The sequence below is a fragment of the Ancylobacter sonchi genome, from assembly GCF_018390695.1.
Classification (GTDB): domain Bacteria; phylum Pseudomonadota; class Alphaproteobacteria; order Rhizobiales; family Xanthobacteraceae; genus Ancylobacter; species Ancylobacter sonchi.
Map to the genome: position 1 here is coordinate 106727 of NZ_JAHBGF010000003.1, position 56059 is coordinate 162785.

Annotated in this window: 54 protein-coding genes (2 of these 54 cut by a window edge); 40 read left to right on the plus strand and 14 right to left on the minus strand. The window is 65.0% G+C overall.

Going from position 1 to position 56059, the window contains the following annotated elements:
* The 4 genes in view from KHC28_RS00750 to KHC28_RS00765 are tightly spaced (at most 7 nt apart) and all read right to left on the minus strand, a layout consistent with a single transcriptional unit that may run on beyond the window.
* Window positions 1-790, minus strand: the 5' portion of a protein-coding gene (locus KHC28_RS00750) for a hypothetical protein (protein WP_214006431.1). Its footprint begins 455 nt before the window's first position; the window shows 790 of its 1245 coding nt (coding positions 1-790); the start codon lies at window positions 788-790; its stop codon lies beyond the left edge, outside the window.
* A 7-nt stretch (window positions 791-797) separates the two neighbouring features.
* Window positions 798-1061: a hypothetical protein gene (locus KHC28_RS00755; protein WP_214006432.1), complete on the minus strand. Its 264-nt coding sequence runs from the start codon at window positions 1059-1061 to the stop codon at window positions 798-800.
* Between the two features lie 2 nt (window positions 1062-1063).
* Window positions 1064-1339 (minus strand): hypothetical protein, encoded by a 276-nt coding sequence (locus KHC28_RS00760; RefSeq protein WP_246564115.1) that lies wholly within the window; start codon window positions 1337-1339, stop codon window positions 1064-1066.
* Window positions 1336-2502: a DNA polymerase III subunit beta gene (locus KHC28_RS00765; RefSeq protein WP_214006433.1), complete on the minus strand. Its 1167-nt coding sequence runs from the start codon at window positions 2500-2502 to the stop codon at window positions 1336-1338. Before KHC28_RS00765 ends, KHC28_RS00760 begins: the two co-directional genes overlap by 4 nt.
* Between KHC28_RS00765 and KHC28_RS00770 the strand changes: the two genes are divergently transcribed.
* The 7 genes from KHC28_RS00770 to KHC28_RS00800 are packed head-to-tail and all read left to right on the plus strand — an operon-like array spanning window position 2483 to window position 12750.
* Entirely contained in the window at window positions 2483-5950 is a 3468-nt protein-coding gene (locus KHC28_RS00770) for a phage tail length tape measure family protein (protein WP_214006434.1), read from the plus strand. The two genes, KHC28_RS00765 and KHC28_RS00770, sit on opposite strands and share 20 nt — an antisense overlap.
* 19 nt (window positions 5951-5969) lie before the next feature.
* Window positions 5970-6656, plus strand: coding sequence for a hypothetical protein (locus KHC28_RS00775; protein WP_214006435.1), 687 nt, complete (start codon window positions 5970-5972; stop codon window positions 6654-6656).
* The gene (locus KHC28_RS00780; protein ID WP_214006436.1) at window positions 6643-7221 is read left to right on the plus strand and encodes a hypothetical protein; all 579 of its coding nucleotides are present in this window, start codon (window positions 6643-6645) and stop codon (window positions 7219-7221) included. The genes KHC28_RS00775 and KHC28_RS00780 overlap by 14 nt, the downstream gene beginning before the upstream one ends.
* A gap of 16 nt (window positions 7222-7237) precedes the next feature.
* The gene (locus KHC28_RS00785) at window positions 7238-7621 is read left to right on the plus strand and encodes a DUF6950 family protein (RefSeq protein ID WP_214006437.1); all 384 of its coding nucleotides are present in this window, start codon (window positions 7238-7240) and stop codon (window positions 7619-7621) included.
* The gene (locus tag KHC28_RS00790; RefSeq protein WP_214006438.1) at window positions 7618-9753 is read left to right on the plus strand and encodes a phage tail protein; all 2136 of its coding nucleotides are present in this window, start codon (window positions 7618-7620) and stop codon (window positions 9751-9753) included. The genes KHC28_RS00785 and KHC28_RS00790 overlap by 4 nt, the downstream gene beginning before the upstream one ends.
* A gap of 60 nt (window positions 9754-9813) precedes the next feature.
* Window positions 9814-11964 carry a hypothetical protein gene (locus KHC28_RS00795; RefSeq protein ID WP_214006439.1) on the plus strand — a complete coding sequence of 717 codons (2151 nt, stop codon included), beginning with the start codon at window positions 9814-9816 and terminating at the stop codon, window positions 11962-11964.
* Between the two features lie 9 nt (window positions 11965-11973).
* The gene (locus KHC28_RS00800; RefSeq protein WP_214006440.1) at window positions 11974-12750 is read left to right on the plus strand and encodes a hypothetical protein; all 777 of its coding nucleotides are present in this window, start codon (window positions 11974-11976) and stop codon (window positions 12748-12750) included.
* A gap of 26 nt (window positions 12751-12776) precedes the next feature.
* Here the strand turns inward: KHC28_RS00800 and KHC28_RS00805 are convergent, their stop codons facing one another.
* The gene (locus tag KHC28_RS00805; RefSeq protein ID WP_214006441.1) at window positions 12777-12989 is read right to left on the minus strand and encodes a hypothetical protein; all 213 of its coding nucleotides are present in this window, start codon (window positions 12987-12989) and stop codon (window positions 12777-12779) included.
* Window positions 12990-13351: 362 nt separating this feature from the next.
* Here KHC28_RS00805 and KHC28_RS00810 point away from each other — a divergent pair, with 362 nt between their 5' ends.
* Window positions 13352-14062, plus strand: coding sequence for a glycoside hydrolase family protein (locus tag KHC28_RS00810; RefSeq protein ID WP_214006442.1), 711 nt, complete (start codon window positions 13352-13354; stop codon window positions 14060-14062).
* A gap of 15 nt (window positions 14063-14077) precedes the next feature.
* Here KHC28_RS00810 and KHC28_RS00815 read toward each other — a convergent pair whose 3' ends face one another.
* Window positions 14078-14296: a hypothetical protein gene (locus KHC28_RS00815; RefSeq protein WP_214006443.1), complete on the minus strand. Its 219-nt coding sequence runs from the start codon at window positions 14294-14296 to the stop codon at window positions 14078-14080.
* 116 nt (window positions 14297-14412) lie between these two features.
* Between KHC28_RS00815 and KHC28_RS00820 the strand changes: the two genes are divergently transcribed.
* Both KHC28_RS00820 and KHC28_RS00825 read left to right on the plus strand, forming a co-directional pair.
* Window positions 14413-14787, plus strand: coding sequence for a hypothetical protein (locus tag KHC28_RS00820; protein ID WP_214006444.1), 375 nt, complete (start codon window positions 14413-14415; stop codon window positions 14785-14787).
* Window positions 14788-14790: 3 nt separating this feature from the next.
* Window positions 14791-15075 (plus strand): hypothetical protein, encoded by a 285-nt coding sequence (locus KHC28_RS00825; RefSeq protein ID WP_214006445.1) that lies wholly within the window; start codon window positions 14791-14793, stop codon window positions 15073-15075.
* Here the strand turns inward: KHC28_RS00825 and KHC28_RS00830 are convergent.
* Window positions 15065-15292 (minus strand): hypothetical protein, encoded by a 228-nt coding sequence (locus KHC28_RS00830; protein ID WP_214006446.1) that lies wholly within the window; start codon window positions 15290-15292, stop codon window positions 15065-15067. The genes KHC28_RS00825 and KHC28_RS00830 overlap by 11 nt on opposite strands.
* Window positions 15293-15415: 123 nt before the next feature.
* Between KHC28_RS00830 and KHC28_RS00835 the strand changes: the two genes are divergently transcribed.
* Window positions 15416-17413 (plus strand): hypothetical protein, encoded by a 1998-nt coding sequence (locus tag KHC28_RS00835; protein ID WP_214006447.1) that lies wholly within the window; start codon window positions 15416-15418, stop codon window positions 17411-17413.
* 667 nt (window positions 17414-18080) lie between these two features.
* The gene (locus KHC28_RS00840; RefSeq protein ID WP_214006448.1) at window positions 18081-20048 is read left to right on the plus strand and encodes a hypothetical protein; all 1968 of its coding nucleotides are present in this window, start codon (window positions 18081-18083) and stop codon (window positions 20046-20048) included.
* 59 nt (window positions 20049-20107) lie between these two features.
* Here KHC28_RS00840 and KHC28_RS00845 read toward each other — a convergent pair whose 3' ends face one another.
* Window positions 20108-20368 carry a hypothetical protein gene (locus KHC28_RS00845; RefSeq protein WP_214006449.1) on the minus strand — a complete coding sequence of 87 codons (261 nt, stop codon included), beginning with the start codon at window positions 20366-20368 and terminating at the stop codon, window positions 20108-20110.
* Window positions 20369-20477: 109 nt separating this feature from the next.
* Here KHC28_RS00845 and KHC28_RS00850 point away from each other — a divergent pair, with 109 nt between their 5' ends.
* Together KHC28_RS00850 and KHC28_RS00855 are read left to right on the plus strand one after the other, a co-directional pair.
* Window positions 20478-20708: a hypothetical protein gene (locus KHC28_RS00850; protein WP_214006450.1), complete on the plus strand. Its 231-nt coding sequence runs from the start codon at window positions 20478-20480 to the stop codon at window positions 20706-20708.
* Between the two features lie 45 nt (window positions 20709-20753).
* The gene (locus KHC28_RS00855) at window positions 20754-20942 is read left to right on the plus strand and encodes a hypothetical protein (protein WP_214006451.1); all 189 of its coding nucleotides are present in this window, start codon (window positions 20754-20756) and stop codon (window positions 20940-20942) included.
* Window positions 20943-20960: 18 nt separating this feature from the next.
* Here the strand turns inward: KHC28_RS00855 and KHC28_RS00860 are convergent, their stop codons facing one another.
* Together KHC28_RS00860 and gmd are read right to left on the minus strand one after the other, a co-directional pair.
* Entirely contained in the window at window positions 20961-21677 is a 717-nt protein-coding gene (locus KHC28_RS00860) for an SOS response-associated peptidase (RefSeq protein ID WP_214006452.1), read from the minus strand.
* Between the two features lie 1323 nt (window positions 21678-23000).
* A complete protein-coding gene (gene gmd, locus KHC28_RS00865) occupies window positions 23001-24020 on the minus strand; it encodes a GDP-mannose 4,6-dehydratase (protein ID WP_214006504.1) in 1020 nt (339 codons plus the stop codon).
* Between the two features lie 308 nt (window positions 24021-24328).
* On the opposite strand from gmd, the gene KHC28_RS00870 reads away from it, so the two are divergent.
* Both KHC28_RS00870 and KHC28_RS00875 read left to right on the plus strand, forming a co-directional pair.
* Window positions 24329-25945: a glycosyltransferase family 2 protein gene (locus KHC28_RS00870; protein ID WP_214006453.1), complete on the plus strand. Its 1617-nt coding sequence runs from the start codon at window positions 24329-24331 to the stop codon at window positions 25943-25945.
* Window positions 25942-27240 (plus strand): glycosyltransferase family 4 protein, encoded by a 1299-nt coding sequence (locus KHC28_RS00875; RefSeq protein WP_214006454.1) that lies wholly within the window; start codon window positions 25942-25944, stop codon window positions 27238-27240. The genes KHC28_RS00870 and KHC28_RS00875 overlap by 4 nt, the downstream gene beginning before the upstream one ends.
* 473 nt (window positions 27241-27713) lie before the next feature.
* Here the strand turns inward: KHC28_RS00875 and KHC28_RS00880 are convergent, their stop codons facing one another.
* Window positions 27714-28460: a hypothetical protein gene (locus KHC28_RS00880; protein WP_214006455.1), complete on the minus strand. Its 747-nt coding sequence runs from the start codon at window positions 28458-28460 to the stop codon at window positions 27714-27716.
* Window positions 28461-29035: 575 nt separating this feature from the next.
* On the opposite strand from KHC28_RS00880, the gene KHC28_RS00885 reads away from it, so the two are divergent.
* On the plus strand, window positions 29036-29263 hold the full coding sequence (locus KHC28_RS00885; RefSeq protein WP_214006456.1) for a hypothetical protein: 228 nt from the start codon (window positions 29036-29038) through the stop codon (window positions 29261-29263).
* Between the two features lie 49 nt (window positions 29264-29312).
* Here KHC28_RS00885 and KHC28_RS00890 read toward each other — a convergent pair whose 3' ends face one another.
* Entirely contained in the window at window positions 29313-30272 is a 960-nt protein-coding gene (locus tag KHC28_RS00890; RefSeq protein ID WP_214006457.1) for a LysR family transcriptional regulator, read from the minus strand.
* Window positions 30273-30404: 132 nt separating this feature from the next.
* On the opposite strand from KHC28_RS00890, the gene KHC28_RS00895 reads away from it, so the two are divergent.
* From KHC28_RS00895 to rhmD, 4 genes are all read left to right on the plus strand, one after another.
* Complete coding sequence (locus tag KHC28_RS00895; RefSeq protein ID WP_214006458.1) at window positions 30405-31250, plus strand: fumarylacetoacetate hydrolase family protein; 846 nt, start codon at window positions 30405-30407, stop codon at window positions 31248-31250.
* A 13-nt stretch (window positions 31251-31263) separates the two neighbouring features.
* A complete protein-coding gene (locus KHC28_RS00900) occupies window positions 31264-32016 on the plus strand; it encodes an SDR family NAD(P)-dependent oxidoreductase (RefSeq protein ID WP_214006459.1) in 753 nt (250 codons plus the stop codon).
* A 108-nt stretch (window positions 32017-32124) separates the two neighbouring features.
* Window positions 32125-33447: an MFS transporter gene (locus tag KHC28_RS00905; protein ID WP_214006460.1), complete on the plus strand. Its 1323-nt coding sequence runs from the start codon at window positions 32125-32127 to the stop codon at window positions 33445-33447.
* 63 nt (window positions 33448-33510) lie between these two features.
* Window positions 33511-34698 carry an L-rhamnonate dehydratase gene (gene rhmD / locus KHC28_RS00910; protein WP_214006461.1) on the plus strand — a complete coding sequence of 396 codons (1188 nt, stop codon included), beginning with the start codon at window positions 33511-33513 and terminating at the stop codon, window positions 34696-34698.
* Between the two features lie 61 nt (window positions 34699-34759).
* On the opposite strand, the gene scpC is transcribed toward rhmD, so the two are convergent.
* Complete coding sequence (scpC, locus tag KHC28_RS00915; protein ID WP_214006462.1) at window positions 34760-36268, minus strand: succinyl-CoA:acetate CoA-transferase ScpC; 1509 nt, start codon at window positions 36266-36268, stop codon at window positions 34760-34762.
* 283 nt (window positions 36269-36551) lie between these two features.
* On the opposite strand from scpC, the gene KHC28_RS00920 reads away from it, so the two are divergent.
* Window positions 36552-37589, plus strand: a complete 1038-nt coding sequence (locus KHC28_RS00920; RefSeq protein WP_214006463.1) for a L,D-transpeptidase — start codon at window positions 36552-36554, stop codon at window positions 37587-37589.
* A gap of 14 nt (window positions 37590-37603) precedes the next feature.
* On the plus strand, window positions 37604-38518 hold the full coding sequence (gene mepA, locus KHC28_RS00925) for a penicillin-insensitive murein endopeptidase (RefSeq protein WP_214006464.1): 915 nt from the start codon (window positions 37604-37606) through the stop codon (window positions 38516-38518).
* A 91-nt stretch (window positions 38519-38609) separates the two neighbouring features.
* Here the strand turns inward: mepA and KHC28_RS00930 are convergent, their stop codons facing one another.
* Complete coding sequence (locus KHC28_RS00930) at window positions 38610-40235, minus strand: GMC family oxidoreductase (RefSeq protein WP_214006465.1); 1626 nt, start codon at window positions 40233-40235, stop codon at window positions 38610-38612.
* Window positions 40236-40642: 407 nt separating this feature from the next.
* Here KHC28_RS00930 and KHC28_RS00935 point away from each other — a divergent pair, with 407 nt between their 5' ends.
* The 17 genes from KHC28_RS00935 to KHC28_RS01015 form a co-directional block, all read left to right on the plus strand.
* A complete protein-coding gene (locus tag KHC28_RS00935; RefSeq protein WP_214006466.1) occupies window positions 40643-41008 on the plus strand; it encodes an NADH-quinone oxidoreductase subunit A in 366 nt (121 codons plus the stop codon).
* Window positions 40999-41580 carry a NuoB/complex I 20 kDa subunit family protein gene (locus KHC28_RS00940; RefSeq protein WP_214006467.1) on the plus strand — a complete coding sequence of 194 codons (582 nt, stop codon included), beginning with the start codon at window positions 40999-41001 and terminating at the stop codon, window positions 41578-41580. The genes KHC28_RS00935 and KHC28_RS00940 overlap by 10 nt, the downstream gene beginning before the upstream one ends.
* A gap of 77 nt (window positions 41581-41657) precedes the next feature.
* Window positions 41658-42272 carry an NADH-quinone oxidoreductase subunit C gene (locus KHC28_RS00945; RefSeq protein ID WP_214006468.1) on the plus strand — a complete coding sequence of 205 codons (615 nt, stop codon included), beginning with the start codon at window positions 41658-41660 and terminating at the stop codon, window positions 42270-42272.
* 17 nt (window positions 42273-42289) lie between these two features.
* Window positions 42290-43507 (plus strand): NADH-quinone oxidoreductase subunit D, encoded by a 1218-nt coding sequence (locus KHC28_RS00950; RefSeq protein WP_214006469.1) that lies wholly within the window; start codon window positions 42290-42292, stop codon window positions 43505-43507.
* 36 nt (window positions 43508-43543) lie between these two features.
* A complete protein-coding gene (gene nuoE / locus KHC28_RS00955; protein WP_214006470.1) occupies window positions 43544-44299 on the plus strand; it encodes an NADH-quinone oxidoreductase subunit NuoE in 756 nt (251 codons plus the stop codon).
* Window positions 44300-44309: 10 nt separating this feature from the next.
* Complete coding sequence (gene nuoF, locus KHC28_RS00960; protein WP_214006471.1) at window positions 44310-45611, plus strand: NADH-quinone oxidoreductase subunit NuoF; 1302 nt, start codon at window positions 44310-44312, stop codon at window positions 45609-45611.
* A gap of 5 nt (window positions 45612-45616) precedes the next feature.
* A complete protein-coding gene (locus KHC28_RS00965) occupies window positions 45617-45922 on the plus strand; it encodes a pentapeptide repeat-containing protein (protein WP_246564117.1) in 306 nt (101 codons plus the stop codon).
* Window positions 45922-48000, plus strand: a complete 2079-nt coding sequence (gene nuoG, locus KHC28_RS00970) for an NADH-quinone oxidoreductase subunit NuoG (RefSeq protein ID WP_214006473.1) — start codon at window positions 45922-45924, stop codon at window positions 47998-48000. The genes KHC28_RS00965 and nuoG overlap by 1 nt, the downstream gene beginning before the upstream one ends.
* 13 nt (window positions 48001-48013) lie before the next feature.
* Entirely contained in the window at window positions 48014-49060 is a 1047-nt protein-coding gene (gene nuoH, locus KHC28_RS00975) for an NADH-quinone oxidoreductase subunit NuoH (RefSeq protein ID WP_214006474.1), read from the plus strand.
* Between the two features lies 1 nt (window position 49061).
* Window positions 49062-49325, plus strand: a complete 264-nt coding sequence (locus KHC28_RS00980) for a hypothetical protein (RefSeq protein WP_214006475.1) — start codon at window positions 49062-49064, stop codon at window positions 49323-49325.
* Window positions 49326-49335: 10 nt separating this feature from the next.
* Window positions 49336-49824 (plus strand): NADH-quinone oxidoreductase subunit NuoI, encoded by a 489-nt coding sequence (gene nuoI, locus KHC28_RS00985; protein ID WP_013166662.1) that lies wholly within the window; start codon window positions 49336-49338, stop codon window positions 49822-49824.
* Window positions 49825-49916: 92 nt separating this feature from the next.
* The gene (locus tag KHC28_RS00990) at window positions 49917-50522 is read left to right on the plus strand and encodes an NADH-quinone oxidoreductase subunit J (protein WP_214006476.1); all 606 of its coding nucleotides are present in this window, start codon (window positions 49917-49919) and stop codon (window positions 50520-50522) included.
* 3 nt (window positions 50523-50525) lie between these two features.
* On the plus strand, window positions 50526-50834 hold the full coding sequence (gene nuoK / locus KHC28_RS00995; protein ID WP_214006477.1) for an NADH-quinone oxidoreductase subunit NuoK: 309 nt from the start codon (window positions 50526-50528) through the stop codon (window positions 50832-50834).
* 13 nt (window positions 50835-50847) lie between these two features.
* Window positions 50848-52776, plus strand: a complete 1929-nt coding sequence (gene nuoL, locus KHC28_RS01000; RefSeq protein ID WP_214006478.1) for an NADH-quinone oxidoreductase subunit L — start codon at window positions 50848-50850, stop codon at window positions 52774-52776.
* The gene (locus KHC28_RS01005) at window positions 52776-54290 is read left to right on the plus strand and encodes an NADH-quinone oxidoreductase subunit M (protein ID WP_214006479.1); all 1515 of its coding nucleotides are present in this window, start codon (window positions 52776-52778) and stop codon (window positions 54288-54290) included. The genes nuoL and KHC28_RS01005 overlap by 1 nt, the downstream gene beginning before the upstream one ends.
* 45 nt (window positions 54291-54335) lie before the next feature.
* Entirely contained in the window at window positions 54336-55766 is a 1431-nt protein-coding gene (nuoN, locus tag KHC28_RS01010; RefSeq protein WP_214006480.1) for an NADH-quinone oxidoreductase subunit NuoN, read from the plus strand.
* Window positions 55767-55768: 2 nt separating this feature from the next.
* Window positions 55769-56059, plus strand: the 5' portion of a protein-coding gene (locus KHC28_RS01015) for a biotin--[acetyl-CoA-carboxylase] ligase (protein ID WP_214006481.1). It continues 486 nt past the right edge of the window; 291 of the gene's 777 nt are visible here — the first part of the coding sequence; the start codon lies at window positions 55769-55771; the stop codon falls past the right edge of the window.

The following is a 56059-nucleotide window of genomic DNA, read 5'->3' on the forward strand; positions in this document are numbered from 1 at the left end:
TCGTCTCAGACCACCGGCTAAGGGTCGCGGCAGCTGCGCGACCCGTCTTCGCCCGGTCGAGATCGAAATAGCCGCCCGTGGCGTCGGCACGGCGCTGGGCGGGCGTCAGGCTGCGGACGTCGATGGGGGACAGCTGGGAATCCCACGCGACAGCCATGCACGCGGCCAAGCCCCGATACCCCATGCGCCACGCGCGCTGAACGAGCATCTTCACCTCGCGATCGTTCCATGTCGCCTGGCGAGGATCCGGGGCCGTGTTCGCGAAGGCGAGGGAAGGGTCTGCCGCCGGATCGCACAGGCGCATGGCGCCCATCTTCTTCCAGAGCGCACGCCAGACCTTGATGACGCGGAAGGCTTCCGATTCGGACACGCGCTCGCGAACCTTGGAACGCAATGCCTGCATAATCTCGGGCGTGACCGAGCGAGGATCATCGTCGCCCAGCGCGGGCTCGATCCATTTCCATGCGCGAGGCCAGTCGTCCCGGCTCTCCTGCTCGGCGGTGCGGGACTGGCCGGCGTCGCGCCTCTCCTGTGCGCGGATCGCCCGCGCGCGCATATAGCCCTCGCCGATACTGCCGCGGGGAAATGTCTTGCGCGTCACGGTCGGCTCGATGCCGCGGCGCAGCCGATCCCACTCCTCATTCAGGCGAAGGGCTTCCGCTCTGTCGGCGGCGGTGAGAGTCGCGCCAAAGCTGCGGAGGGCGAAACCCTTCGCTCGCATGGCTGCGGTCGGCCTCCAGCGCCATTTGCCGCACACGAAGACTAGGTAGCGGATCTTGTCGGTGCCCACGTGCGGCTCACAGGTTGGCGATCCGGGAGAGTGCTCCCTCGCGAGCGTCGCGCGCCTGGCTTGGCGCGGTCAAGTGCGAGCGTTTGTCCATCCATGCGTCGATGGCCTTGAGGTCGAACATGCCCGTCGTGGGATCCGGCAGGGGAAAGCCCCGGTTCATGAGAGCCGGGAGCTTGGCCTCGAATTCGTCGATGGTCAGGTGCAGGCGGCGGGCCGCCTTGCTGGCGGGCACGTCGCGCGGGTCGATGGGGAAACGGACGTGCTGCGCCATGGTCAGCCTGCCTTACTTGGCGGCTGGGAAGAGAGGGCCCGTCTGATGTGCGACGCGTACGCGCCGACAGCCTTCCAGTAAGCGGCCATCGGCCCCTTGTTCTGCCGCCAGCTTCGCTGAGCGCGCTCGCGAGCGTCACGAGCGACATCGCGAAGGATCTCTGCCAGCAGAGTGCGGGCCTCAGGAGGAAGCTCGGAAATGCGGGCTGACGCCGGCAGAGCCAAGACGGGATTGCGAACCGCGGGGAGGTTGCTGCGCTCAGCCATGGTCGCGCTCATGCCGCATCCTCCTCCGGCGGGGCCGGGTGCTTGGGGTTGATGGGGGCGACGCAGGCGATGATCTGGTCATCGTCGAGATTGCGGATGCGCGTGTTGCGGCCCCTGGTGGCGTAGATCTCAATCCGGCCGCGCCCAACCGCGTCGATGGCGCGGGCGAGATAGGTGACGTTGATGCAGCTGTAGGCTTCGCCGCGGCTCTCGATCAGTTCGACGCGCTCGGTGCCGCCGATGCTGTCGATGGCTTCCTCAAGCGACAGCGACATCTCTTCGTCGCCTTCACCCCACCGCATGAGGATCGGCCGCTTGTCGTCGCCCGCCATGCCGGCCAGCCGCTTGATGGCGGCCGAAAACAGGCCACCCTCGACGGTGGCGCAGGGGCCGTCGAAGGCCGGCACCACGCGCTCATAGGGCGGGAACCGGTTCTCGATCAGCTTGGTGGCGTAGTGGATGCGCGGCGAGCCAAGCGATTGCGCGGTGAGCACGTTGGTGCCGGCGGAAATCTCCAGCCCGGCATCGCCCATCTTGAGCAGATGCTCGACCGAGGGAAGCGGGATCATGATGCCCCGTGGGTGCCCGCGCCCGGTGCCCGAAGGCAGTACGAGCTCCGGCAGGAGGTCGCCGCCGGGCGGCATCGGCGCGTCAGCACCGAGCAGCACATAGCCATTGCCGGCGACACCCCACAGGGCGGCGCCGTCATCGCTCTTGTGCAGGTAGACGCCCTCCAGATAAAGCCGATCCGGCATGTCCTTCGCCGCGGCGGGTCGGGGCAGGTCGAAAAGCCGGATCACCTCCTCGGGCATCAGCGTGAAGCAGGCGGCGGCCTCGCCGGGCTCGAACATCTCCGGGAACTGGTCGACGGTCAGGTAGGGCGCCTGGTAGCGGCTGCGCCCGGCCCTGATCACCGCGACGGCCGGGCCGACGTCGATGCTGACCTGCGAGCCCTCGGCGAAGTCCCGAACCATCTTCTGCAGCTTGTCGGCCGGGAGGGCGATCTCGCCCGGCATCTGCACCTCGGCCGGCACGTCGGTCTCGGCGTAGGCGTCGAGGTCGGTGGCCGCGAGCGCGAGGCGCTGGCCGGCCTCAGCGCGAAAGCGGATATGGCTCAGCGCCGGGATCTTGGCGCGGGAATTGGCCAGATGACCAATGCCCGCAGCTGAGCGCAACGTGAATGTGCGCCTCGCCGTGCTCGACGGCGGCCGGGTGAAGGCCGAGTTGCAGGCGGTCGGCACCGCCGGCGCGAGCGCCATGGACGCGCTCACTGCCAAGATCGGCTCGGTGCGCACCGAGCGCCTGACCTCCGAGCTCGTCAGCGCGGAAAAGGCGCTGCGCTCGCTCGGTGCGGCTTCCGCCCCGGTGACGGCGCAGCTGGCCAATATCGGCACGGCGGAAGCCAAGCTGCGCAGCATGGGGCAGGCCGCCGCCGATGCGACCCGCCGGCTCGACGAGTTGCGCCGCTCCGGCGACCTCGCCATGGCCCGCCTCACCGGTACCGTCGACGGCATGGCGCCGGGGTTGCTCGCCTCCCGCAACAGCGCCGCGCAATCGGCACTGTCTTCGCTCGGCACCACCTCGGCGCCCTTCGCGGCGCAGATGTCGGCGCTCGACCGGGCGAATGCGCAGCTGCGCTCATTGGGCGCGACCTCGACCCAGACCATGGGCGAGGTGACGGCGTCGACCAAGCTCGCCAACCATGAAATCGGCCTCATGGGCCACCAGTTCATGGATCTCGGCGTGCAGATGGCCAGTGGGCAGGGCGTTTTCCTGCCGTTGATCCAGCAGGGCGGGCAGCTGGCGGGTCAGTTGGGCGATCGCGGGCTCAAGGGCGCGGTGAGTGCGCTCGGCGAGGGATTGCTCGCCTTCGTCACCAACCCGGTCAACCTAGCCGTGCTCGGTTTCGCCACCGTGGCGGCCGGCGCGGCCTATTTCTTCTCCTCGATCGAGGATGGCGGGAAATCTGCCGAGGACGTGCTGAAGGAGCATGAGGCGCTCGTCGGGCGCATCCGCGACCGGTACGGCGAGGCGCAGTCGAGCCTGCGCGAATATGTCAACGAGAGCGACCGGTTGCAGCGCCGCGAGGCCGAACGGAATCTCTCCGCCCTGCGCGGACAGTTGTCGCAGCAGGCTGACAGCGTCGTCAGTCAGCTCGGCCTGGTGACCAAACCGGTCGCGCCGGAGGCCTTTGGCAACATCGCCACCGGCTTCGACGATCCGGTCTTTGTCATGAGCGACCGCTATGCGGCGTTCCGGCAGCAGATCGACGACCTGCAGAAGTCGGTGGCGGCCGGAAACCCGCGCATCGTGCAGTTCCGTGAGGAGGTCGAAAAACTCGCCGAGGCGAACCCCAATCTACGGCCGGTCGCCGACGAACTGCTCAAGATCACCGACGCAGCCTCGCAGACCGAGCGATCACTGCCCGGTGCCAAGGCGGCGATTGACGCCATTGCCGATGCGGCGCGCGATGGCGTGCCGGGCATGCGGAGCTTCCGCGACAGCCTGAAGGCGATCACCGACTATGTGCCGGCGCTGCAGCGTCAGCGCCAGGTGATGGAAGATCTGCGCATTATCGACGGCAACCTGCGCAACGCGCTGGAGAAGAACAGCGAGCAGGGAGGCTCGGAAGGCGCCATTGCCGCCCGTGCCGCGGCGCTGGAAGAGGCGGCGCGTCGCGCCCGTGAGGAGGTGCTCGGCGTTGCCGACGCCCAGCGCGCGGCGCAGGCCTATGAGCTCGACCTGCGCGAGATCAATGCCCGCACCGTGGCGCAGCGCGCCGCCGTGGCGGCCGACCGGGCGCGGGCCGATGCCCTGAAGGATGCCGCAACGGCGGCAGAGACCGACGCCGCCGCCCAGCGTGCCGCCGGCGCGGTTTATGCCGAGGCGGCACGCCAGCGGCAGGATGCGGAGATCGAGCGGGCGCTGTCCGTGCAGGAGCGCTTCGCGGCGAGCCGGCTGGAATTGCAGTCGATCAGCGCCAGCGTCGCGGAATTGGAAAAGCTGCGCTACGCGCTTGAGGCCGAGGCGCAGGCCCGCCGTGAGGCGTGGCAGGAGACCGGATCGCTGACGATCTCGGCGGACCGCATCAAGCAGATCAAGGCCGAGGCCGAGGCCTGGGGGCAGCTTCAGGAGGCGATCAGCCGGGCGCGGCTGCAGCAGGATCTTATCTTCGAGCGCGAGCAACTCGGCCGTAGCGAGATCGATCAGCAGGTCTACGGCACGATGCGCTCGGCCGGCCTGCTCGACGAGAACGGCGAAATCACCGGCGTCTATAACAAGGCGATCGCGGCGCAGATCGAGCTCAACGCCAAAGTCGCCGAGATGCAGGAGCTCTGGCGCGGTACCGGCCAGCAGATCGCCTCCGCCTTCCTCAATGGCGGCGATGTCGGCGCGGCGCTGCTCGACCGGGTCAAGTCGGTCGCCAGTGCGCAGATCGGCAAGACCATCGATGACGGCATCAGCAAACTGATCTCCGGCGCCATGCCGGGCCTGCTGCCCGGGCTCGCCAAGGTCGGCCCGCTCGGATCGAGTGCCGACAACGCCATGTGGGTACGCTTTGCCGAGGGAGCGGGCCTGACCGGTTTGCTCGGTAAGACGGCCAATGACAACAAGGCAGGGACGTTCGATCGCGGCGGTGGCATCGGCTCGGATGCGGTGGCTGGCGGAGAGGTCGCCGACTACATCAAGAAGGCGGCGGCGGCGCGCGGCATCGATCCGAATGTGGCTCTTGCCGTTGCGAAGTCGGAAGGGGGGCTGAACAGCTGGAACCTTCAGTCGCAGGTCATGAAGAATGGCGTGCAGGAGCCATCCTTCGGGCCGTACCAGCTGTATATGGGCGGAGGTCTGGGCAACGATTTCCTGAAACAGACCGGGCTCGACCCCCGCCTTGCTTCCAATGGCCCGGCCGGCGTCGACTTCGCGCTCGACTATGCTGCCAAAAACGGCTGGGGAGCGTGGTATGGCGCCAAGAATAGCGGTATCGGCAACTGGGACGGCATCGCTTCTTCGGCGAGTACCATCACAAAAGGCGCTCAAGACCTGGCGAAGGCGACGACCGATGCCGCGTCTGCCGGCTCGGGGTTCTCCACCGGCCTCGGTGACGTCACCAAGAACATCATTGGTGACCTCGGCAAGGCCGGCTCCGGAGCGGTGAGCGCCGCCGGCACCACGACCGGCGGCGGCCTCGGCGGCCTCGGTAGCCTGTTCGGCAGCGTGCTCGGCATGGTCGGCAAGATCTTCGGGTTCGACGAGGGTGGCTTTACCGGCGGCAAGCGCGGCAAGCTGGCCGGCATGGTGCATGGCGAGGAATTCGTCTTCGACGCCACAGCGACCAGCAATATCGGCGCGTCCACCCTCGAAACCATCCACCAGATGGCCAAGAAGGGGCGCCGCGTCGGTGCGGCGCCGCTCGCTGCGCTCGCTTCGCAGGGGCGGGAAGCGGCGACGGCCGGCGCGGCCAGCGGTGAGCGCGACAAGGTCGACATCAACATCAACCTCGCCGGCGCCAATGGCGACGAGGCGATCGCCCGCATCTCCTATGCGGCGGTGCAGAGGGGCATCGCCGAATATGACGCGAACCTGCTGCCTAACATCGAAGAGAAGCAATTCCGTGCCGCCTGACGGCGGGTAGGAGCACCTCATGCCGTCGCCCGCGATCTGGCCGCATATCCTGCGGCCAAAGCGGGCGCTCTTCCGCATCGTGCCGATGACCATGACGGGTCCGCTCTCGCCGGCGGGCCTGCAGCAGGGCATCGGCACCGATGCGGGATATTGGAGCGCCACGCTGACCTTCGGCCTCTTCACGCCCGATCAGATGCGGGAATGGGAGGGGTTCCTCGCCTCGCTCGACGGGACGCTGGGGGAATTCATCATCCCGGTGTTCGCCGAGGATCTCGCGCCCGCGCTGCCCGGCTATGGCGTCGATATCGGCGGCATCCCATTCGGCGACGGCGCGATGTTCGCCGACGGAGCGGGCCATGTGCAGAGTACGACCCGCTTCACGCTAGCCGAAAACGCCGCGTTGCGGGCGACGCAGATCACCGTCAATCGCGAGCTCGGCGGCGATCTGCGGCGCGGCATGAAGTTCTCCATCGACAGCCGGCTGCATATCATCACCAGCCTGCCGCAGATGGAGGGTTCATCCTCGACTTTCGAGTTTCGACCGCCGACACGCGCCGCGTACCTCGCCGGCGCGTCGGTCGAGTTCGGCCACCCCTCTTGCCGTATGCAGCTCGTCAGCGATGACGAGGGCGGGCTTGAGCGCATTGCCCGCTCGCCGAGCGAGGTCTCGATCCAGCTGCGGGAGAGCGCCCATGGACTTTCCTGAGGCCATCGAGGCCTATCTCGACGGCCGGGAAATCCGCTTCGCCCCGCTGGTGCGCTTCGACTTCCAGTCGGGCATCGTGCGCTGCTGGCCGGGCTTCGGGGCGGTGCAGACCAATGACGGGGTGCTATGGGGTGGCACTCAGAACATGGGGCGCCTCGGCACGATCAAGAAATCTTTCGACGGCAGCGCACCGCAGCAGACTTTTTCGCTGTCCGGCGTCGATCCGACGTTCTGGGTCAGGGCGAAGGCCTCGGCGGCTGAGTATTACGGCCGGCTGTGCTTCGTCTATCTGCAGTTCTTCGACGAGCATTGGCAGTGTCTCGACCTGCCCATGCCCTTCGCCTGGTGGCGGATGCAGTCGCTGTCGATCGAGCGGATGCGGGCCGGCAGCGGCTTCCAGCGGACCGTCACGCTGAAGGCCGAGCTTCCGACGGTGATGCGCGGGCGGGCGGTCAATGGCAGCTGGACCGATCGCGACCAGCAGGCTCGCTTCCCTGGCGACCGGGCCTGTGAGCGGGTGCTCGGCATGACCAACCGCATCATCGTGTTCCCCGAGATCTCGTGACGAGGGCTCGCGGGCAATGCTGGCGTCCTATCTGCGCGAGCTCGCGCGCCACCCGCATGTGTGGGGCGAGCGGGATTGCATCCTGATCGTCGCCGACTGGTGGCGGCTCAATCACGGCCTCGACCCGGCGGCCAGCTGGCGTGGCACTTATCACGACGAAGAGGGGTGCCGCGCCCGCCTCGCCGAGCGGGGCGGCCTCTTGCGCGTGGTGCGTTCGGCGATGCGCGAGGCAGGCGCGCGCCGGACCTTCGAACCTATCCTCGGCGACGTCGGCCTGGCGCGGGCCGGTGATGTCATCGTCGGTGCTATCGCGCTCGGTGGCGGCCGGTGGATCGGCAAGAGCCCCGAGGGCATTGCCCGCTTTCGTGCCCGCCATGTCATAGCCTGGAGCCTTCGATGAAACTGCGTCGCCTGCTGCTAGCGTCGACGGCGCTGCTGACCGTGCTCGTCGCGGCGCCCCGTCCTGTGAAGGCCGAGCCGCTTTCGACCGCGCTGGTGCTGTCGCTCGGTCCGGCATTCGGCACTGCCGCCGGAGGGCTGACGGCGCTGGGCACCATCGCCTCGGCGGCGATCACCGCAGGAATCACCTATGGCATAGGTGCGCTGTTCGGTTCGAAGTCCTCGGCGCCGACGCCGTCGGATATCTCCGGTACCTACAAGCAGGATATTCCCTCGCGCATGGGGCATCTCGGCCGCCGGCGCGTGGGTGGCAGCTGGCTATTCGCCGAGGTGAAGAACGGCACGCTGCACCAGGTGCTCGCCCATGGCGACACCGTCGTCGATGGGTGGGAAAAGACCTTCATCGACAATAACGAGGTCGAGCTCGACGGGTCGGGATGGGCAAGTGGCGAGCCCTATCCGGCCAACGTCATCCGCGTGCAGGACCGGCCGGGGACGGTCGATCAGACCGCCTTCGACGATCTTATTGGCGCCTTCCCCGGGGGGTGGACGGCTGATCATCGCGGGCGCGGCATCGCGCTTTCCTACATGCAGTGCCATCCGGTCGATCAGGATGACGTCGGTAAGGTCTACCCGAACCGCGTCCCGACGGTGAACCGGATCGGTCGCATGGGAAGCTGCTATGACCCGCGCACGGGGACGTCGGTATGGACGCGCAACCTCGCCCTGCATCTGGCCGAATACCTCACACGCGAGGATGGGGCGCAGATCGCGCCGGAATACATCGACAATGCCCGCCTCGCCGCCGCTGCCAATCTCTGCGACCAGGCGGTGCCGATCAAGGCTGGCGGCACCATTCCGCGCTATCATGGTGGCCTGTCGTGGTCGTTCGATGAAACGCCGGCCGGACCGATCAAGCGGCTGCTCACGGCGATGGATGGCATCATCGATCTCGTCGGCGACGGGAAGCTGGCGATCGACGCCGGCATGTATGTCGAGCCGGACGTCACGATCCCCGATCGCCTGATCCTCGACTATAATCTGAGCGACAGTTCCGGGCCGCTGCGCGAGGCGAACGAGGTTCGCGTCAAGTACAGCCATGTCGCCGCCGACTATGCCGAGGCCGACATGGACCCATGGCGGAACGAAGACGACATCTCGTTCTCCGGGCAGCGCAAGAAGCTTCCCATCGAGGCGTTCGAGATCGAGCATCACAATCACGCGCGGCGCATCGCCAAGATCGCGGCAGCCGAGGCGGGTTCGGAACTGCAGGGGTGGATACGCTGCGCCTTCCCCGCGATCCGCGCCTGGGGCAAGCGGTGGGTGCGCTTCCAGATTGCCGAGGCCGAGGTCGACCTGCCTTTCAAGGTGCGTAGCGTCGAATTCGATACCAACAGCAAGGAATTCACCTTTCAGGTCGTGGCGATGGGCGCCGAGGCCTATGCCTTCGATCCGGCGACCGAAGAAGGTGAGGCGCCGCCGGTGCCGGAACCGCTTTCCTCGGCGGCCGTCGACCCGCCGGCGGACGTCGTCGTCATCACCGGTGCGCGCGAGGTAAGCGCCGGCTCCTATGTGCCGACACTGGAAATGACATGGAGCACCCTGCCGCGGCCGTCGTCGACCGCTCAGGCGCAGATCTCGCCGGCGGGCACCGACCAGTGGACCGATATCACCATGGTCAAGAGTGGCACTGAAAAGTACCGCAAGGCCGTTGCCGAAACCGTCGCCGACAACACCCTCTACGACCTTCGGGTGCGCTGGCGGACACCGACATCGAACTGGACCACGGTGCCGGGCGTGAGGACGGAGTCCGACCCGACACCGCCGGACGTGCCGACCTTCGTTCGCGTCAACCTCTCCGGTACCGACGGTGTCGAAGTGCTCTGGAATGCGCCAAACAATAGCAATTTCAAGGGTGTGAGGATCTACCAGGGCACGACGTCGAACCCGGCGCTCGCGACCCTGCTGAGCCCGCCGGCCTGGGGCGCCCCCTCCTCATCCGGTAGCCGCGAGATCGAGGATCTCGACCCGGACGATTATTACTTCTTCGTCGCCTCGATCAATGGGAGCTCGAAGGAGAGCGCCCGGGTTCCCTGCCTGGGCAACCCGATCGCCATCGAAGAAGAGCCCTGATCTTCTTGCCACCCTCCCGCCAACGGCCGCCGCAAGGCGGCTTTTTTATTGGACATCATCATGGTCGACTTCCCGCATGGGGGTGGCGCCACGATCTGGCGCGACTTCAACGAACTTGGCAATCCGGCGAGCAAGCCGTGCGAGCCCAAGAAGCCGGAAATCCGCGATTGGACAGGGGTGGTTGAGGCCAACATCAACGCCGCCCTGGCCGGAACCGGCGACCCGGCGGCGATCGCCACGATCCTCGATGGTCTGGAGGCTACCGAGGCTGCGGCGAACAACGCCACCGAACAGGCGGCGGCTGCCACCACAACCGCGAACGCCGCGTCTGATGCTGCGGATACTGCCACCACCACGGCGAACGCTGCGGCTGAGGCCGTCGCCCTGAAGGCCGACAAGTCCGTCACCGTATCGGCAGCCGGCCTGTTGTCGGGCGGCGGGACGCTCGACAGTCCCGTGACGCTCACCGCGCCGCGCGCCACCTCCGAGCAGATCGCCGCCGGCGCCACCGCCGGCATCATGACGCCGGCCGACGTCAACACCATGCTCGGCCCGGTCGTGGTCTCTACGGAGAAGGACTTTGCGACCGCGATGGTCGAGAGCGTCACGCAGCTCATCAGTGCCGACGGCGCCCGGATGCTGCAATTTGATCTCTCCGGCAACATGCTCGGCGTCTCCATCGTCACCGAATATGATTTCGCCTCGTCGCTAGACGATGAGCCGGCGGTGCTCCTATCGTCGGACTACGCCGAACTGCAGAAATACGGCACAGAATCCGGCCCGGACACCTACCTGAAGCCCTATGTATCTGGCACACAGCTCCGCGCGATCGGGCAGACCGACTACCTGCTGCACGAGATGGGCAGCAAGTCCGTGCTAGCTACCTACGCCGTCTCTGACGACTACGTCACGGCCATCATCAACATGCCCTCGATCGGACCGGCCACGGCCTACAAGGTCGTGCCGGACCTGCCCTGGCTGTTTCCCGCCGAGCGGCGGGTCCTGCACATCGCCGTGCTGATTGGCCAGTCGCTCGCTGAAGGCAGCCACAGTGACGTCAACCCGACGCTTACCGGCCAGACCCGCGATGGCGCGCTGATGCTGAGCCTGTCGGGCTATACTGACGTGCGTCTCGGCCGCTCGCCTACAGCCGTGACGGCCATCTCGGGATCCGAGATCATCGGGTTCGAGCCGCTGACGCCCAAGCCGTCGGTGACCAGCACGCAATATGTCCAGACGCTGCTGGAGAGCATGGCGTTCACGCTCGCCGACGAGGTGGAGACGGCGATCCCGGCTCACCTGGTCAGGACGCTCTACATCTGCTCGGGACAGGGTGACACCGCCTATGCCGCCATGGCGGAAGGCACGCCCTGCTTCGAGAACGTCATCACCGCCGTGACCAGGGCCAAGGAGCTGGCGGCGGCACAGGGCTGGTCGGTGGTGGTGGACGCCATCATCCTCAAGCATGGCGAGGCGGACGCCAGCAGCCTCACCTACAAGGCCGACCTCGTCACCTGGCAGGCGGCTTACGACAGGCGTCTGCGTGCCGTCACCGATCAGGCGGCGGCCATCCCGTTCATCATGCAGATGCCGTCCAGCTACAGCAACACGGACAGCAACAAGCGGGCCGTGACGGCCATGCGCGAATTGCACCGCGAGAACCCGCTGTTCCACCTCTCGGGTGCCGACTACCCGCACCTGGCGCACTACCACACCGACTACATCCACTTCACCGGCCCCGGCTATCACGAGATCGGCGAGGATGTCGCGCGGGCCTACCAGCAGGTGTGTTGGACGGCGAGCGCCAAGAGCCAGGTGCTCGACATGATGACGGCGAGCCGCTCCGGGCTCGACATCACGGTGGAGATCGACGTGCCGGTCGCGCCCATGGTGTTCGACACCGTGCAGGTGCCGGAACGGGACGTGAAGGGCTTCGTGGTGCAGGACAGTGCCGGTACCTACACCATCTCCAGCGCCACCATCGCGGATGACGGATCGGCGACCGGCATTGGCAAGGTCGTGCTGACCCTGGCCTCGGCCCCGACGGGAGCCGGGCTTGCCGTGCGCTACGCCTGGAGCGGCCATTCGGGCGGGCGCACCGCCGCCACCGTCCCGCGCGGCAATGTCCGCGACAGCGCTCCCGAGGTCAGCAGCTATGACGGCTCGCTTTCCCCTAACTGGTTGATCCCTGCCGTAATCAACGTCACCTGAGGACTACTCATGCGCTCCCTGCTTAAACTGCCCACCGAGCTTCCGAACTGGAATGGCGCGCGCGTTTCTCGCAGCCCGGAGGGGGTGGCGCTCGCCGGCATTCCCGACTGGCTGGTGATGGTGCAGCCGGAATATGCAACGTCGGATGGACTGCTCAACCGCGCCGCCGTCGGCAAGGGGGCCCCGCTGCGCAATCCGACCGGTGCCCCGCCGAGCCCTGGCCAGACCTTCCCGAATGGCCAGCCGGCCTTCGCTCCCGGCTCCAGTGGCGGGGTGCTCATCAACTCGGAAGACTATGTCGATGCCAACGTCAATGTCGGCGATTTCACGGTGTTCGCGACGCTCCTGCGCACCGCTGCTACCGCGCCTTACATCTGGGATCCCCTGACCTCTGCGACGGTGGGCCAGCGCTCATTCTCTCTCGCCATCCAGTCGACCACCCATCTGCTGGTCGTGCGTCAGTTCTCGGGCGGCTTCACCACCACCGCGATGACCGGCGTAGAGGTGACGGTCGACGTGCCGCACTTGGTGATGATGAGCTATTCCGCCGAGCGCGGCCTCACGCTGCGCCAGGACGGCGTTCAGCGGGGCAACAGCGCCGCTGGAGGAGCGATCAACCGTCCGGCCGCGATCAGCCAGATGGGCAGCCTCCTCAACGGCTCGTCGACCTTTGCGGTGCGCTACGGCCTCTCCGGCATCATCAACCGCGATCTCACCAAGACGGCGAACGCGGCCTATCTCGCCCAGTTGGAAGGCTACCTGAAGACCCGTTACGGCATCACGTAATCGGCAGAGGTTTTAGGTGCTGACGCTTAGCCTTCGCCCACGCCGACGGCATTGGAGGTGTCGGCCATCACCGTCTTCAGCACGTAGAGCGCGGCCTTCACGGCCTCAACCAGAGCCTCGTTGAGAGGGCCGATCTCGGTGGCAGGACCGAACTCACCGCCGTTCGCCTCCTGTTCGGCGATCACGGCCGCGTCGATCTTCTTGATGATGGCGTCGATATCGGGCGCGCTCTTCGGCATTCCCCTCACCCAAGGTCAATTACGTGGATACCTTGCAGTCTATGCGGGTGCGCGGGCGTGTTGCAACGCAAACGTTCTATGACTGTGTGTGTTTTCGTAGCAAGTTTGATCGCGGCGCAAATGCTGACCCCGGACCGCAGACGGCCGGACGCGCTGGCTCAAAACGCGTCCGGCCTAGACCTGCGCCCAATGCGCTCGGGGCGTAGCGGGCTACAGGCCATCCCTGAAGGTGGTGGCCGGGCACGGTCCGTATGCCCGGCCAGACCTGCTGAGGCTCGGTGTTTTCCAGCAGGCCATCGGTAGACTGTGCACCCCACCACGCTGCCCTTCAAGGCGGCGTTTTTTATTTCTGGAGCACGAACATGAACACACGTGAGCTGCAGACGCAGCTGACGGCGCTCGGCTATGCGCCGGGGGCCATCGACGGGCAGTGGGGTAAGATGACGGAGGCCGCAGTTGTTGCCTTCCAGCGTGCGGCCGGCCTCTATCCCGACGGCATCGCCGGTCCCAAAACCGAGAAGGCACTCGCTGCCGCACTGGTAGCCCTGAATGCCGCCGCACCGTCGCCGGCGCCGGCGCGCCAGAGCATGAGCGCCATAGGGCTGGCGGCGCTGATCGCCCGCGAGGGGCGCAAGCTCACGGCATACAAGGATAGCGTCGGTGTCTGGACTATCGGCATCGGCCACACCTCTGGCGCCGGCGCGCCGGTCCCCTATGCCGGTCTGACGATCACCGCGGCGGAAGCCGACGCCATCTTCGCCCGCGACATCGTCAAATACGAGGACGCGGTGCGCGACGCCATCAAGGTAGGGTTGGCAGACCACCAGTTCGATGCGCTGGGGTCGCTTTGCTACAACATCGGGCCCACCGGCTTCGCGGGAGCCACCTTCGTCAAGCGCATCAACACCGGCGACACACCCGCCCGGATCCGTGCCGCCATCCTTATGTGGCGAAAACCCACCGAAATCCTGTCCCGCCGCACTGCCGAGGCGGACCAGTTCGCCACATCATACTCCACCTCACTGCCCAAGGCCCGGTCGACCGACGCCCGGCCGGTCAGCATGGCCGCGTGAGGCGCACAGAATCCATCAGTGTGCGGGACGGGCGAAAGCGGCTCCATCAAGCTCTCGACCGACATCGGACGTTTTGTACTCGCGAAACACAAACCACCCGTCGGCCTCCAATCTCTCGAGCTCGTCCTGTCGCTCCTTTTGCGTCGGACAACGGTCTTTGATCGCGATCCACATTGCATCGCTGCCGCCGGCTTCAAATCGGCGCAGGTAGTTTGTCTTGGTCTCACATTCCATCTTCGCCTCCTAAAGGGGCCGGTTTCATATCCGTGCCAACCGGCCTGCGGCCGAATTGGTTTCACCTCGGGCAAATTTTCTGAGCCCAGGGGCATCTCCCATCAGAGAGGAACGACATGCTTGCGTCCGACAAGGCCGCCACGGCCGTGCTTGCCCAACTGATGCCCGCCATCGCCGCAGCGACGCACCAGGCGGTGGCGCAGACCGCATCCGGGCTCGGCGGCGCCGACACCGCGGTGATCGCCAAGGAGGTGGCCAGGGCGGCTACCGACACCATCATCAACCAGACGAACAATGAGCCGTGGTACCTGTCGCGGGTGACGCTGGGCGCGCTGCTCGCCTTGGTCGGCGGGATCTACTCGCTCGGGCTTGACTTCGCCGACGGCGCGCCGCCAAGCGTCGACAGCTTGACCTCGCAGCTGACGGCCATCGTCGGTGCCGGCACCGTGCTCTATGGCCGGTGGGTGGCTCGCAAGCCGCTCGGGGCATAGCCGATGCGGAACGAGCCGACCGAAACCGTTGTCCTGTCCGTCTCGCGAGAGGAGCTTACCGACCTGATCGAGAAGGCGGTCCGGCGCGGCTTTGCCGATGCCGGCCTCTATCTCGAGGACAAGGAGGATCGCGAGGAATCGCGCAAGGATTTCTGGTTCCTGCGGCGCTGGCGAAGGGCGACAGACGGGGCGGCGGCGAAGATCGGCTATACCGTGCTCGCTATCCTCACCGGCGGCGTGCTCATCGTGATCTGGGCGGGGATCCGGGCGCATGTCCTCAAGCAGTGAACGTACTCGCTCGACCTATGATGCCGCGATCGAGATCTTTCATGCGCGCTATGATTGCCTCCACCAGGCCCGGGTGCTGGTTGTTGCCGCTGCTGATCGCGCAGTGTTCGATGAACCAACAGGGCGGCTGCAGGTTGAGAGGCGGCACAATGCCGTCATAGGCGATGTTGCAGAGCTGCGAGTGTTCGCTGCGACTATCCTCACTGCCTGTGATCAAGTCGAATGTTTCGATGCTTTGAAAACCGGAAGGTGCTGCAAGCCGAGCACTTTCTGTCGCTCGACATTCGCAGTAGGAGGGTAATATCGTCCGCACGCAACAAGATTGGGAGAGGAGACCGGCATGCCGGATATCTACGAGGACCTCGCGAATTCGACCGACGCTACCAAAGGCGCCGGACTTGTCGCCTATAATTCTGCACTGGCGTACGCTCCTGGCACGGTAGGCGGTGCGTTATTGGATCAAGCGAGGAACTATCAGTACACACTCTCGCTGGCTGATTTTACGACGCCGGATGACGACGATAGTGCGCCGGGACTGAATGCATTCGCTGCAGAGCTGATTGCGAACGGTGGGCACGGGTTCATCCCGGCGGGCGTCTATAAAATTAAGACGAAATGGAGGATTTATTCATCTGGAAGCGGGAATGCGCCATTTTCAATCACATTTTCGGATGGAGCCGTAATTAACGGATACTTTGAGAGCGATGATAATTTTATCGAATTTCGAGAATTATCAGATTTTACGATAAATGGATTGCAACTAAACGGCAGGGCGAGCGTAACGGCGCAGGGATCGCACGGTGTCGTTGTAAGGAACTGCTCCAACTGGCGCTTTGGTGGAGCAACTCATATCACCGACTGGGCGGCCACCGGTGGGTCGGCTGGGTTCATGGCTTATACACCAGTGCCCGACAACTTAGGTACTTATAGGCATGGCCTTATTGAGGATCTGTCTGTTATCGCCGGACCACAGGGGGCCGGAATTGGGTGCCTAATCCACGAGATGTGGTATGTCGATGTGATGAAGGTCTATGCCAAGGACATTCGCAATGGCATAGGATACGGCATTCAATTCAAAGACGGAAATCGCTTCTGCAAGTATCACGCTTGGCGTTGTGAGAATTGCACCTACGCAGTTGCATTCGGCCGGGAGGCTGACTGGGGTGCGACCGACAGCCATTTTGGGTCCGGAGAGGCGATAAATTGCCTAAACTTTCTTGGGTCTAGCAAAACAACTAACTGCTCTGTCGGATTGTCGCAGATTACCGTAGATAGTGCGCGTGTCGACGTGACGAGCAAGCGGTTCATAATGTTGTCTGGCGGCACAACCGGCATGAAGGTGCACGGAGTCGCTATAGTTGGCTATCCCAGCACTAATACATACCCAATCTATATCAATCCAGGCTCGGATCGAAATTATATTCGCGTGATATCGATCAGCGGTGCCACAAAGTATTGGGAAGTCTCGGATAGCGATTACAATACTGTAATTATAGAGCGTGATTTTAGTCGTACAACAACGCCTAATCTCGACGAGTACGGAATTAACACTGGAGCTGGTAACTTCTTCGAGGCGGGAGGTGTCTCGGCTCAATGGAAGAGTGCGGCCGGCACCTTACAGTTTCGCGGAAATCAGGTGGGCTCTCCCAATGCAAACGAGCTAACTCTTGGAACATCGTCGACCCCGTGGCAACGTTTATATGCCCAAACAGTCTCTGCCGATCGCTTGGATCTTGCCTCGCTCGATGAAGTCCCAACGACTAGCCCGGCAGATGGCGATATCGCGTTTTCCAACGGCACTGTAGGCGCCAACGGATGGGGTGGGTATGGTCGGGGACTGTACATGTACAACGCTACCGACGCGATTTGGGAATATGTGTCAGGCCCCCGGGGGATTGTCGTTGCCGGTCAGAGTTCTGTTTCAGTAAATCTTACCGGAACAACCGTTCAGACGGTTTTGGCAACAATAAATATACCAGCAAATACACTTAAGCCCAACGACTCCATCCGGGTTACGTCGCTTTGGAGTCATGATAATAGCTCAAATTCGAAGAATATGCGCGTTCGATTTGGGCCGGAATATTTCAGCAATGTTTCCGCCACGACCTCATCTTCATCGAGGCTGCAGGTCCAAATTTACAATCGAGAAAGGGACACGGAATTCCACCAAGTGGCCGCTGCTCCTGCTCTATCGGCGTTTGGCGCGTCGAGCGTGGGGGTTCTGACCCAGAGCGTCAGTACCAACGTTGACCGGAGCGTCACACTCACTGGCCAACTGGCGTCTGCTGATGGGAGCATCACGTTGGAAGCATACACAGTCGAGGTGATCCGGGTCTAGTTGTCATTCTCACTGTTCACCCGCTCGCCCTCTTCGGAGGCCGGGCGGGGCTTTTTTGTGTGCCGGATCGGGTGTACGGAATTGGTTGCTCTAACGCTTGTTGGTGAAGATTACCTCTGGCAGCCAACGAATTTCGAACTCCGTGGCTTCCTCTGGCGTGGGGCTTCCGAATAAGACAGATACCGGTATTGGCGATACCACGCGGTATTTTGCGTGAGGATGTTCGATCGGCTCAAGAGGTGTACGAACTAGTCGCTCAGGCCTGGAGCGCTCCGACGGCAATAGCTCATACCATTGCGGAACCAGCCAAGGCGTGCCCTCGAGCTCGATGATATCCATCGTGCAGACCTCACCGTGAATCTCGATAAGTGCCTTCTGAATAGCCACCGCGCTCCCCCACACCCGCATCATGGTGCTTCACCGCGGACCGGGAGTCGATAAAAATTGTGCCGCGATGCCCTGCCTGGCTTTGTCGTGCGGACGTTCGGCACAACGCCGCCCGTCGCTTGGCTGAGGTATGGTGAGGTCCCGGCGCACGCTATCGTCACCTGTGGCGCCATTCAGCGCTTGGCCGCTCTTACCTAATGTACCGCGGATGGCATCTCCCTCGACACCGGCCAGTGCTCGGTACTAGGGTAATATGTCCTTGGCGGCGTAGGAGACAGCCATGCCTGACATCTATACGGATCTGGCGGATGCCACCGATCCGGCGAAAGGGGCTGGTTTGGTCGGCTTGGGCGCAGGAGTTGCGTATCCGTCGGGCACCGTAGGTGGTGCAATCAATGATTCCGGAATATCGCATCAGGTTATTCTTCCCTCCATTGCCGGTGTCGGCTCCCTATCTGTTCCGGATGACGCGATCGAGCTTGTCTTGCAGTCCCGTGCGGACGGTGAAGGTGGTTTCCGAGCAAAAGAGATAGCTAATAGCGGGGCGCTGTTGGCCGGACAGTTCCTGACCAACATCAATGCCCGGCGTTGGGAAAATGCGGAAGATACCATCACGCCGGCCATGTTCGCCGATATCGCGGAGATGTTCGCCTTCACGAAGGCGCAGATTCAGATGCCGGCGAAGTTTTATGAATTCAATTCGCCGATCACCACACGCGTAGGGGCTGTAATTCGAGCCGAAGACGGTGCGAAGTTCGTTCCCACCTTCTCTCAGGCTTCTCAAGATCGCGGACTCGGGCTTCTAACTTTAAGTTCGGGAACGGAGTGCAATCTCGTTGATATTTACTTGGCGGCAGGAATAAATCAGGTCACCATAGGGCTGAATATTAAGTCTGGTGTTAGGGTTGGCAGGGCTAGGCTTGTCAGCGCCGATTACAACAACAATCTTCCGGTCGGGGGCGATGATGCAGATCGCAGGTGGGCGGCAGTCACGCTTGAGGGCACTTCGCCGTTCGTGCAGAGCATTGAGACCGATTTCTTTCGTGTCGGGGCCAAAATGTACGACTGCACCAATCCGATCATCGGCAGCTTGATCAGCAAGCGTTGCCTTGTCGGATTCAATCCGAACCTGGTCTATGGGGGCGCTCTCCACTACGCGGACATAGACGGCGTCGCTTACGAAGATCAGACGCGCACGCTCAACGAGAATGGCTTGATCACCGGCGCAAACGGCATGCTGTTGTCGGGTGTGCAGGATTTTCATGTGGGCTATTTCCGGGGGCGCGGAGCCTTGGAGCATGAGATCCGCATTGGCTACGGCCTGGACATCCGCAACAATCGGATCCACTTCGGACAACTGGTCCTCCTAGCTCCCCACGGCTGCGGTTTCAAGGCGGATGACGCTGACCATCACACCACCACCGATATCCATATCGATAGTGTCTATGTTGAAGATGCCGGCCGCGATCTGCCGTTTCCAGAATACCAGGGCTGGGGGAACAAGGATGCCATTGCGATCCGCAATGTGGAGCGCTTCAGTATAGGTAAGGCTGTCGTTCGGTCGCGAAACTATACGTACTCAGGCGGCTATGCACTGTGGATCGAAAAGTCGTCGCGTGGCTCGGTGGGCTGGTGCGAGGTGCACAATGCGTTCAATGATGGTGTACGCATTACTCCCAATGGCGAGAACATGCTGGACGTCACTGTCCAGGGCGTAACGTCGAACAATGGCCGCTACGGAGTCTCTTTTTCTCCGGTCGACAATACGAGCACGGCGAATAGAGTAACGATCAAGGTCGATAGCTATAATAACACGGCTGGAAACTACGACGTTGCTGACCGCCCAAACGGGACAGACGGCCTTGTGGGGCCGCTTTATATGGAGGGATTTAGCCGTCAGACGAGTGGTGTGGCCAAGACGATCGGGCCAGTCATGCGGGCGTCAACGAATTTTTTCGACGAGATGCGCGACCGTGACATGCGACAGCCCCTGGTGGGATCAAAAACTTATAATCAGCCAAGCATTCCAGCGAAATCGATGGGGGATCCGACGACCATCACCGTGACAGGAGCGGTCGCTGGCGCGCCCAATCGCGTCGAGGTGTCTGGAACTGGCTATGCATCGGGTATCACTTGGAGCGGCACGGTGTCCGCCGACGACACCGTGACCGTCTATGCCGTGAATCCGACGACAAGCGCGCTGGATCCGGCATCCGGCACCATTACTGCATTCGTCACTCCGCTATAATTGCCCGGTCGGAAGGATGAGTTGGGCCGCCTGTTGGGGCAGCCGGAAGGTAGGTCGGCCTATCCCCGCAGCACCTTCACAATCGTCTCAAGGTCATTGTACCCCGCCGCGACAACGGTCCCACCCTCTACCGCGATGTAGTCGGCGCGGAAGCCGATTTTGACGGTGTCGCCCTTCTTCTTCACCGCCTCCCAAGGCTGGGGAATGAAGGCCGACCAGCCCGACCATGTCCTCAGATCCTCCGGCGGATTCTCGGGCGCCATGACCCATTTGTCGCCATCCTTGGCGAAGCGGCGATTTACGAGAGCATAGGGTTCCATAGTCGCTTCATGGGCGATTCCCCGCCTGCGTTCTACCCCTACCGGGGTCAGGCTTGTTCTATTTTTGTTCTCATGGAATCAATCCGGCCATCAACGGATGGAGCCGACCATGACGAGCGAGCCACAGCCCGCCGAACAGCCCCCTTTTGCTATTACGGATGCCGATGTCGACGATGCCATCGCGGCCTGCGGCGGCGATGCGCGCGAGACGGTGCGAACGCTGCTGATCGCCGGGCAGTTCATGGAAGCTGCGCTCTATGCCGCCGAGCAGGAGGCCAGTTGGGGCTATGTGCGAGGTCGCCTATCATGCTCGCTGCGCGATCGGCGGCGGGAGGGCTAGCCGATGGTGAAGAGGACACAGCGCAGCTTGGCGGGAGCCCGGCAAATGCAGAAAGACCTCCGGCAATTCCACCATCTGGTGCGCCAATGGGCGAGCGACGTGCCAATAGGGACGAACGTCTATCTCGGCTGCGACTTCCTCAACTATGCGATCATCATTATGGATATGCAGCTGACGGCGACCATCGAGAAGATGCCGTATGAACGGCCGCCGGGGTTCCAAGGGCTGGAGTAGCCTTGAGAGCGCACCGTTCTAAGCCGCTGCCGGCCGCTCGACGATCACGATCTGATTGTCTGGCAATGGCTGCTGAAGCGCCTTCGCTTCGTCCCACGGCGCGCGCAGCCAGACGTCGCGATCCTCTGCCGTAGTGAGAATCACCGGCATGGCCTTGGTGTGGACGGATCCAACCACGGCGTTGGGTTCCGTCGTCAAGAAGCCGTAGAGGTCGGTCGTGATCTCGCCCTCCTTGATCTTCCGCACGCCTGTCCACGTGGTCCATAGTCCCGCGAAGAAAGCTAGGGGCTCGTGAGCCGACAGGGCGAACCATTCCCAAGTGTCCGGCCCTTTTGCCCCGGCCGGTGGCTCGCTGAAGCTGGTGAACGGCACCAGGCAGCGGTGCTCGACGCCGAGCCAGCGCTGCCAATGGCGGCTAGTGGTGTTGCGGATGTTCGTCACGCCCTTGTCGGGCTCCATCCGTAGCAGTTCCTTGAAGTCGACGGCCTGGCCCTTCGCCTCTAGCTTGGTGGCGCGCTTCTTGGCGGCTTCCAACTGCACGACCTGCGATATCGGCATGCCCCAACGAGCTATCACAATCTCGTGTTCGTCATCCTCGCCAATCCGAATGATCGGCGCCGGGTAGTCGGGATAGATGCCCGGCTGTGGCGCCAGATTGCCTGCGCCATTGCGGAGCGTGCCGACCAGATCGGTGATCGCGGCGAGGTTCGATTTGTGGCTGTAGAGGTTGCACATGCAGGGCCACCTTCTGAGAATTTAGAGGCCTCAGGTTCGTGCCCGTTAGGCTACCCCAAGTCATGACACTTTTGCGGATTTCGAGGGCGAAGCAGGGGCGAATCCGTATCATCGACCGTTGAAATCATTTGATTTCATCCGGCCTGTCACGCCGGAGGTCGCGGGTTCGAGCCCCGTCACTCCCGCCATTCAAATCAATCACATAGTTAGCACTGCCGATCGTCCGGAAGATATTCCGGAATGGGGCTGCGACTGTTTTCTCCCTGCCTTGTTCCTTCATGCGTTCGCGGCGCCCCTATGCGCCTCGCCCGCCGGCCCGCGGTGGTGACGTTCGTGGCGTATGCACCTTCCGCAAATCGCCGGAGGCGGGCAGGGAAAGGCATCTCCGGCTCGACACGGGCGCGAGGCTTCTCCGCCACCGGGGAGCGCCTCTGTGGCTCTGCCGCGGCGCTTCTCGGCAGCAGGAGGCGCGTCAGAGATGCCGGACGTCGCCACGAGGCGCCGTGACGTGCTTGCCCAGCCGGACCTCGATGTAGGCGCGGGGAGGGGCCGTGTGCGGCTGCGCTTCGCCGCCGGCAGGATGCGGCGTGCGCAGAAGACCGGAGTTGCGTCGGGAAGGGCGGCTGCCGGCGCGCGAATATGGGGCGCCATGCGGCCTCCACGCCCCGCAGGCCGCGTCCCAAGGGCGCGGGCCTTGCCCTGCTCGAGCTGGACGTTCCGGGTACTGTCGATCCGGGGCGGTAGATAGCCGGGCGCCGGCACCCCGGCCATCCACGGGAGGGCATCCTGTCTCCCAGTGGTAATCACGCCGGCGAGGTGGCGATAGCCGGCCTGCCGCACGCGAGGCCGGGAGAGGCTCCCGCTCATGGATCGCACGCGGTTGGCCCGATGCGGATGGCGGCGAGGGGGCGGCGAGGCGATCCAGGCGGACGTGTCGACGTGGATGGGGGGCGTCGCCGGACGAGATCGATGACCGCTCGGGTACCATCCCCGCCGACCGGTGGGCCGCACCCTGGCCTACGGCAGAAAGCTGCCCGTTCGGCGATGGCGGACTTGGCAGAGGCTTGCCGGGCGAGGCGCGCTTTCGAGCTGCAGGCGCCCCAGGTCACCAAGACGTCGATCCGGGGGCTCGGTTCCCCGCGCGGCCAGCCGATAGTGTGATGCCCGCCCGTTGTTCGGCCGCATGCCGATGGGCAGGCAGGATGGGCTGTCGCTCAGATATAGGGACTGCGGTTGCAGTGCCGCCGCCGCAAGCGGAAGCGGCACTGCAAGTGTCTGATCTCTGCGGCCAGGTGGAGAACTCTGGCGCCAGCAGAAATAATCTCAGGCGCGCCAGTCGTCGTAATCCGACTTCGCCATCATTTCAGCGAGCTGGCGTATGGTGACCTTCGGGGTCCAGCCAAGGTTGGTACGGGCCTTGGTCGCGTCGCCGAGCAGCAGCTCGACTTCGGCGGGACGATAGAACCTCGGATTCACCTTGACGACGATCTTGCCGGAGCGGCGGTCCACCGCCTGCTCCTGCTCCGCCGAGCCGGTCCACTCAAGATCAAGGCCGAGCGCCTCCGCCGCGTAGATCACGAAGTCCCGGATCGGGGTGGTGACGCCCGTCGCGAGGACGTAATCGTCCGCCTTCTCCTGCTGCAGCATCCGCCACATGCCTTCGACATAGTCGCCGGCAAAGCCCCAGTCGCGCTGGGCCCCGAGATTGCCGAGCTCCACCGGCACATGCTCGCCGCGCGCGAAGCGGGCGAGGCCGAGCGTGATCTTGCGGGTGACAAATTCCGACCCGCGAAGCGGGCTCTCGTGATTGAACAGAATGCCCGAAGACGCGTGGAGGCCGAAGGACTCCCGGTAGTTCACGGTGATGTAGTGGCCGTAGACCTTGGCGACGCCATAGGGCGAGCGCGGGTAGAACGGGGTGTCCTCGTTCTGCGGGACCGCCCGCACCAACCCGAACATTTCCGAGGTGGAGGCCTGATAGAACCGCGCGTTCGGCGAATAGGTGCGGATCGCATCGAGGATGCGCACCACGCCCAGCCCGTTCACGTCCGCCGCATAGATCGGCTGCTCCCAGGACGAGCCGACGAAGCTCTGGGCGGCCAGATTGTAGATCTCGTCGAATTCCGTCTCGCGGATCAGGCGATTGATGTTGTTCACTTCGCTCAGATCGAAGTCGACCAGCCGGATGTCGTCGGCGACACCAAGTTTCTGCAGCCGCGCCGTCTCGGGGTGGGAGTTGCGCCGGATCGCCCCGATAACCTCATAACCCTTATCGAGCAGGAGTTTCGCCAGGTAAGACCCATCCTGTCCCGATACGCCGGTTATTAAGGCCTTTTTCATCAGAAGCGCTCCTTAGTCGAATGAATCCCGTACCGCGCGGTCGTAGACACCAAGATGTCGCCCTTGTCCACTCGAAAGCCTCGACTTCAAGCGCCCCCGGCACCGTCGCGGGCCGTTCCGTCGGGTGCCATCGGATGCCGACGGCCGGGTAGCGGAAGGGGCGGACTTCCAGCCCGCGCCGGTAAGCCGGGGATGGCGCCGTCGACCTTTGCCGGAAATCGCTGTGTGGCGGCATCCCGCGAGGGTTGACCGTATCTGAGTCTCTTATGCTACCTACGCGTTGCTCCCCGTGCGCCGGAAGCGAGGTTGTGATGAACGAGTACGCGCCGAACCAAACCGCCTATCGAAACTGGCGCGAGCACCGCAGGCTCCAATTAACGGAATTGCACCTCGATCAGCCGTCCTCCTGGAACAAGTTGATTTCGGTTGCAATCGATTGCACGGCGTCTTCCGCTGACCAGCAACTCGACTCCACACTCAAGTCTCTACTGGAGCAGGACTGGAACAACCTGGAGATCTCGGTCTTCTCCGCCAGCCATGGCGCCGATATCGATCGCGATCCCTTCATGAAGTTGCGTGGCCTGCAGGTGCACGAGGCCATGAGCCACGACGATCTGCTCCGCCTGGGTCCGACGCGATGCGATCTGCGCGGCGACTACATCCTGATGGTGCCGGCCGGCGTGACCTTCGACGAGACGGCGTTCTCGAGCCTGAACCGCGCCCTCGTCCAAAGCGGCGGGACGCACGAGCCGGATTTGGTGATCTTCGACCACGAGTATCTGGATGAAAGCGGACAGAAGGCCTATCCGGCGTTCCTCCCCGGCTTCGATCCCGATTTCCTCGCGGAGGAAGACTATATCGGCCATGGCGTGCTGCTGAAGGCCAGCCTGTTCGATCGTCTTGCCGCCGCCGGTCCCCTGGCCTCGCTGCGCGAATTCATGCTCGCCGCGGCGCAATGTCGTCCGGCGCCGATCGTCGCTCATGTGCGGGACGTGCTGATGACGGTTCATGGCCGTCTGCCAGGCGACCGGCCGCTCTCGGGCGCCAATGCCGCTCCGGCTCTCATCACTTCCGCGGCCGTTGCCGTCGTCATCCCCAACCGGAACAAGCCCGATCTGCTGCAGCAATGCGTCAGGTCGCTCTCGACCGAAAAGGCGGTGAGGGAGCTCATCGTCGTCGACAATGCCAGCGACGATGCCAGGACGCTGGAACTGTACGACGATCTCCGGCGCGATCATGGGGCCAGGATCGTTCCCATGGATCAGCCGTTCAACTTCTCGCGGATGATCAATCTGGGTGTCGCGGCGTCAGAGTCCGAGCTGGTTCTCCTGCTCAACAACGACATCGAGTTCAGGCAGCCCGGCGCCCTCGACGCCGCAAGCGCGCTCGCGATGCGACCGGAGATCGGCATCGTCGGTTCGAAATTGCTGTATCCGGATTTCACGGTGCAGCATGCCGGGGTGCTGCTGGAATATCACCCCTTCGAATACCACGTCCGCGCCCTGCATGTCGGCCGTGGCGCCGAGACGTCATCCGCCGGCTATCTCGGCCAATACGCTCACCTGCGGAACTACCAGGCGGTAACCGGCGCCTTCATGATGCTGCGCCGCTCCGTCTTCGACGAGGCCAACGGCTTCGACGAAGTGGCGTTGCCGGTGGAGTTCAACGACATCGACTTCTGTCTGCGTGTGCGGCATGCCGGCTATAAGATCGTCTGCGCGCCATTCGAGGGCGTCTTCCATCATGAATCGGCCAGCCGAGGCAAGGCGGACACGCCGAGCGTCATCGAGATGCGAAGGGCCGCACAGGGGCTGATGGCGCGACGCTGGATCGACGAATTCAAGAGCGACCCCTTCAATCATCCCATCGCAAGGCTCGGAGAAAGAGCTGAAGTGCAGTTCAACTTCACGGGAACGTTCGTCGGATGATTACTGGTGCCAAGTTGAGAAAAAACTTCGCGAAATGGGGCCGTTCCTACCGTAAACGTCGCCTGAAGCTCGCCCGTTGGCTGCTGTCGAGGAGTTGGATCAGGGAAGCGATGCCGGCCGCGCCGAGCCAGCTCAGCGAACCGGCGCTGCAGAGCGTCGTCAGCCGGCCTGAAAATCAAGCCGCGTGGCTGCCGTACGACACGGCATTGACGTTGAAGCCCGGCATTTCGATCGTCGGATATCTGCGCTCGGAGATCGGCCTCGGCCAGTCGGCCCGGTGCCTCGCCTATGCGACGGACTCGGCCCGCGTCGGGTCGAGCTTCTACCATCTTCCGCTTCCGGGGCGCGAGAACGAGCCGGAGTTCTCCAGCAAATGCACCGCGTTTCCCGATCGCAAGGCGAACCTGCTGGTGTTCGGGCTGCCCTCCATCGTCGCGCTCTCGGGCGAGATCCGCGGCGGGCGTCACAACATCCTCTATCCCTTCTGGGAACTGCACGGCATCGATCCCGAGTGGATCCGTGTCGCTGAACGGTGCAACGAAATCTGGGCACCTTCGACCTTCATCCACGATGCGTTTCGCGAGCAGTCCAAGCTGCCGGTCACCCTCGTGCGGCAACCGGTAAGGTTCTCGGGGGCGCACCTTCGAGAGGAAGACGCGCCGCAGCCCGGTGCTCCGCTCAGCTTCCTCACCTATTTCGATTACGATTCATTCGGCGAGCGCAAGAATCCTCTGGCGACGGTGAAGGCCTTTCGCCAGGCCTTCCCGCTTGGAAGGGAAGAGGCAAGGTTGGTCGTCAAGACGCGCGGCTCCGACGATCGCGGCCTGCGCAAATGGCTCGGCGAAGCCAGCGCCTCCGATCCGCGCATCAAGATCATCGACCGCACGGTCGATCGGGAGGCGATGGAACGTCTCGTGGCCAACTGCGACGCCTTCGTCTCGCTCCATCGTTCCGAAGGGTTCGGGTTCGGTGCGGCGGAAGCGCTGGCGTTCGGCAAGGCCGTGATCGCGACCGACTACAGCGGAACCACGGACTTCATCGACAAGACGACCGGCTATCCCGTCAGCTACAAGCTGGTGCCGGTAAACGGGGATCAGTATTTCTTCGCGGACGGCCAGCATTGGGCCGATGCGGATCTCGACGACGCATCCGCGGCGATGCGGGCGATCTACGATTCTCCCCAGGACGCGAAGAGCCGGGCCGAACGGGGTCGATTGAAATTGCTGAATGAATTCTCGCCTCAGGTGATCGGTCAGCAGATCAAGGCGCTGCTGGCGGAGCGTGGCTTGTCGTAAGGCCGGCATGGTCGGGCCTGACGAAAGGCCATGCGGAATGGTCTTTGCCGCCCTGGTCTTTTGCCACCTTGGCACTGCTCCTCCCGGGAGGCCGTCGAATGTTCTCCCGGATGTTTCCTTCATGCCTCCGCCGGACGCAATCTCGATCAGGCCTTTCGCCCGGACGTGAACCGAAGGCAGCCTGTGCCGATGGCGGTCAGCGTGCGGGTGCCGGATGGTACGAGAACAGGAGAGGGGCGGCTGCGCCCTCCTCGGAAGCGCATGCCCGGCAGTTCGCGCTTCGGTGCCGCCTCCGGCGCGATGCCGGCGAGGGGCCTCGGCTCTGAGGGCGGTGCGGGACACCGGGGCCTTGCCAAGGCCGGGATCACGCGACCATCCGTCCTGGCGAGGGCTATCCCCCGAGATCGGACCGCTTGCTGCGGCGGGCTCGCGTCCCGAAGGTGATGCCGTTGCGGGAGGGAGGCCGAGCCGGTTCAGGATGTCGGGCGTCTGAATGGCCTGATCTTGTTGGCCGAAGTGAATATATATATCAAACTATTTGATTTTTTATTCGTATTCATCTGCGGATTTGACGTTCGAAGAACGTTGATGTGGCGGTCTATGCGCTGCCGCAGGATGTCGATGTTGCCAGACGCCTCTTCGTGAGCTTCGAAGTCCGCGTCATAATCCCTGCAGATGCGGCTCATGAGCGGTGCTATCTGGTCGTGGCGGATGGGGATGTCCGGGCTCTTGTTGAGGATCTTGTGGGCAGGCACCGGCTGGTCGTAGAGACGGGCCATGCCCGCCATGCCGGCGGTCAGGTTCTCGAAGGGAATGAGAATGCAGTTTGCCGTTTTCCCACTGGCGCGAGCGAAGCGGGACAATTGCGGCTGTGCTTGATCGGCGTGTTTTACTCTCCACTCATCATAGAATTGACGGAAATCGATATTGTTCGTCGATAGATCCGTCCCGGTTGCCCATTTTGCCTTGTGGGAACAATAAAGGCTCCACAGCCAGCTGATCGGATTCCGGACTATTCCCCAAATGAAGAAGTCCTCCAGCGCTATTTCATTGAACAGCCAGGCGAAATTCTCTTCGATCTCGGCCAGGCTCATATGCTTTCCGTGCTCGGAACGCGTCAGGCGTATGTCCGCTTCGCCCCTGAAGCCATTCTCGATCGTCGTCGAGGCCGTCTTGAGGCCGGCAATATAGATCGTTCTTTTCTCGATATTTATGAGCATGAAGTTACAACACGCTAATATTCATGTCGTGGGTCTGCCTTTTCGTGCGCCGGCAATATGCACTCGTCGCAAGATGCTCTGCGTCGCCCCGCCCGATACCGGGTCGGTCATGCTTCGGTGCGCAGGCGGCGTGTCGATGGCCCGTCAGGCACCTGCCAGCTCTCGTCTGGCTGTCGGAAAGACTTTCCGCCCGCGGCCAATGAGGCCAAGCCATGCCGCGTCTTGTGATTGGACCATGTCTAGCGGCGCTGCGTTGCCGGGGTATGTCCCGAACATTGCTCAATGTAAGGCTGCGTTTCGGAGTACCTGGCCTGGAAAACCGAACCTTGGACGTGTCCTTCTGGTTGCCTGCTTCAAAGCTTCGATAGTCGACAAGGCGTTGGAGAACTCGCTGACGGATTTCAACGATCCCGCGGGCATGACAGGCGCGAGCCGAGGGGCTGCCCGGGTCAGCCAGAACAGCCGTCTCGCCTAATCCCGAGGGAACGATCGGGTCTGCTCCATTTCCGTGCCGTTCTCCCGCTTGTGTGCACTTTCGCGGATTTCGCCCCGGCCATCCGTGGTAGCCTCCGACCATGACCACAAACATCGAAGCCAGAGCACGGGCACTATGTGCGGCGGACCTGCGGCCCAGCGTGGCGGCCGGCGATCTCGAGATCACCGTCGATCGGCTGTGGCCGGTGGTGGCTCGCGAGATCCAGGGCAATGTCATGGATGCGGATGCCACCAAGGAGCCGCGGGACATCGCCATGCGGGTCGCCGAGTACCAGCAGTTGCGCCGCTCGCAGTCGACGTCGGTATGACGCCGGGCAGGGGCTCACCTTCCCAGCGAGGGGGTGAGGGTTCCCCGCGCTAGAGCCCGGCGAGCAGTTCCTGTCGCTCGCGGGCGACGATCTCGTACAGCACGGCGATGAAATCGGCGACATTGGCCGAGGGCGTCTCGCCGCGCCGGGTGATGATGCCGAGCGGGCCGAGCTGGTTCGGCAGCGCGATCGGCAGACGCTTGAACGTGTCGCGTCCCACGCCCTCCATCAGGATGGATTTCGGCAGGCAGGCGATCATGCCGGCCTCGCGCACCAGATGCAGGGTGGCGAAGATCGAGGTGGTCTCGACGAGATTGTTGAGGGTGCCGACTCCGGCCTCGACGAAGGCCTGATCGATCAGCTGCCGCATCGGGCTGGTCTTCTGCTGCAGCACCCACGGCATGTGCGCCGTCTCGGCAAGGCTAAGCGCGGCGACGCCGGCGAGCGGATGCTGCGCGGCGACGAAGATCCACAATTCCTCATGCGCCAGCGGCTCCAACTCGAAGGCAAGCGCGTTGCTCGGATCGGTGAAGCGGCCGAGCGCCATGGAGATCTCGTTGCGCTCCAGCGCGTCGAGCAGGATGTCGCTGGTGGCGGCGAGTAGCTGGATGGTCATCAGCGGGCGCCGGCGCTTCAATTCGGCGATCGCCTTGGGCAGCAGGCCGGGCGTGGTCGCCATGATGGCGCCGATCGACAGCGCGCCGAAGCCGCCGGCCTTCAGATTGTCCAGCCCGTCGGCGAAGCTGTCGGCCTCCCTCAGGGTGCGCGCGGCGTAGTCGGCGACGAAGGCGCCGATCTCGGTTGGCAGCATGGCGCGCGGCGTGCGCTCGAACAGCCGTACGCCGAGCAGCGCCTCGGCGTCCTGCAGGATCTTCGAGGCCGCCGGCTGCGTCATGTTCATCTCGGCGGCGACGCGGTGCAGGTTGCCGCCGCGCGCCAGCAGGTCGATGAGCCGCAGGTGCCGGAAGCGCAGCCGGGTCGCCAGCGCGGCGAAGGAGGAGGACACCATCTGCCGATAACCTAATGGAATTGGTCAAGTCGAAGATTTCATTATCAAGTTATCGAGGCAGCCGCTACGGAATCCGCCCCAAGAAGGTCCTCCAGCCCAAGGCTGGCGAAACTCAGGGAAGGAGCGTTCGGGATGAAGCTTGTCCGTTACGGTCAACCGGGGGCGGAGCGTCCCGCCATCCTCGATGCGCAGGGCGTGCTGCGCGATCTTTCGGGCGTGGTGCCCGATATTGGCGGCGCGACGCTGCTGCCCGAAGGCCTCGCCAAGATCGCCGCGCTCGACCTGTCGACGCTGCCGGCGGTGGACGGCAATCCCCGCATCGGCGCCTGCGTCGGGCAGGTCGGCAAGTTCATCTGCGTCGGGCTGAACTACACCGACCACGCCGCCGAATCCGGCATGGCGATCCCCGACGAGCCGGTGCTGTTCATGAAGACCACCAGCTGCATCGTCGGCCCCAATGACGACGTCGAGATTCCCCGTGGTTCGGAAAAGACCGACTGGGAGGTCGAGCTCGGCATCGTCATCGGCAAGACCGCCAAATACGTGTCGAAGGAAGACGCCTACGACCACGTCGCCGGCTATTGCGTGATCAACGACGTCTCCGAGCGCCACTTCCAGCTCGAGCGCGGCGGCCAGTGGGACAAGGGCAAGGGCTGCGACACCTTCGGCCCGATCGGCCCGTGGCTGGTGACCACCGACGAGATCACCGACCCGCACGTGCTCGACATGTGGCTGGAGGTCGACGGCAAGCGCTACCAGAACGGCTCGACGCGCACGATGATCTTCGATGTGCCGACCATCGTGTCCTACATCAGCCAGTTCATGAGCCTGCAGCCGGGCGACATCATCTCCACCGGCACCCCGCCGGGCGTCGGCCTCGGCCAAAAGCCGCCGGTCTATCTCAAGGCCGGCCAGACCATGCGCCTCGCCATTTCCGGCCTCGGCGAGCAGCAGCAGACCACCGTTCCGGCGGCGTGAAGGAATTAGCCAGATGAACAAGCTCGACCTCACCGGCCGCGTCGCCATCATCACCGGCGGCGCCCGCGGCATCGGCTACGCCACCGCCGAGCGCATGCTCGCCTCCGGCGCCTCCGTCGCGCTGTGGGACATCGACGCCGCCCGCCTCGACGAGGCGGCGGCCGAACTCGGCAAGCTCGGCAAGGTGTCCACCCATGTCGTCGAACTGACCGACGAGGCCTCGGTCACCGCCGCCACCGAGGCGACGGCGGCGGCGCACGGCAAGATCGACATCCTGGTCAACAATGCCGGCATCACCGGCGGCAACGGCAAGCTGTGGGAGCTCGACACCGAGACCTGGCGCCGGGTGATCGACGTCAACCTCGTCGGGCCGTTCCTGACCTGCAAGGCCGTGGTGCCGCACCTGATCAAGAATGGCTGGGGGCGCATCGTCAACGTCGCCTCCATCGCCGGCAAGGAAGGCAACCCGAATGCCTCGCACTATTCGGCGTCGAAGGCGGGCCTGATCGGGCTGACCAAGTCGCTCGGCAAGGAACTGGCGACCTCGAACATCCTCGTCAACGCCATCACCCCGGCGGCGGCGAAGACCGAGATCTTCAACCAGATGAAGCAGGAACACATCGACTTCATGCTGTCGAAGATCCCGATGAACCGCTTCCTGGCGGTCGACGAGGCGGCGGCGCTGATCTCGTGGCTGTCCTCCGAGGACTGCGCCTTCTCCACCGGCTCGGTGTTCGACATCTCCGGCGGCCGCGCCGTCTACTGAGGCGGCGCCGGGAGACCGGCGACCGTTCCAAAAACAACAAGATCGCTGCGCCGGCTCGTCCCGGACGCAATGGCGGCATGTGTCCAGCTAACAAGGGAGGGCGCCCGCATGGTCGCGCAGACACCGACTCTACTCTCGACGATCAGCAAAGTCACGAAGCGGCTGCTGCCGTTCCTGCTGCTGATGTACATCCTGGCCTTCCTCGACCGTGCGAATGTGGGCTTCGCCAAGGCGGCCTTCCAGGCCGATACCGGCATCTCCAACGCGGCCTTCGCCTTCGGCGCCTCGATCTTCTTCCTGGGCTACGCCCTGTTCGAGGTGCCCTCCAACCTCATCATGCACCGCGTCGGCGCCAAAATCTGGATGGCCCGCATCATGGTGACCTGGGGCCTGATCTCGGCGGCGATGATGTTCGCCCACAACGAGACCACCTTCTACATTCTGCGCGTGCTGCTCGGCATCGCCGAGGCCGGCTTCTTCCCCGGTGTGATCCTGTATCTCACCTACTGGTTCCCGTCCTTCGCGCGCGGCCGGGCCATGGGCCTGTTCTATTTCGGCGCCCCGCTCGCCTTCATCTTCGGCTCGCCGCTTTCCGGCCTGCTGCTGGAATTCCAGGGCATTGGCGGCCTGCATGGCTGGCAGTGGATGTTCCTCGTCGAAGGCCTGCTCGCCTCGGTGGTCGGCGTCTGGGCGTATTTCTACCTCGACAACAAGCCGGCCGATGCCAAGTGGCTGACGGCGCAGGAAAAGACCGTGCTCCAGCAGGCCCTCGACTCCGAGGACACCGCCAAGCAGTCGCACGGCCCGCGCGGCACGCTCGCCGCGCTGAAGAACGGCCGCGTGCTCTACTTCTCGCTGATCTACTTCATCATCCAGATGAGCGTGTACGGCGTGGTGTTCTACCTGCCGACGCAAGTCGCCGGGCTGCTCGGCACCAAGGTCGGCCTGATGGTCGGCATCGTCACCGCCATTCCGTGGGTGTGCGCCATGCTCGCCACCTACTACCTGCCGCGCCTCTCCGACCAGACCGGCGAGCGGCGCCTGTTCGCCGGCGGCATCCTGGTGGTCTGCGCCGCCGGTATTGCCGCCTCGGTGGCCTCGGGCTCGCCGCTGCTGTCGATGATCGCGCTGTGCTTCGCCGCGGCCGGCTTCATCTCGGTGCAGCCGATCTTCTGGACCCTGCCGACGGGCTATCTCGGCGGCGTCGCGGCGGCCGGCGGTATCGCGCTGATCAACTCGCTCGGCTCGCTCGGCGGCTTCGTGGCGCCGAACGTGAAGAACTGGGCGGAAGCCACCTTCGAATCCGGCTCGGCGGGTCTCTACCTGCTCGCCCTGACCACACTGATCGGCGCCATCCTCGTCTTCGCGCTGGCTGCCATCGGGGTGGGCCGCGAGGCCCGCACGACCACGGCTCCGGCTTCTGGCCGCTGATTTCTTCTCCGCGGCGGTCGTCAGGACCGCCGCGGCTTCCTTCTACCGGGAGCTCGACACATCATGTCCATGCCGACCATCACGGCCGTCCGGGCCTTCACCGTACGCGGCGGCGGCGCCGACTATCACGACCAGCAGGGCTATCACTGGATCGACGATCACATCGGTACGCCGATGGGCAAGTATCCGGAATATCGCGAGAGCCGCCGGAGCTTCGGCATCAACGTGCTGGGCACGCTGGTCGTCGAGATCGAGGCCTCCGACGGTACGGTCGGCTTCGCGGTGACCACCGCTGGCGAGATCGGCGCCTTCATCGTCGAGAAGCACCTGTCGCGCTTCCTGATCGGCCGCCAGGTCACCGAGATCGAGAAGATCTGGGACCAGATGTATTTCTCGACCCAGTATTACGGCCGCAAGGGCGTGGTGCTGAACACCATTTCCGGCGTCGACCTCGCGCTGTGGGACCTGCTCGCCAAGGTGCGCAAGGAACCCGTCCACGCGCTGCTCGGCGGCCCGGTGCGCGACGAATTGCAGTTCTACGCCACCGGCGCGCGGCCGGACCTCGCCAAGCAGATGGGCTTCATCGGCGGCAAGCTGCCGCTGCACCATGTGCCGGCCGAGGGCGAGGAGGGGCTCAAGAAGAACATCGAGCTGCTCGCCGACATGCGCTCGCGCTGCGGCGACGATTTCTGGCTGATGTATGACTGCTGGATGAGCCTCGATCTCAACTACGCGACCAAGCTCGCCCACAAGGCTCATGAGTATGGCCTGAAGTGGATCGAGGAGGCGCTGTCGCCGGACGACTACTGGGGCTATGCCGAACTGCGCAAGAACGTGCCGAAGGGCATGCTGGTCACCACCGGCGAGCACGAAGCCACCCGCTGGGGCTTCAAGCTGCTGCTGGAGATGGGCTGCTGCGACATCATCCAGCCGGACGTCGGCTGGTGCGGCGGCGTCACCGAGCTGATCAAGATCTCCGCGCTGGCCGACGCCCATTCGGCGCTGGTCGTGCCGCACGGCTCGTCGGTCTACAGCTACCACTTCGTCATCACCCGCCAGAACTCGCCCTTCGCCGAGTTCCTGATGATGCATCCGGTGCCGGACCAGGTGGTGCCGATGTTCACGCCGCTGCTGCTCGACGAGCCGGTGCCGGTCAACGGCCGCATGAAGGCGAGCGCGCTCGACAAGCCGGGCTTCGGCGTGCGGTTGAACCCCGAGGTGAAGCTGCACCGTCCCTATATCAACGGCTGAGGAACCCGATCCTCGGTCGCGACTGTGGCCCGCCTCCCCCTGGAGGCGGGCCATTTTTCGTTCAGGCGGTCGCCTCGGCAGAGGACGGCATGCGGCCGGTCTCGCGCAGTGCGGCGTGCCAGGACAGCGCCTCCTCGATGAGGTGCGGCGTGTGGCCGCCGCGCGCCAGCGCCCGGCGATGGTAATCGGCCAGCGGCTCGCGATAGGAGGGGTGGACGCAATTGGCGAGGATCGCCTGCGCCCGCTCGCGCGGGGCGAGGCCGCGCAGGTCGGCGAGGCCGATCTCGGTGACCAGCACGTCGACGTCGTGCTCGTTGTGGTCGACATGGGAGACCATCGGCACCACCGAGGAGATGGCGCCGCCCTTGGCGATCGACTTGGTGACGAACACCGACATGTAGCCGTTGCGGGCGAAGTCGCCCGAGCCGCCGATGCCGTTCATCATGTGGATGCCGCCGACATGGGTGGAGTTGACGTTGCCGTAGATGTCGAACTCCAGCGCGGTGTTGATGCCGATGATGCCGAGCCGGCGCACCACCTCGGGGTGGTTGCTGATCTCCTGCGGGCGCAGGATCAGCCGCGGCTTGTAGTGCGGCAGCTTCGGCAGCACCTCGCGGTACTTGCCCGCCGACAGGGTGATGGAGGAGCCGGAGGCGAAATCGAGCTTGCCGGCATCGAACAGGTCGAAGGTCGAATCCTGCAGCACCTCGGAATACATGGTGAGGTTGTGGAACGGCGTCTCGATGAAGCCGTGCAGCACGGCGTTGGCGATGGTGCCGATGCCGGCCTGCAACGGCTGCAGCCGGTTGGTCAGCCGCCCCTTCTTCACCTCGTTGAGGAAGAACTCGGTGAGATGGCCGGAAATGGCGGCGGTCTCGGCGTCCGGCGGCAGCACGGTCGACGAGCTGTCCAGCTTTTCGGTGAAGACGATGGCGGCGATCTTGGCCGGGTCGACCGGAATGAAGGGCAGGCCGACGCGGCTCTGCGGCGCCACCACCGGGATCGGCTCGCGGTGCGGCCGGTGGGTGGGGATGTAGATGTCGTGCAGCCCCTCCAGCGTCACCGGCTGGGAGAGGTTGATCTCGACGATCACCTTCTCGGCGAGGATGGCGAAGCTCGCCGAATTGCCGACCGAGGTGGTCGGCACGATGCCGCCCTGTTCGGTGATCGCCACCGCCTCGATCACCGCGACGTCGACCGGGCCGAGCTGGCGGGTGCGCAGCATCTCCACCGTCTCGGACAAATGCTGGTCGACGAACATCACCTCGCCGGCATTGATCGACTTGCGCAGCGCCGGATCGGACTGGAAGGGGATGCGACGGGAAAGCGCGTGCGCCTCGGCCAGCGTCTTGTCGAGGTCGTTGCCGAGCGAGGCTCCGGTGATCAGCGTGATCTTCAAGGGCTCGGTGCGGGCGCGCTCGGCGAGCGCCATCGGCACCGCCTTGGCCTCGCCGGCGCGGGTGAAGCCGCTCATGCCGACTGTCATGCCGTCCCTGATAAGCCGCGCGGCCTGCTCGGCGCTGGTCACCTTGTCCGCCAATGGGGCGTAGCGCAGGCGGTCCTCGTGCATGGCGTCATTCCTCCCGGTCTCGTTCGCCGGCATCCGCGGTCCGGTGGCGAGCTTCGGTCAGGAGAGGCACGCGGGACGCCGCAGGCGGCGCGGCATGTTTCGCCGCCGCGTGCGGCCGGCGCCAGTTCGACCTTCGGCCGGGTATGAGCGGAGCGCATGGCGGCGGGACCCGGCGAGGGAGGCCGCACTAACGTAAACGAGACATTAATCGTTGTCGTTCAGCATGTTGGCCTCTCGTCGCCTGGGGATTATCCTTAACAGGGCCGAAAAAGAGGATTCGCTCATGACGAATGGCTGGGCGCGCTCGACATTGAGCCGGCGCCATCTCATCGGCCTCTTCGGCCTTGCCGCCCTGTTGCCGCTGCGCCCGTCGGCAGCCGCCGCGCAGGGCGCCGATCCCGGCGACGCCGCGACCAGCGACCTGACCTCGGTCGCCGACATGAAGCCCGGCCAGTATGCGTGGCATCCCGAGCGGGCGCCCGAGGGCTTCGTCGCCATCATCGTCTCGCTGCCGGACCAGCGCTGCTACGTGTATCGCAACGGCGTGCGCATCGGCGTCTCCACCTGCTCGACCGGCCGCGCCGGCCACGAGACGCCGGTGGGGGTGTTCACCATCCTGCAGAAGGATGTCGACCACCATTCCTCGCTCTATGACGACGCGCCGATGCCCTATGCCGAGCGGCTGACCTGGTCGGGCGTCGCGCTGCATGCCGGTGGGCTGCCCGGCTACCCGTCCTCGCATGGCTGCGTGCACCTGCCGATGGCGTTCTCCAAGCTGCTGTTCAGCGTCACCCATTTCGGCACGCCGGTGATCATCGCCGACGCACATTCCCAGCCGGCCGACGTGCTGCATCCCGGCCTGGTGCTGCCGGCCGACGCCACCACGGCGATCCGGACCGAGGCGCCGAAGGATGACAGCCCGGCCGCGGTCGCCGCCGCCGCGCAGATGGCGGCGGAGAACGCCGTCTCCATGGTGGTGAGCGGCGCCGACAAGCAGCTGACCGTCCTGAAGAACGGCGCGGTGGCGCTCACCGCGCCGGTGACTATCCGCGATCCCGGCACGCCGCTCGGCAATGTCGTCTATGTGCTGAAGAAGGTGGCGGGCGACGTCGCCTGGACCGCGCTCGGCTTCGAGGGCAACGGCGCCGGGCCCGGCAAGGTGGCGGCCGCCATTGACCGCATCACCGTGGCGCCGCAGGCCAACCAGCAGCTCGCCCAGCTGCTGGTGCCGGGCTCGACGCTGTTCGTGACCGATCTGCCGGCGGATGCCTCGACGCGGACCGACAAGGGCTTCGTCGTGATGTCGCAGGCGATGAGCTGAGAGGGGAGGCCGGGATGCGCCGTCTTCTCTCGGTTCTCGCGCTTGCCGGGCTGGCGCTGGCCGGCGTTCCCGGCGCGTCGCATGCGCAGGAAGACGCGCCGCCGCCGGCCGCCAAGCCCGCTGCCGCCGGTGCCACGCCGGCCAAGGTGCTGTTCGGCGCGGTGAAGCAGCCGGCCTCCGGGCTGGCGCCGCGCGCCATCGGCTTCTATTCGCGCGGCTGCCTCGCCGGCGGCGAGGCGCTGCCGGTGACTGGGCCGACCTGGCAGGCGATGCGGCTGTCGCGCAACCGCAACTGGGGGCATCCCGATCTCATCGCCTTCCTCGAGCGGCTGGCTGCCCAGGCGCCGAAGGTCGGCTGGTCCGGCCTGTTGGTCGGCGACATGGCGCAGCCGCGCGGCGGACCGATGGCGACCGGCCATGCCTCGCACCAGATCGGCCTCGACGCCGACATCTGGCTCACCCCGATGCCGAGGAAGGTCTTCACCGCCAAGGAGCGCGAGGACGTGTCGGCGACGATGATCGTGCGGCCGGACCGGCTCGACGTCGACGCCCAGGTGTGGACGCCGGCCCATGTCGCCATCATCCGCGCCGCCGCGCAGGACGATAGGGTGGAACGGGTGCTGGTGAATGCGGCGATCAAGAAGGCGCTGTGCCGCGATGCGCGCGGCGACCGCTCCTGGCTGCAGAAGGTGCGGCCCTATTGGGGGCACGACTACCATATGCATGTGCGCATTTCCTGCCCCGCCGGCAGCCCGGATTGCCGGCCCCAGGACGCGGTGGTGCCGGGGGACGGTTGCGACAAGCTCGACTGGTGGTTCTCGGACGGCGTGCTGCATCCCAAGCCGCCGAAGGTGCCGCCCAAGCCGGCGCCGCCGGTGACGCTCGCCGACCTGCCGCCGTCCTGTACGGCGGTGCTGAAGGCACAGTAGGTCCTGGCGCTCCGCGACGGGGGCTGGATTCAATACGCTGGCGCCTGTTCTCGTTGCGAAAGCCTTTCAGCCTTCGCGACGAGAACAGGCTCTAGCGTGCGTCGGCGCGGATCATCGCCGCCGCCTTCTCGGCGATCATCATGGTGGGAGAGGCGGTGTTGCCGGAGACGATGGTCGGCATCACCGAGGCGTCGACCACCCTCAGCCCCTCGATGCCGAATACCCGCAGCCGCTCGTCGACCACCGCCAGCGGGTCACTCGGCAGTCCCATCTTGGCGGTGCCGACCGGGTGGAAGATGGTGGTGCCGATCTCGCCGGCGGCGCGGACCAGGCTGTCCTCGTCGTCGCCGACCGAGGGGCCGGGCAGGAACTCCTCCGGGCGGAGCGATGCCAGCGCCGGCCGCTTCACGATGCGGCGGGCGACGCGCAGGCTGTCGGCGGCTACCTGCCGGTCTTCCTCTGTCGCGAGGTAGTTCGGGCGAATCGCCGGAGCCGCCGCCGGGTCGACGCTGGTGAGGCGCACATCACCGCGGCTGGTCGGGCGCAGATTGCACACGCTCATGGTGAAGGCGGGGAAGGGGTGCAGCTTCTCGCCGAACTTGCCGAGCGACAGCGGCTGAACGTGGAACTCGATGTCGGCGCGCTCCCTGTCCGGCCGCGAGCGGGTGAACAGGCCGAGCTGCGACGGCGCCATGGTGAGCGGCCCGCGCCGGAACAGGGCGTATTCCAGCGCCATCGACGCCTTGCCGATGAGCGAGTGGGTGCGCTCGTTGAGCGTATGGGCGCCGTGCACCTTGTAGATCAGCCGCAATTGCAGATGGTCCTGAAGGTTGGCGCCGACGCCCGCCCGGTCGAGGGCGACACCGATGCCGTGACCGGCCAGTTCGGCACCCGGGCCGATGCCCGACAGCATGAGGACCTGCGGCGAGCCGATGGCGCCGGCCGAGAGGATCACCTCGCCACGGGCGCGGGCGGTGCGGGCGACGCCGTCCTGCCGGTAGGCGATGCCGACGGCGCGGTGGCCCTCGAGAATCACCCGCTCGGTGAGGCAGCCGGTGCGCAGGGTGAGGTTCGGCCGGTTCAAGACGGGCTTGAGGAACCCTCGCGCGGCGCTCCAGCGCAGGCCGCGCTTCTGGTTGACCTGGAAATAGGCCGAGCCCTCATTGTCGCCGGTGTTGTAGTCGTCGATCGGAGGAATGCCGTCCTGCGCCGCCGCCTCGCGCACCTTGTCGAGCAGCGGCCAGGTGAGGCGCGGGAATTCGACGCGCCACTCGCCGCCGGCGCCGTGCATGGCGCTGGCGCCGCGATAATGGTCCTCGTGGCTCTTGAAGATCGGCAGCACGTCGTCCCAGCCCCAGCCGGCGAGCCCGAGCTGTCGCCAGCCGTCATAGTCGCCGGCCTGGCCACGCATGTAGATCATCGCGTTGATGGCGGAACAGCCGCCGACCACCTTGCCGCGCGGATAGGCGAGGGCGCGGCCGTTGAGGCCCGGCTCGGCCTCGGTGCGGAACATCCAGTCGGCGCGGGGATTGCCGATGGCGAACAGGTAGCCGACCGGGATGTGGAACCAGATCCAGTTGTCGCGCCCGCCGGCTTCCAGCAGCAGCACGCGCCTGCGCGGGTCGGCGGAGAGCCGGTTGGCGAGCACGCAGCCGGCCGAGCCGGCCCCGACGATGATGTAGTCGTAATGTTCGCCGCCGGGCGTGTCGTCGGTCATGAGGCACCTGTTCCTGCTGCCGCGCCGGGAGCTCCGACGCGACCCGTTTCTGGCGCATTCCGGGTCGGATCGCCACTGGCCAGGAGCAGACTCACCGGAGGTGGAAGGGTGCCGCGGTGGGGCGGTCGCGGGGGTGGCGCGGGGCAAGCGCACCCCTCTCCATGCGGTATCAGACGAAAGTCTGGTGTCACGATATTGTCCCAACGAACCAAGAGGATGCCGCAATGCGGCGTAAACCGTTGGGAACGTTGGGTCGGCTGTGAATTTTGTATGCCACGGCTTACGTAACGCTCATCGACGCCCTTGCCCTCTCTGGGACGGTGCGATAAGCCTGCCCTGTGCTTTGAATATTTCGCAACTGAGGTTGCGCGCCGGACGGCGCCCACGCACCGGGGAGGATGCGGCTCATGAGTAGCTTGCTGCAGGATTACCTGCCGGTCGTCATTTTCATCGGGGTGTCGGCCGTCATCGGGATCGCCCTGCTGGTGGCCCCCTTCATCGTCGCCTTCTCCCGGCCCGATCCGGAGAAGATGTCGGCCTATGAATGTGGCTTCAATGCGTTCGACGACGCGCGCATGAAGTTCGACGTCCGTTTCTATCTGGTGTCGATCCTCTTCATCATCTTCGATCTCGAGGTCGCCTTCCTGTTCCCCTGGGCCATCACCTTCGGGGAGCTGGGTAATTTCGGCTTCTGGTCGATGATGATTTTCCTGGCCGTGCTCACCATCGGCTTTGTCTACGAATGGAAGAAGGGAGCGCTCGAATGGGATTGAGCGCCGCGAACACTCCCCTCGTCGCTCCGGCGGCGAAGGGAATCATCGATCCGAACACCGGCCGGCCGATCGGCGCGACCGATCCGTTCTTCGTCGAGGTCAACAACGAGCTGGCCGACAAGGGCTTCCTCGTCACCGCCACCGACGAACTGATCAACTGGGCGCGCACCGGCTCGCTCATGTGGATGACCTTCGGCCTCGCCTGCTGCGCGGTGGAGATGATGCAGGTCTCCATGCCGCGCTACGACGTGGAGCGCTTCGGCTTCGCGCCCCGCGCCTCGCCTCGCCAGTCCGACGTGATGATCGTCGCCGGCACGCTGACCAACAAGATGGCTCCGGCCCTGCGCAAGGTCTATGACCAGATGCCGGAGCCGCGCTACGTCATCTCCATGGGTAGCTGCGCCAATGGCGGCGGCTACTACCACTACTCCTACTCGGTGGTGCGCGGCTGCGACCGGATCGTGCCGGTCGACATCTATGTGCCGGGCTGCCCGCCGACGGCGGAAGCGCTGCTGTATGGCGTGCTGCTGCTGCAGAAGAAGATCCGCCGTACCGGCACCATAGAACGCTAACGACTGCGAACGCTGAACTATTGCGAACGCCGAACGACCGACGCCGGGCGCGAGAGAGCGGGCAAGACGGGTAAGACATGGACGAGACGCTGAGAGAGCTTGGGGCGCACATCGCCGAGGCGTTGCCGGATGCGATCGACGAGATCGTCGTCGCCTATGGCGAGCTCACCGTGACGGTGCCGGGCGCCGAGGTGGTGAAGGTGCTGACCTTCCTGCGCGACGACCCGTCCTGCCGGTTTGTCAGCTTCATCGACATTTGCGGTGTCGACTGGCCGAAGCGCGAGAAGCGCTTCGACGTCGTCTACCACTTGCTGTCGCCGACGCTGAACGCCCGCATCCGGGTGAAGGCCGAGACCGACGAGACCACGCCGGTGCCGTCGGCGACCTCGGTATTCGCCGGGGCGCTGTGGTTCGAGCGCGAAGCCTACGACATGTACGGCATCCTGTTCTCCGGCCACCCGGAGCTGCGGCGCCTGCTCACCGATTACGGCTTCGACGGCTATCCGCTGCGCAAGGACTTCCCGACCACGGGCTTCGTCGAGGTGCGCTATGACGACGAGCGCAAGCGCGTCGTCTACGAGCCGGTGAAGCTCGCGCAGGAGTTCCGCAATTTCGACTTCCTGTCGCCGTGGGAGGGGCCCGACTACGTGCTCCCGGGCGACGAGAAGGCTTCTGCCCCCAAGGCCGGTTGAGGCGGAGTGACGAGACCATGAACGCCGCTGTCAGCACGACATCCGCCAAGACGACCGATCCGAACGTCCGCAACTTCCAGATTAACTTCGGCCCGCAACATCCTGCCGCGCATGGTGTTTTGCGTCTCGTGCTGGAGCTTGACGGCGAGATCGTTGAGCGTGTCGACCCGCATATCGGCCTGCTGCATCGCGGCACCGAGAAGCTGATCGAGACCAAGACCTACACCCAGGCGATGCCCTATTTCGACCGGCTCGACTATGTCGCGCCGATGAACCAGGAGCACGCCTTCTGCCTCGCCGTCGAGCGGCTGCTCGGGGTGACGGTGCCCAAGCGCGGCCAGCTGATCCGCGTGCTCTATTCCGAGATCGGCCGCATCCTGTCGCATATGCTCAACGTGACGACGCAGGCGATGGACGTCGGCGCGCTCACCCCGCCGCTGTGGGGCTTCGAGGAGCGCGAAAAGCTGATGGTCTTCTACGAGCGCGCCTCGGGAAGCCGGATGCACGCCGCCTATTTCCGTCCCGGCGGCGTCCACCAGGACCTGCCGCGTCAGCTGGTGCAGGACATTCTCGACTGGATCGATCCGTTCCTGAAGGTCTGCGACGACCTCGAGGGCCTGCTCACCGACAACCGCATCTTCAAGCAGCGCAATGTCGACATCGGCATCGTGTCGCTGGAGGACGCCTTCGCCTGGGGTTTCTCCGGCGTGATGGTGCGCGGCTCCGGCGCGGCCTGGGACCTGCGCAAGTCGCAGCCCTACGAGTGCTATGACGAACTGGAATTCGACATTCCGATCGGCAAGAACTGCGACAATTACGATCGCTACTGTATTCGCATGGAGGAGATGCGGCAGTCGGCGTACATCATGCGCCAGTGCTGTCAGCGTCTCCTCAACGAGACCGGCCCGGTCTCGGCGGTCGACAACAAGATCGTCGCGCCCAAGCGCGGCGAGATGAAGCGCTCGATGGAAGCGCTCATCCATCACTTCAAGCTCTATACCGAAGGCTTCCATGTCCCGGCCGGCGAAGTCTACGCCGCAGTGGAAGCGCCCAAGGGCGAATTCGGTGTCTATCTGGTGTCGGACGGCACCAACAAGCCCTATCGCTGCAAGATTCGCGCGCCAGGCTTCGCCCATCTTCAATCGATGGATTTCATGTGCCGCGGCTACATGCTCGCGGACGTTTCGGCGATCCTCGGGTCGCTGGATATCGTGTTCGGGGAAGTGGACCGCTGAGCCGCAGGCTCAGGGGTTCGATCGGAAGGGTACGGCATGTCGGTCCGTAGGCTTGCGCCCAAGGAATTGCAGCCCGAGAGCTTCGCCTTCACGGCGGAGAATCTGGCTTGGGCGGAAAAGACCATCGCCAAATATCCGGCTGGCCGGCAGGCCAGCGCGGTGATCCCGCTGCTCATGCGCGCGCAGGAGCAGGCGGATGGCTGGGTGTCGGAACCGGCGATGCGCTATATCGGCGAGATGCTCGGCATGGCGCCGATCCGCGTCTACGAGGTCGCCACCTTCTACACGCAGTTCCAGCTGCTGCCGGTCGGCAAGAAGGCGCATATCCAGGTCTGCGGCACCACGCCCTGCATGCTGAAGGGCGCCGGCGACCTGATGAAGGTCTGCAAGAAGAAGATCCATCCCGAGCCCTTCCACCTCAACGAGAGCGGCTCGCTGTCGTGGGAAGAGGTCGAATGCGCCGGCGCCTGCGTGAACGCGCCGATGGTGCAGGTGGTGAACGAGGTGTTCGAGGACCTGACCCCGGAGATCCTCGAAGGCATCATCGACGCCTTCGAGCGCGGCGAGAAGCCGGCCGTCGGCCCGCAGAACGGCCGCAAGAGTTCCGAGCCGGTCACCGGTCTTCGCGTGCTGACCTCGCCGGAGCTGTATGACGGCTCGATGGTCGGCAAGGGTGTGGGCCTCGCCGCCGCGCGCGAGGCGATCGCCGCCCGCGAGGCCGCCGCCGCGCAGCCCAAGCCCGTCGAGCCGCCCGCCGCCCCGGCGAAGCCCGACGCGCCGAAGTCGAACTGAGGAGCGACCCATGCTGGCCGACAAGGATCGCATCTTCACCAACATCTACGGCTACCAGGACTGGGGCCTGCCGGGCGCGCTGAAGCGTGGCTCATGGGACGGCACCCGGACCATCCTCGATGCCGGCCGCGACTGGATCATCGACCAGATGAAGGCGTCCGGCCTGCGCGGCCGTGGCGGGGCGGGCTTTCCCACCGGCCTGAAATGGTCGTTCATGCCCAAGCAGTCGGACGGGCGCCCGCACTACCTCGTCGTCAACGCCGACGAATCCGAGCCCGGTACCTGCAAGGACCGAGAGATCCTGCGCCACGACCCGCATCACCTGGTCGAGGGCTGCCTGATCGCCGGCTTCGCCATGGGCGCGCACGCCGCCTATATCTATGTGCGCGGCGAGTTCATCCTCGAGCGCGAGCGTCTCCAGGCGGCGGTCGACCAGGCCTATGAGGCCAAGCTGATCGGCAAGAACAACGTGCATGGCTGGGACTTCGACATCGTCGTCCACCATGGCGCCGGCGCCTATATCTGCGGCGAAGAGACCGCGCTGATCGAGAGCCTGGAAGGCAAGAAGGGCCAGCCGCGCCTCAAGCCGCCGTTCCCGGCCAATGTCGGCCTCTATGGCTGCCCGACCACGGTGAACAACGTCGAATCCATCGCGGTGGCGCCGACCATCCTGCGTCGCGGTCCGGCATGGTTCTCCGGCATCGGCCGCGCCAACAATGTCGGCTCCAAGCTGTTCGGCATTTCCGGTCACGTGAACACGCCCTGCATCGTCGAAGAGGCTATGGGCATTCCGTTCAAGGAGCTTATCGACAAGCACGGCGGCGGGGTGCGCGGCGGCTGGGACAATCTGCTCGCCATCATCCCCGGCGGCGCGTCCTGCCCGGTGATCCCGGCGGCGGACTGCGAGGAGCTGATCATGGACTTCGACGGCTGCCGCGCCGCGAAGTCCTCGTTCGGCACCGCCGGCGTGCTGGTGATGGACAAGCAGACCGACATCATCCGCGCCATCGCCCGCATCTCCTACTTCTTCCGGCACGAGAGCTGCGGCCAGTGCACGCCCTGCCGCGAAGGCACCGGCTGGATGTGGCGGGTGATGGACCGCATGGCGGAGGGCCGCGCCCAGAAGCGCGAGATCGACCTCCTGTTGCAGGTCACCACCCAGATCGAGGGTCACACCATCTGCGCGCTCGGCGACGCCGCCGCGTGGCCGGTGCAGGGCCTGATCCGGCATTTCCGTCCCGAGATCGAGAAGCGGATCGACCAGTATTCGGCGAACCCCCATTCCGATCCGGTGCCGGTGGCGGCGGAGTGATGAGGATGGAGCTTCGCAAAAGCGTCGAGCTGATTGATGCAAATGACGTCAATTTGTCGGGTTCGGTGTTCGTCAACGTCAATCTGTCCGGCGCGCGCTTCGATGACGTCAACATGTCGGGCTGGTCGGTGAAGAACGTCAATTTCTCCGGTCTCACGCTGGAGCGCGCGAATGTGTCGGGCGCGCGCATCACGCATGCCGACCTCGTCGGCGTGTCGATCTCGGAATGCCGGCTCGACGGCCTGCGGATCGATGGAATTCTCGTGACGGACATGCTGGCGGCGTATCGCGCAGCGCATGAGGCGAACTGATGGCCAAGCTCATCGTCGACGACATCGAGGTCGAAGTCCCCGCCGAATACACGCTGTTGCAGGCGTGCGAGGCGGCGGGCGCCGAAATTCCGCGCTTCTGCTTCCATGAACGGCTGTCCATCGCCGGCAATTGCCGCATGTGCCTCGTCGAGGTGAAGGGTGGTCCGCCCAAGCCGCAGGCGAGCTGCGCCATGAGCGTGCGCGACCTGCGCCCGGGCCCGAATGGCGAGCCCCCCGTGGTGCTCACCAAGAGCCCGATGGTCAAGAAGGCGCGCGAAGGGGTGATGGAGTTCCTGCTCATCAACCACCCGCTGGACTGCCCGATCTGCGACCAGGGCGGCGAGTGTGACCTGCAGGACCAGGCCATGGCCTATGGCGTGGACACCTCCCGCTACGCCGAGAACAAGCGCGCGGTCGAGGATAAGTATATCGGCCCGCTGGTGAAGACCTCGATGACGCGCTGCATCCAGTGCACGCGCTGCGTCCGCTTCACCACCGAGGTGGCCGGCGTCTCCGAGCTCGGCGCCATCGGCCGCGGCGAGGACATGGAGATCACCACCTATCTCGAGGCGGCGCTCTCCTCCGAATTGCAGGGCAACGTGGTCGACCTCTGCCCGGTCGGCGCGCTGACCCAGCGTCCCTATGCCTATCACGCCCGTCCGTGGGAGCTGGTGAAGACCGAATCCATCGACGTGATGGACGCGGTCGGCTCCAACATCCGCGTCGACACGCGCGGCCGCGAGGTGATGCGCATCCTGCCGCGTCTCAACGAGGACGTGAACGAGGAGTGGATCTCCGACAAGACCCGCTACATCTGGGACGGCCTGAAGACCCAGCGCCTCGACCGCCCCTATGTGCGCGTCGGCGGCAAGCTGCGTCCGGCGGGCTGGCCGGAAGCCTTCGCCGCCATCGCCGCCAAGGTGAAGGGCGTGCCGGGCAACCGCATCGGCGGCCTCGTCGGCGATGTGGCCTCGGTGGAGGAAGTGTTCGCGCTGAAGCAGCTGCTGACCGCGCTGGGCTCGGCCAATATCGACTGCCGGCAGGACGGGACCAAGCTCGACCCGGCGCTCGGCCGCGCCTCCTACCTGTTCAACGCGACCATCGCCGGCATCGAGCAGGCCGATGCGCTGTTGATCGTCGGCGCCAATCCGCGCCTTGAGGCCTCGGTGCTCAATGCCCGGATCCGCAAGCGCTGGCTGCACGGCAATTTCCCGATCGGGCTGATCGGCGAGGCGGTCGACCTGACCTATGGCTATGACTATCTCGGCGCCGGCACCGATACGCTGGCCGACCTCGTCGGCAGCGGCACCTTCGCCGAGACGCTGAAGAACGCCAAGAACCCGCTGATCCTCATCGGCCAGGGCGCGCTTTCCCGGCCGGACGGCGCGGCGGTGCTGGCGCTCGCCGCGCGGCTCGCGGTGGCGGTCGGCGCGGTGAAGGACGGCTGGAACGGCTTCTCCGTGCTGCACACGGCGGCCTCGCGCGTCGGCGCGCTCGATGTCGGCGCGGTGCCCGGCGCCGGCGGCCTCGACGCGGTGGCGATGACCAATCCGGGCGGGGCCGAGGTGATCTTCGCGCTCGGCGCCGACGAGATCGACATCGCTCCGGGGGCCTTCGTGGTCTATATCGGCACCCATGGTGATCGCGGCGCCCATCGCGCCGACGTCATCCTGCCGGGCGCCGCCTATACCGAGAAGTCCGGCACCTATGTGAACACCGAGGGGCGGGCGCAGATCGCCAACCGCGCGGCCTTCCCGCCGGGCGAGGCGCGCGAGGAATGGGCGATCCTGCGGGCGCTCTCCGACGTGCTCGGCAAGAAGCTGCCTTTCGACAGCCTCGGCCAGCTGCGCGCCGCGCTCTACGCCGCCCATCCGCATCTCGCCCGCATCGACCATGTCGAGCCGGCCGACGCGCAGGCGGTCATCGATCTCGGCGCCAGGGGCGGGGAGACGGCGAGCGCGCCGTTCCACGCCGCGGTGACCGCGTTCTACCTCACCAATCCGATCGCCCGTGCCTCCGCCGTGATGGCGGAATGCTCCGCGCTCGCCCAGAACCGCCTCGCGGCGGCGGCCGAGTGAGGGGGAGGGGAGCATGACCGAGACCGTGACCACCACCTGGTTCGACACCCTCATCCACGTCCTGATCATCGTCGCCCAGAGCCTCGGGCTGCTGGTCGGCCTGCTGATCATCGTCGCCTATGTGCTGCTGGCCGACCGCAAGATCTGGGCGGCGGTGCAGCTGCGCCGCGGCCCCAACGTGGTCGGGCCCTTCGGCCTGTTCCAGTCCTTCGCCGACCTGATCAAGTTCGTGCTGAAGGAGCCGGTGATACCGGACGGGTCCAACAAGGGCCTGTTCCTGCTGGCGCCCTTCGTCACCTGCATGCTGGCGCTCGCCGCCTGGGCGGTGATGCCGATCAGCGCCGGCTGGGTGGTCGCCGATATCAATGTCGGCGTGCTCTATATCTTCGCCATCTCCTCGCTCGGCATCTACGGCGTGATCATGGCCGGCTGGGCGTCGAACTCGAAGTACCCCTTCCTGTCGGCGCTGCGCGCGGCGGCGCAGATGGTGTCCTACGAGGTCTCGATCGGCTTCGTCATCGTCACCGTGCTGATGTGCGCCGGCTCGCTGAACCTGTCGGCGATCGTCGAGGCGCAGAACGGCTCGCTGGGCATGTTCGGCTGGTACTGGCTGCCGCTGTTCCCGATGTTCGTGATCTTCTTCATCTCGGCGCTGGCCGAGACGAACCGCCCGCCCTTCGATCTTGGCGAGGCGGAATCCGAACTGGTCGCCGGCTTCATGGTGGAATACGGCTCGACACCCTACATGATGTTCATGCTGGGTGAGTACGTGGCGATCATGACCATGTGCGCGCTGACCACGATCCTGTTCATGGGTGGCTGGCTGCCGCCCTTCCCGATTGCGCCCTTCACCTGGGTGCCGGGGATCGTGTGGTTCCTGCTCAAGGTACTGCTGGTCTTCTTCATGTTCGCCATGGTCAAGGCCATGGTGCCACGTTACCGCTACGATCAACTGATGCGCCTGGGCTGGAAAGTGTTCCTGCCGATCTCGCTGGCGATGGTGGTGCTGGTGGCGTCGGTGCTGCATTTCACCGGCCTGGCGCCGGGTGCCGGAGGCTGACATGAGCGAGGGGACGCTGGCCGGGCTTTTCGAAGCCTCAGCCGTCGCCTGGATGGGAGCGCTGATCGGTCTGCTGATCGGCGTGCTCGAATGGTTCCTACTGCCGCGGCTGATGGAAACATCGATCCGCGGCTCGCGAGAGGCCCGCAAGCTGAGCCGTGATCAGCTTGAGGGTGTGATTTCCTGGTGGAAGACGGTGATCCGGGTGTTCGCCGTCTCGATGCCGCTGCTGGGCTTTGGGCTCGCCGCGGCGATGGCGGAGTGAGGAGAGCGACATGAGGTTGGATCTGGCGGCGCGCCAGCTGCTGCTCACCGAGTTCGTCTCGGCGTTCTTCCTGGCGATGCGCTACTTCTTCAAGCCGAAGGCGACGCTGAACTATCCCTTCGAGAAGGGGCCGGTGAGCCCGCGCTTCCGCGGCGAGCACGCGCTGCGCCGCTATCCGAACGGTGAAGAGCGCTGCATCGCCTGCAAGCTGTGCGAGGCGATCTGCCCGGCGCAGGCCATCACCATCGAGGCCGGTCCGCGCCGCAACGACGGCACGCGCCGCACCACGCGTTACGACATCGACATGGTGAAGTGCATCTATTGCGGCTTCTGCCAGGAGGCGTGCCCGGTTGATGCCATCGTCGAGGGGCCGAACTTCGAGTTCGCCACCGAGACGCGCGAGGAACTCTACTACGACAAGGCCAAGCTGCTCGCCAATGGCGACCGCTGGGAACGCGAGATCGCGCGCAACATGGCGCTCGATGCTCCGTATCGCTGAGCGGCGGGAGACGACAAGGTGATCGACGTGACGGGAATGGGCGTTCGCGCGGCGGCCGGTGGCACGGCCGGAAATTTCAGGGAGTGCCGGGCATGAGCCTTGCCGCGCTGTTCTTCTATCTCTTCGCCGGTGTGGCGGTGGCCTCGGCCTTCATGGTCATCGCCTCGCGCAACCCGGTGCATTCGGTGCTGTTCCTGATCCTCACCTTCGTCAACGCGGCGGGGCTGTTCATCCTGATCGGCGCCGAATACCTCGCCATGCTGCTGGTGGTCGTCTATGTCGGCGCGGTGGCGGTGCTGTTCCTGTTCGTGGTGATGATGCTCGATGTCGACTTCGTCGAGCTGCGCCAGGGCTTCCTGCAGTACCTGCCGGTGGGCGTGCTGATCGGCCTCGTCTTCCTCGCCGAGCTGGTGCTGGTGTTCGGCTCCTGGACGTTCGGCCAGGGCGTCACCGGCGCGGTGGCGGCGGGGCCATCCGACGTCACCAACGCGGTGCAGATCGGCCGGGTGCTCTACACCGACTATGTGTATTTCTTCCAGGCGGCGGCGATGATCCTGCTGGTGGCGATGATCGGCGCCATCGTGCTGACCCTGCGCCACAAGCCGAACGTCAAGCGCCAGAGCATTCCGGTGCAGAATGCGCGCACCAAGAAAATGGCGATGGACGTCGTCAAGGTGCCGTCGGGCAAGGGGCTCTGAGCCATGGTCATCGGTCTTCCCCACTATCTGACCGTGGCGGCGATCCTGTTCACGCTCGGCACGCTCGGCATCTTCCTCAACCGGAAGAACGTGATCGTCATCCTGATGTCGATCGAGCTGATCCTGCTGTCGGTGAACATCAACTTCGTGGCCTTCTCGGTTTTCCTCGGCAATATCACCGGACAGATCTTCGCGCTGTTCGTGCTGACGGTGGCTGCCGCCGAGGCAGCCATCGGCCTCGCCATCCTCGTGGTGTTCTTCCGCAATCGCGGTTCGATCGCCGTCGAAGACATCAACACGATGAAGGGTTGAGGGAGACCCGAGCATGTATCAGGCGATCGTCTTCCTCCCGCTTGCAGGCTTCCTGATCGCGGGGCTGTTCGGCCGGGCCATCGGCGCGCGTGCCTCCGAGCTCATCACCACCGGCTTCCTGTTCGTTTCGGCGCTGCTGGCCTGGATCGTGTTCTTCCAGACCGCCTTCGGCGGCGGGGGCGGCACGGTCGAGATCTTCACCTGGATGGCGTCCGGCCATCTCGATGTGAAATGGGCGCTGCGCGTCGACACGCTCACCGCGGTGATGCTCATCCTGGTCACCACCGTCTCCTCGCTCGTGCACCTCTATTCGATGGGGTACATGCATGAGGATCCGAGCCGGCCGCGCTTCTTCGCCTATCTGTCGCTGTTCACCTTCGCCATGCTGATGCTGGTGACGGCGGACAACCTCGTCCAGCTGTTCTTCGGCTGGGAGGGCGTCGGCCTCGCCTCCTACCTGCTGATCGGGTTCTGGTACGACAAGCCGTCGGCCTGCGCCGCAGCCATGAAGGCGTTCATCGTCAACCGCGTCGGCGACTTCGGCTTCGCGCTGGGCATCTTCGCCGTCTTCATGATGACCGGCTCGGTCGCCTTCGAGGAGGTGTTCGCCACGGCGCCGTCGCTGATGGACAAGTCCATCCACTTCATCGGCATCGACTGGCACGCCCCGACCATCATCTGCCTACTGCTGTTCGTCGGCGCCATGGGCAAGTCGGCGCAGCTCGGCCTGCACACCTGGCTGCCGGACGCGATGGAAGGCCCGACCCCGGTGTCGGCGCTGATTCACGCCGCGACCATGGTGACCGCCGGCGTGTTCATGGTGGCCCGCCTGTCGCCGCTGTTCGAGCTGTCGCAGACCGCGCTCAACGTGGTGATGTTCTTCGGCGCCTCCACTGCGATCTTCGCGGCGACGGTCGGCTGCGTGCAGAACGACATCAAGCGCGTCATCGCCTATTCGACCTGCTCGCAGCTCGGCTACATGTTCACCGCGCTGGGCGCCGGGGCCTATTCGGTCGGCGTGTTCCACCTTCTCACGCACGGCTTCTTCAAGGCGCTCCTGTTCCTCGCGGCCGGCTCGGTCATCCATGCGATGCACCACGAGCAGGACATGCGGCACATGGGTGGCCTGTGGCGGAAGATCCCGTTCACCTACGCCACCATGCTGATTGGCGGCCTCGCGCTGACCGGGTTCCCCTTCACCGCCGGCTATTTCTCGAAGGACGCGATCATCGAGACCGCGTTCATGAGCCACAGCCCGGTCCACACCTATGCCTTCGTGATGACGGTGGCGGCGGCGGCGCTGACCTCGTTCTACACGTGGCGGCAGATGTTCATGACCTTCCATGGCCATCCGCACGACCACCATCACTACGAGCACGCGCATGAATCGCCGCTCACCATGCTGATCCCGCTTGGCGTGCTGTCGATCGGCGCCCTCTTCGCCGGTATGATCCTCTACCCGTATTTCGTCGGGCACGACGTCGAGCACTTCTTCCGCGAGTCCCTGTTCTTCGGGCCGGACAACAAGATCCTCGAGGAGATCCATCACATCCCGGCCTGGGCCAAGTGGTCGCCGACGGTGATGATGGTGGGTGGCTTCGTGGTCGCCTACTGGATGTACATCGTCAATCCGGCGGTGCCGAGGGCGCTCGCGAAGCAGAACGACGTGCTGTACCGCTTCCTGCTCAACAAGTGGTACTTCGACGAGCTGTACGACTTCCTGTTCGTCCGTCCGACCATGTGGCTCGGCCGCTTCCTGTGGAAGCAGGGTGACGGGCGCGTCATCGACGGCTGGGGGCCGAACGGCATCTCGGCCCGGGTGATCGACGTCACCAACCGCGTCGTCCAGCTGCAGACCGGCTATCTCTACCACTATGCGTTCGTGATGCTGGTCGGCGTCGCCGCCCTGATCACCTGGTTCATGTTCGGGGGCGCGCACTGATGTACGACTGGCCCATTCTTTCGGTCGTGACCTTCCTGCCGGTCGTCGGCGCGCTGCTGATCGTGCTGATGATCCGCGGCGACGACGAGGTCGCGCAGCGCAACGCCCGCTGGGTCGCGCTGTGGGCGACCCTCGTCACCTTCCTCATCTCGCTGCTGCTGCTGTTCGGCTTCGACCCGTCGAGCACCGACTTCCAGTTCCAGGAGAACCGTGCCTGGCTCGGCGACATCGCCGCCTATCGCATGGGCGTCGACGGCATCTCCATGCCCTTCGTGCTGCTCACCACGCTGCTGATGCCGATGTGCATCCTGGCGAGCTGGGAGTCGATCCATGTGCGCGTCAAGGAGTACATGATCTGCTTCCTGGCGCTCGAGACGCTGATGATCGGCACCTTCTCGTCGCTGGACCTGCTGCAGTTCTACATCTTCTTCGAAGGCGGCCTGATCCCGATGTTCCTCATCATCGGCATCTGGGGCGGCAAGCGGCGCATCTACGCCACCTTCAAGTTCTTCCTCTACACGCTCGCCGGCTCGGTGCTGATGATGCTGGCCATCATGGCCATGTACTGGCAGGCCGGCACCACCGATATCCGCGTGCTGCTGACGCACGGCTTCCCGGCGGGCATGCAGACCTGGCTATGGCTGGCCTTCTTCGCCTCCTTCGCGGTGAAGATGCCGATGTGGCCGGTGCACACCTGGCTGCCGGACGCCCACGTCGAGGCGCCGACCGCCGGCTCGGTCATCCTGGCCGGCATCCTCCTGAAGATGGGCGGCTACGGCTTCCTGCGCTTCTCGATCCCGATGTTCCCCGACGCGTCGCTGTATTTCGCGCCGCTCGTCTACACGCTCTCCGTGGTGGCGATCATCTACACCTCGCTGGTCGCGCTGATGCAGGAGGACATCAAGAAGCTCATCGCCTACTCCTCGGTGGCGCATATGGGCTTCGTCACCATGGGCATCTTCACCATGACCCAGGAGGGTATCCAGGGCGCGGTGTTCCAGATGGTGAGCCACGGCTTCGTGTCCGGCGCGCTCTTCCTGTGCGTCGGCGTGGTCTATGACCGCATGCACACCCGCGAGATCGCCGCCTATGGCGGCCTCGTCCACCGCATGCCGGTCTACGCGACCTTCTTCATGGTGTTCACCATGGCGAATGTCGGCCTGCCCGGCACCTCCGGCTTCATCGGCGAGTTCCTGACCATGCTGGCGGCGTTCGGCCGCAACAGCTGGGTGGCGTTCTTCGCCGCCACCGGCGTCATCTTCTCGGCGGCCTATGCGCTCTGGCTCTACCGGCGCGTGATCTTCGGGCCGCTGGAGAAGGAGAGCCTGAAGGACATTCTCGACGTCAACCGCCGGGAACTGGCCTCGCTGGTGCCGCTGCTGTTCTTCACCATCCTGTTCGGCGTCTGGCCCGGGCCGATCCTGGAGGCGTGCAACGTCGCCGTGCAGGCGATCGTCTCCCGCGCCGATGTCGCCGCCGGCGTGGCCAAGGCCGCCGCTCTGGCGCTGTACTGAGGTGGCTGCCTTGAACCGACCCCTGATGCTCGCGGAGCCTGCCCGATGACCTTCTCCCTTGCCGCGCTCGGCCCCGCGCTTCCCGAGATCCTGCTGGCGCTCGCGGCGCTGTTCCTGGTGCTGTTCGGCGCCATCGCCGGCGCCAAATCGGTCGACACGGTGAACGGCCTCGCGCTCGCCGCCCTTTTCGCGGCGCTAGTGCTGGTGCTGCTCGGCCCCTCCGAGCCGGTGGCGCTGTTCGGCGGCTCGTTCCAGGTCGACGCCTATGGCCGCTTCCTCAAGGTGCTGACGCTGCTCGGCTCCGGGGGCGCGCTCGCCATGTCGGTGGACTGGCTGAAGATCGAGAAGCAGAGCCGCTTCGAGTTCGCGGTGCTCATCCTGCTCTCGACCCTCGGCATGATGATGCTGATCTCGGCCGGGGACCTCATCGCCCTCTATATGGGCCTCGAGCTGATGAGCCTGTCGCTCTACGTGATCGCCGCCAACAACCGGGACTCGGTGCGCTCCACCGAGGCGGGCCTGAAGTACTTCGTGCTCGGCGCGCTGTCCTCCGGCATGCTGCTCTACGGCGCCTCGCTGATCTACGGCTTCACCGGCTCGGTGAACTTCGCCAAGATCGCCGCGGCCGCGCAGGAGCCCTCGCTCGGCCTGATCTTCGGCATCGTGTTCATGTTCGCCGGCCTCGCCTTCAAGGTGTCGGCGGTGCCGTTCCACATGTGGACGCCGGACGTCTATGAGGGCGCTCCGACCCCGGTCACCGCCTTCTTCGGCGCGGCGCCCAAGGTCGCGGCCATCGCGGTGTTCGTGCGCTTCTCGCTGGAAGCGCTGCCGAACGTCGCCCATCAGTGGCAGCAGATCGTCGTCTTCATCTCGCTGGCCTCGATGGTGCTCGGCGCCTTCGCCGCCATCGGCCAGAAGAACCTCAAGCGCCTGATGGCCTATTCCTCCATCGGCCATATGGGCTACGCGCTGGTCGGCCTCGCCGCCGGCACGGAGGAGGGCGTGCGCGGCGTGCTGGTGTACATGACCGTGTACATGGCGATGACGCTCGGCACCTTCGCCTGCATCCTGTCCATGCGCCGCAAGGACGGCATGGTGGAGAACTACGACGAGCTCGCCGGCCTCGCCCGCACCAGCCCGGTGAAGGCGTTCATGCTGGCGGCGCTGATGTTCTCGCTGGCCGGCATCCCGCCGCTCGCCGGCTTCCTCGCCAAATACTACGTCTTCCTCGCGGCGATCCAGGCCGGGCTCTACACGCTCGCGGTGGTCGGCGTGCTGGCGAGCGTGGTGGGCGCCTTCTACTATCTGCGCATCGTCAAGGTGATGTATTTCGACGAGCCGGCCACCCCATTCGAGCCGATGCCGGCCGAACTGAAGGCGGTGCTGGCGGTCTCCGGCCTGTTCATCCTGCTGCTGTTCGTCTATCCCGCGCCGTTGCTGGCGGCGGCCGGGGTGGCGGCGAGGGCGCTCTTCTGAGGATGGGCGCCGACCGACCAGCAACGCCGGTCGTCCGCTTCGACGAGATCGGCTCCACCAATCAGGAGGCGCTGGCCCGGGCAACCGGTGCCGGCGCCGGTTCCGTTCTGGCCCCCTGCTGGTTCGTCGCCACCCGGCAGAGCGCCGGTCGCGGCCGGCGCGGGCGCCCTTGGGATTCCCGGCCGGGCAATCTCTATGCCTCGCTGCTGCTGGTCGACCCCGCTCCGCCGGTGCGCCAGCCCGAGCTGTGCTTCGTCGCCGCTTTGGCGCTTTATGACGCGGTGCGCGCCGTC

Excerpts from the sequence above, each read along its gene's own strand:
- KHC28_RS00755 (WP_214006432.1), bottom strand. The coding sequence starts at position 1,061 with ATGGCGCAGCACGTCCGTTTCCCCATCGACCCGCGCGACGTGCCCGCC.
- KHC28_RS00760 (WP_246564115.1), bottom strand. The coding sequence starts at position 1,339 with ATGAGCGCGACCATGGCTGAGCGCAGCAACCTCCCCGCGGTTCGCAAT.
- KHC28_RS00770 (WP_214006434.1), top strand. The coding sequence starts at position 2,483 with ATGCCCGCAGCTGAGCGCAACGTGAATGTGCGCCTCGCCGTGCTCGAC.
- KHC28_RS00775 (WP_214006435.1), top strand. The coding sequence starts at position 5,970 with ATGCCGTCGCCCGCGATCTGGCCGCATATCCTGCGGCCAAAGCGGGCG.
- KHC28_RS00780 (WP_214006436.1), top strand. The coding sequence starts at position 6,643 with ATGGACTTTCCTGAGGCCATCGAGGCCTATCTCGACGGCCGGGAAATC.
- KHC28_RS00785 (WP_214006437.1), top strand. The coding sequence starts at position 7,238 with ATGCTGGCGTCCTATCTGCGCGAGCTCGCGCGCCACCCGCATGTGTGG.
- KHC28_RS00790 (WP_214006438.1), top strand. The coding sequence starts at position 7,618 with ATGAAACTGCGTCGCCTGCTGCTAGCGTCGACGGCGCTGCTGACCGTG.
- KHC28_RS00795 (WP_214006439.1), top strand. The coding sequence starts at position 9,814 with ATGGTCGACTTCCCGCATGGGGGTGGCGCCACGATCTGGCGCGACTTC.
- KHC28_RS00800 (WP_214006440.1), top strand. The coding sequence starts at position 11,974 with ATGCGCTCCCTGCTTAAACTGCCCACCGAGCTTCCGAACTGGAATGGC.
- KHC28_RS00805 (WP_214006441.1), bottom strand. The coding sequence starts at position 12,989 with ATGCCGAAGAGCGCGCCCGATATCGACGCCATCATCAAGAAGATCGAC.
- KHC28_RS00810 (WP_214006442.1), top strand. The coding sequence starts at position 13,352 with ATGAACACACGTGAGCTGCAGACGCAGCTGACGGCGCTCGGCTATGCG.
- KHC28_RS00815 (WP_214006443.1), bottom strand. The coding sequence starts at position 14,296 with ATGGAATGTGAGACCAAGACAAACTACCTGCGCCGATTTGAAGCCGGC.
- KHC28_RS00820 (WP_214006444.1), top strand. The coding sequence starts at position 14,413 with ATGCTTGCGTCCGACAAGGCCGCCACGGCCGTGCTTGCCCAACTGATG.
- KHC28_RS00825 (WP_214006445.1), top strand. The coding sequence starts at position 14,791 with ATGCGGAACGAGCCGACCGAAACCGTTGTCCTGTCCGTCTCGCGAGAG.
- KHC28_RS00835 (WP_214006447.1), top strand. The coding sequence starts at position 15,416 with ATGCCGGATATCTACGAGGACCTCGCGAATTCGACCGACGCTACCAAA.
- KHC28_RS00840 (WP_214006448.1), top strand. The coding sequence starts at position 18,081 with ATGCCTGACATCTATACGGATCTGGCGGATGCCACCGATCCGGCGAAA.
- KHC28_RS00845 (WP_214006449.1), bottom strand. The coding sequence starts at position 20,368 with ATGGAACCCTATGCTCTCGTAAATCGCCGCTTCGCCAAGGATGGCGAC.
- KHC28_RS00850 (WP_214006450.1), top strand. The coding sequence starts at position 20,478 with ATGACGAGCGAGCCACAGCCCGCCGAACAGCCCCCTTTTGCTATTACG.
- KHC28_RS00855 (WP_214006451.1), top strand. The coding sequence starts at position 20,754 with ATGCAGAAAGACCTCCGGCAATTCCACCATCTGGTGCGCCAATGGGCG.
- KHC28_RS00860 (WP_214006452.1), bottom strand. The coding sequence starts at position 21,677 with ATGTGCAACCTCTACAGCCACAAATCGAACCTCGCCGCGATCACCGAT.
- KHC28_RS00870 (WP_214006453.1), top strand. The coding sequence starts at position 24,329 with ATGAACGAGTACGCGCCGAACCAAACCGCCTATCGAAACTGGCGCGAG.
- KHC28_RS00875 (WP_214006454.1), top strand. The coding sequence starts at position 25,942 with ATGATTACTGGTGCCAAGTTGAGAAAAAACTTCGCGAAATGGGGCCGT.
- KHC28_RS00880 (WP_214006455.1), bottom strand. The coding sequence starts at position 28,460 with ATGCTCATAAATATCGAGAAAAGAACGATCTATATTGCCGGCCTCAAG.
- KHC28_RS00885 (WP_214006456.1), top strand. The coding sequence starts at position 29,036 with ATGACCACAAACATCGAAGCCAGAGCACGGGCACTATGTGCGGCGGAC.
- KHC28_RS00890 (WP_214006457.1), bottom strand. The coding sequence starts at position 30,272 with ATGGTGTCCTCCTCCTTCGCCGCGCTGGCGACCCGGCTGCGCTTCCGG.
- KHC28_RS00895 (WP_214006458.1), top strand. The coding sequence starts at position 30,405 with ATGAAGCTTGTCCGTTACGGTCAACCGGGGGCGGAGCGTCCCGCCATC.
- KHC28_RS00900 (WP_214006459.1), top strand. The coding sequence starts at position 31,264 with ATGAACAAGCTCGACCTCACCGGCCGCGTCGCCATCATCACCGGCGGC.
- KHC28_RS00905 (WP_214006460.1), top strand. The coding sequence starts at position 32,125 with ATGGTCGCGCAGACACCGACTCTACTCTCGACGATCAGCAAAGTCACG.
- rhmD (WP_214006461.1), top strand. The coding sequence starts at position 33,511 with ATGTCCATGCCGACCATCACGGCCGTCCGGGCCTTCACCGTACGCGGC.
- scpC (WP_214006462.1), bottom strand. The coding sequence starts at position 36,268 with ATGCACGAGGACCGCCTGCGCTACGCCCCATTGGCGGACAAGGTGACC.
- KHC28_RS00920 (WP_214006463.1), top strand. The coding sequence starts at position 36,552 with ATGACGAATGGCTGGGCGCGCTCGACATTGAGCCGGCGCCATCTCATC.
- mepA (WP_214006464.1), top strand. The coding sequence starts at position 37,604 with ATGCGCCGTCTTCTCTCGGTTCTCGCGCTTGCCGGGCTGGCGCTGGCC.
- KHC28_RS00930 (WP_214006465.1), bottom strand. The coding sequence starts at position 40,235 with ATGACCGACGACACGCCCGGCGGCGAACATTACGACTACATCATCGTC.
- KHC28_RS00935 (WP_214006466.1), top strand. The coding sequence starts at position 40,643 with ATGAGTAGCTTGCTGCAGGATTACCTGCCGGTCGTCATTTTCATCGGG.
- KHC28_RS00940 (WP_214006467.1), top strand. The coding sequence starts at position 40,999 with ATGGGATTGAGCGCCGCGAACACTCCCCTCGTCGCTCCGGCGGCGAAG.
- KHC28_RS00945 (WP_214006468.1), top strand. The coding sequence starts at position 41,658 with ATGGACGAGACGCTGAGAGAGCTTGGGGCGCACATCGCCGAGGCGTTG.
- KHC28_RS00950 (WP_214006469.1), top strand. The coding sequence starts at position 42,290 with ATGAACGCCGCTGTCAGCACGACATCCGCCAAGACGACCGATCCGAAC.
- nuoE (WP_214006470.1), top strand. The coding sequence starts at position 43,544 with ATGTCGGTCCGTAGGCTTGCGCCCAAGGAATTGCAGCCCGAGAGCTTC.
- nuoF (WP_214006471.1), top strand. The coding sequence starts at position 44,310 with ATGCTGGCCGACAAGGATCGCATCTTCACCAACATCTACGGCTACCAG.
- KHC28_RS00965 (WP_246564117.1), top strand. The coding sequence starts at position 45,617 with ATGGAGCTTCGCAAAAGCGTCGAGCTGATTGATGCAAATGACGTCAAT.
- nuoG (WP_214006473.1), top strand. The coding sequence starts at position 45,922 with ATGGCCAAGCTCATCGTCGACGACATCGAGGTCGAAGTCCCCGCCGAA.
- nuoH (WP_214006474.1), top strand. The coding sequence starts at position 48,014 with ATGACCGAGACCGTGACCACCACCTGGTTCGACACCCTCATCCACGTC.
- KHC28_RS00980 (WP_214006475.1), top strand. The coding sequence starts at position 49,062 with ATGAGCGAGGGGACGCTGGCCGGGCTTTTCGAAGCCTCAGCCGTCGCC.
- nuoI (WP_013166662.1), top strand. The coding sequence starts at position 49,336 with ATGAGGTTGGATCTGGCGGCGCGCCAGCTGCTGCTCACCGAGTTCGTC.
- KHC28_RS00990 (WP_214006476.1), top strand. The coding sequence starts at position 49,917 with ATGAGCCTTGCCGCGCTGTTCTTCTATCTCTTCGCCGGTGTGGCGGTG.
- nuoK (WP_214006477.1), top strand. The coding sequence starts at position 50,526 with ATGGTCATCGGTCTTCCCCACTATCTGACCGTGGCGGCGATCCTGTTC.
- nuoL (WP_214006478.1), top strand. The coding sequence starts at position 50,848 with ATGTATCAGGCGATCGTCTTCCTCCCGCTTGCAGGCTTCCTGATCGCG.
- KHC28_RS01005 (WP_214006479.1), top strand. The coding sequence starts at position 52,776 with ATGTACGACTGGCCCATTCTTTCGGTCGTGACCTTCCTGCCGGTCGTC.
- nuoN (WP_214006480.1), top strand. The coding sequence starts at position 54,336 with ATGACCTTCTCCCTTGCCGCGCTCGGCCCCGCGCTTCCCGAGATCCTG.